Below are 57,671 nucleotides of genomic sequence, written 5' to 3' on the forward strand. Positions count from 1 at the left end.
CTGGTCGGTCTGCATCACCTGGCGTGCCTGGGCCTTGTCTTCGAGGAATTCGAGGATCGAGGTCGGCACGCGGAACAACCTGATTGTAGTGGATCGAGAAACCGTGGGAGAAGGCCAGGGTAGCGCCTTTCTTGATGTTCGGCTCGATTTCGTTCTTGTACAGAGCACCCTGGAACTCGTCCGGGGTCAGGATCATGACCAGGTCAGCCGCAGCGACAGCGGTAGCAACGTCGGCAACTTTCAGGCCGTGGGCTTCAGCCTTGGCAACGGTAGCCGAACCTTTACGCAGACCGACGGTAACGTCTACACCGGAGTCTTTCAGGTTGCACGCCTGAGCGTGGCCCTGGGAGCCGTAACCGATGATGGCGACTTTCTTGCCCTGGATGATGGAAAGGTCGCAGTCTTTATCGTAGAAAACTTTCATGAAAATACCCCTGGTTATATCTCGGCCCCTGCGGAGCCATCGCTAATTTTTGAATTTAGATGCTGAGCACTTTGTCGCCACGGGCAATGCCGGTAACGCCGCTGCGCACGGTTTCGAGAATCGATGCAGTGCCGATTGCCTGGATGAAGCTGTCCAGTTTGTCGCTGGTACCGCTCAGTTGTACGGTGTACACGCTGGCGGTCACGTCGACGATCTGGCCACGGAAGATATCCGTGGTGCGCTTGATCTCGGCGCGCTGGGCACCGGTGGCCTTGACCTTGACCAGCATCAGTTCACGCTCGATGTGAGCGCTTTCCGACAGGTCGACAAGCTTGACCACTTCGACCAGCTTGTTCAGGTTCTTGGTGATCTGTTCGATCACTTCGTCATGGCCAACGGTGGTCAGCGTCAGACGCGACAGGGTCGGGTCTTCGGTCGGCGCCACGGTCAGGCTTTCAATGTTGTAGTTGCGCTGGGAGAACAGGCCGACCACGCGGGACAGAGCACCTGGTTCGTTTTCCAGCAGCAGGGAAATGATGTGCCGCATATCAGGTACGCTCCGTCTTGCTCAGCCACATGTCACGCATCGAGCCATCCTTGATCTGCATCGGATAGACGTGCTCACTGCGGTCAACCGCGATGTCGATGAACACCAGGCGGTCCTTCATCGCAAACGCTTCTTCCAGCTTCGGCTTGAGGTCCTTCAGGCTGGTGATGCGGATACCCACATGACCATAGGCCTCGGCCAGCTTGATGAAGTCAGGCAGCGATTCGACGTACGAATGCGAGTGACGACCGTTGTAGGCCATGTCCTGCCACTGGCGGACCATGCCCAACACACCGTTGTTCAGGTTGACGATCTTCACCGGCAGGCCGTACTGCATGCAGGTGGACAGCTCCTGGATGTTCATCTGGATGCTGCCTTCGCCGGTCACGCAGGCTACGTCCTGGTCCGGGAAGTTGAGCTTGACGCCCATCGCCGCCGGGAAGCCGAAGCCCATGGTGCCCAGGCCACCGGAGTTGATCCAGCGGTTCGGCTTGTTGAAGCGGTAGTACTGCGCCGCGAACATCTGGTGCTGGCCCACGTCGGAGGTGACGAAGGCGTCGCCATTGGTCACTTCGCACAGGGTCTCGATGACTTTCTGCGGCTTGATGACGTTGCCGTCGCCCTTGTCGTAAGGGAACAACTCGCCATTGCCACGCCATTCGTTGATCTGCTTCCACCAGGCATCCAGCGCAACCTTGTCAGGTTGCTCGCCGATTTCCTTGAGGATGCCGAGCATTTCGTTGAGCACGCTGTCGACCGGGCCTACGATCGGCACGTCAGCCTTGATCATCTTGGAAATCGACGCCGGGTCGATGTCGACATGAATGATCTTGGCGTTCGGGCAGAACTTGGCCGGGCCATTGACCACGCGGTCATCGAAACGCGCACCAACGGCGAAGATCACGTCGGCATTGTGCATGGCCATGTTGGCGGTATAGCTGCCGTGCATGCCGAGCATGCCGAGGAACTGCGGGTCGGTCCCCGGGAAGCCGCCCAGACCCATCAGGGTGTTGGTGACTGGCAGGTTCAGCGACTTGGCAATTTCGGTCAGGGGTTCGGAGCCACCGCCGAGGATCACGCCACCACCGGCGTAGACGATCGGGCGCTTGGCTGCCAGCAGCATCTCGGCAGCTTTGCGGATCTGGCCGGAGTGGCCGCGGACCGCCGGGCTGTAGGAGCGCAGCTTGACCTTTTTCGGGTAGACGTATTCGAACTTCTCAGCCGGGTTGGTCATGTCTTTTGGAATGTCGACCACGACTGGACCTGGGCGACCGGATTGCGCCAGGTAGAACGCTTTTTTCAGAACTTCCGGGATCTCTGTCGGGTTCTTGATCATGAAGCTGTGCTTCACGATCGGCCGCGAGATACCGATCATGTCGGTTTCCTGGAAGGCATCGGTACCCACCATGGTGCTAGGCACCTGGCCGGACAGGATGACCATCGGAATCGAATCCATGTAGGCGGTGGCAATGCCGGTAATGGCATTGGTCGCGCCCGGGCCGGAGGTCACCAGCACCACACCGGCCTTGCCGGTGGCGCGGGCGTAGCCGTCCGCCATATGGGTTGCCGCCTGCTCGTGACGTACCAGGATGTGTTCCACTTCCGGTTCTTTGAACAGGGCGTCGTAAACATGCAGGAGAGCACCACCAGGGTACCCGTAGATGTGCTTAACGCCTTCGTCACGCAAGAAGCGGACGACCATCTCAGCGCCAGATAAAAGCTCCACGTTGTTCACCTCTAAAACGCCAGAATACCGTCCCTAGTGGACGGGTCTTAATAGGTTTACTGCCAAGCAGAGCATGAGCGAAAACGTCAGCACTGACTGAGCAAGTATTGGGAGCGCCCCAGAGTGTTGCGGGGTTTTCCCACCCAGCGCGAGGTAACGCGTTGCGGGGTGTAACAGGTCGGTGCGGGTGTGCACCTCATGATCTGCTTAGCGGGTCTGCTTCTGGCAGTCCCTCTACAGCGGAAGTTGGATTCTTGTGATTCGGCGGCCACAAGTCAAGAAAAATTATTGCCAATATTTCCCCAAGATGAATTCCTGCCACCACTAAAAATCGCTTCAGCAGCAGAAACAATAAGATTTCCATAAAAAAGGGCCACAATCTGCGGCCCTTGAAGGAAAAACTGAAGAAATCAGGCGGAAGGAGCGATCAATTGGTCAAAAGCTGCCAACAGGCGGCGCAGCTCGCGACTTTGCTCCGGCCGGTCGGTAAACACGGTTTCGGCCATGACCAGGATGCTGGAGGCATTGGGCAACGGATGGCCCAGCTCGATGATGATCTTCATGCGTGGCAGGAAGATCCATTGCAGCCACTGCTCGAAACTGAGGCTATCGACCGCGAACGGCACTGTGCTGGCCAGTGCTTCGTCGCTGGGTGGCTCGTCATCCCACCAGCCTTGCACCTGCAGCTCACGTTCGATCAGCAGCAGGTGGTCGGCGATATCCAGAATGCGTTGTTCGATCATCACGAATTGACCCGTGCCTTTTGCCGGGCAAGGGCTGCGCCTGCGCTGTCACCCTGCTTTTCTCGGGCCTGGGCAATGGTATTCCACAGCTCGGCCTGCAGGCTCGGGCGGCCATTGGCGTAAGTCAGGGCACGACGCGCCAGCTGCTCGGCCTGCGCCGGGTCACCTTGCGACAGGCGTACCTGGGCCAGGCGATACAGCACTTGCGGCTCGCGCGGGGCAATGCGCTGGGCACGCTCCAGGCTCGAAGCGGCGCCATTGAAGTCACCACTGCCCTGCTGGGTCTGCGCGGTGGTCAAAAGTGCCAGCACCGGCCCGTCCAGTTGCTCGTCGGCCGACAGGCCACCGGCGGCGCTGCGCGGAATACCGGTCGGCGCGCTGGTGCTTTGCGGCGCACTGTTCATCGACGCGATGTCGAACGGTTCGTCGGCGATCGGGTTGGGGTTTGTAGTCATCGGCGCCGAAGTTACCGGGCCGGTGGTAATTGGCCCTGGCGTAATTGGCGACGTACTGATGGGGGCTGCACCATTGGCCGCCGGGAACGTCTGGATGCCTGATGCCCCAGCGCCCTGCGGAATCATCACGGTGACGCCGGAGTCTTCTGGCAAGGACTGCGCCTGGGCAGTCCCGTTGTTCATGCCTGCGACCGGGGCACGTGTTTGCACACGCTCGCTGTTGGAAACACGGGTGCTCGAATCGACCACCGGAATATTGCCACGCGGAACGCTGGAGCACCCCTGGAGCACAGCCAACGCCGTCACGGCAGGAAACAGCCACTTGTTCACGTCACACCTCATCAATGCAGCCTGTGCTTAATTCATCCAGCCCTTGACCCAGTCCATGACCGATTCAGCTGGATCCTGCTCGCCGCCACAGGTTGCGCCGGCGGGCGGTTCACTGCCGCGAATATACGGCATCTGCACCGCTCCCGGACAGCTGCCATCAGACCCATGGCCAGTGTAGGGGTCGATCCAGGCCTGGACTACGTTGTCAGGTTGCGGCATGTCCAGCGGCAGCGGATCGGCCTTCTTCATGAAGCTGGTCCACACCTGCAAGGCCCCGGTGGCACCGGTAAATGGCGTTTTGCCGTTATCGTCACGGCCCATCCACACCACGGCCAGCAGGTCCTGGCTGAAGCCGGAGAACCAGCTGTCGCGCGAGTCGTTACTGGTACCGGTCTTGCCGGCCAGGGTCAGCGAGCGCGGCAGGGTGTTGTACACCGAGCGCCCGGTACCTTCACGCATTACCCGTTGCATGGCGTTCTGCACCAGGTAGATGGCGCCCGGGTCGAAGGTTTGCTGGATCTGGAACGGGTAGCGCTTGAGCGGCTCGCCCTCGGCGGTGAGCACGCTGCGAATACCGCGCATCGGCGTGTTGAAACCGCCATTGGCGATGGTCTGGTACATGGTAGCGACCTGCATCGGCGACATGCCACCGGCACCCAGCAACATGGCCGGGAAGGCTGGCCAGTCGACATTGACCCCCAGTCGACCAATGGTCTTGATCACATTGGGCACACCCACTTCCAGGCCGAGCTTGGCGGTCGACAAGTTGTACGAGTTGGCCAGGCCCTGGTACAGGTAGATGGTGCCATGGGGGCGACGGTCGTAGTTTTGCGGGCGCCAGACCTGGCCGTCGGCCCCTTTGACCGAGAACGGCTCGTCCTGCACCCAGCTGGTCAGGGTGTACTTGCTCGGCTGTTCCAGCGCCGTCAGGTACACCGAAGGCTTGACCAGCGAGCCAATCGGCCGCACAGCGTCGATGGCCCGGTTGAAGCCGGCAAAACCTGCCTGGCGGCTGCCGATAAGCGCCTGCACTTCACCGGTTTCCGGGTTGGTCACGACCATTGCCGACTCCACCTCGTCAGCGCCCTTGCGCCCGGCCAGGCGCTTGAAGGTCTCGCTCATCGAGGTTTCGGCCTTCATCTGCAGGATCGGGTCGAAGCTGGTGAAGATGCGCAGCCCTTCTTCGGTCAAGTCCTCGTCGCGGTAGTCCTGGCGCAGCTGACGCTTGACCAGGTCGAGGAACGCCGGGAACGAGCTGTCGGCCAGGCTGCCACGCTTGGTGACGCCCAGCGGCATCTTCTTCGCTGCATCAACTTCTGCCTGGCTGGCCACACCCTGCTCGGCCACCAGGTCGAGTACCAGGTTGCGACGCGCCAGGGCGCGATCAGGGTAACGCCGCGGGTTGTAGTAGGACGGCCCCTTGACCATGCCCACCAGCAAGGCGATCTGGTGCAGTTTCAGCTCGGACAGCGGCTGGCTGAAGAAGAACTGGCTAGCCAGGCCAAAGCCATGTACGGCACGCTGGCCATCCTGGCCTACGAACACCTCATTGAGGTAGGCCTCAAGGATTTCACGCTTGTCGTAGTGCAACTCGAGCAGCATGGCCATCATCGCCTCGGTCAGCTTGCGGCTGAGGCTGCGTTCGCTACTGAGGTAGAAGTTCTTCACCAACTGCTGGGTCAGGGTACTGCCGCCCTGGCGCATCGAACCGGAAGAAGTGTTGACCCACATTGCCCGGGCGATGGACTTGGGCGACACACCATGGTGGCTGTAGAAATCGCGGTCTTCAGTCGCCACCAGGGTTTCGAGCAGGTACTTGGGCACCTGGTCGATCTTGATCAGGATGCGGTCTTCGAGGTTTTTCGGGTAGATACCGCCGATCATCAGCGGCTCCAGGCGCACCACGTCGAGTGCCTTGCCGTTGGCGCCGGCAAGGCCCGCCACGTAATCACCCGAGAAACGCACGCGCACGAATTGCGCCGGCTCCATGCCCTCATAGAACTGGAAACCACGGGTGTTCAGGTCGACGGTATTGCCGTTGACTGCCGCCGCACCCGGCCCGTTGGCCGCGCTTTCACGCCGGTAACCGAGCGCATCGAGTTCGGTGAGGAAGTCGTTCTTGCTCAGTTTCTGGCCGGTGAACAGCTCCAGCGGACGGGCATACACCTTGGCAGGGATGGTCCAGCGCTTGCCGGAGAACTTCTCCTGGACAACGGCATCGAGGTAAACCGCGAAGCCGGCAACGATCACCAGGCCTACCAGGCTGAGCTTCAAAGCCCAGCCCAGCCAGGCGCGGGAGCGGCCGGTCGGGCGTTTCTGAGGGGTACGGGGATTTCGGGTTCGGGTCATGGCGGCGGATTATACGCACTTTATAAAGGCTGGGCAGACGGCCCGGCGGTAGGCAGGGACGGCACCATTGACCATAATGGCGCACTCGAATTCCCTGCCCCGGATGGATTTCCCGTGAGCCAAGCCCTTATCACTGCGTTGCAGAACCCAGCCCTCTACCCTCACCCCGTGGATGGGTTCCAGCTCATCGAGACGCATATCTCCTGGGTACTGCTCACCGGCGAGTACGCCTACAAGATCAAGAAACCGATGAACTTCGGCTTCCTCGACTTCACCAGCCTGGACCAGCGCCAGCATTTCTGTAACGAAGAGTTGCGCCTGAACCAGCGCATGACCGATGACCTGTACCTTGAAGTACTACCGGTTACCGGTAGCATCGATGCGCCGCAGATCGGTGGCGAAGGCGAGGCTATCGAATACGCGCTGAAAATGCGCCAGTTCCCTCAGGGGCAGATGCTCAGCACCCTGCAGGCCAACGGCGAACTGAATGCCGCGCACATCGACCAGATGGCCCGGCAAATCGCCGAGTTCCACCTGCAGACCCCCAAGGTACCTGCCGAGCAGCCCTACGGTTCGCCTGAAAGCGTCATGGCCCCGGTCGAGCAGAACTTCGAGCAGATCCGCCCGTTCCTCAGCGACAAGGCTGACCTGCAGCAACTGGACAACCTGCAGGCCTGGGCACGGAGCAGTTTCGAGCGGCTGCAAGGCCTGTTCGCCTCGCGCAAGGCCAATGGCTTCACCCGCGAGTGCCATGGCGACATCCATCTGGGCAACGCCACCCTGATCAATGGCCAGGTGGTGATCTTCGACTGCATCGAGTTCAACGAACCGTTCCGCAAGACCGATGTCTGGGCCGACACCGGCTTCCTCGCCATGGACCTGGAAGATCGCGGCCTCAAGTGCCTGGCACGGCGCTTCATCAGCCAGTACCTGGAGCTGACCGGCGATTACGAAGGCCTGGAAGTGCTCAACTTCTACAAGGCCTATCGCGCCCTGGTACGCGCCAAGGTTGCGCTGTTCAGCATGCCGGCCAACGCCGATGGCGTTCAACGGGCCACCACCCTGCGCACCTACCGCAACTACGCCAACCTGGCAGAAAGCTACAGCGCCATTCCTTCGCGCCTGCTGGCCATCACCCATGGCGTCTCGGCTGTGGGCAAGAGCCATGTAGCGATGCGCCTGGTGGAGGCCCTGGGCGCCATTCGCGTGCGCTCCGATGTCGAGCGCAAGCGCCTGTTCGGCGAACAGCCGCAGGCTGAAGCCGGCCAGCTGAGCAGCGGTATCTACGACCAGAACGCCAATGCAGCGACCTACCAGCGCCTGCACGAAGTGGCAGCTACGGTGCTGCGTGCCGGCTTCCCGGTGGTGCTTGATGCCACCTACCTGAAGCGTGAGCAGCGCCAGGCTGCGGCAGATGTTGCCAGCCAGACAGGGGTGCCGTTCCTGATCCTTGACTGCCATGCACCGGATGCGGTGATTGCAAGCTGGCTGGAACAGCGCCAGGCAGAGAACAGCGACCCGTCGGATGCCACACTGGAAGTGGTCAAGGCCCAGCAGGCCAGCCGTGAGCCGCTGGATGCGCAGGAGCGGGTGCAAAGCACCCAGGTCGATACCCAGACCGCCGGCAGCATGGACCAGGTGATCGAGCAGATTCGCCAGCGCTTGCCTGGGCTGTAAGCTCGCAGTGTGCCTGTGCCGGCCCTGTCGCCGGCACAGGCTACTGACTAAAGGCAGCTCATCGCCCCGATGGCAAAAGGCCGCGCATTTCCCAACCCCCGCTACACTCTTCTCTGACCTGCTCGCGATTTATCCCCCAGACCCGTTCAGCCATCGCAAGGAGGCTAGATGAACGATGAATTGCAGCACCTGAAGAACCTTGGCAAGACCTCTGCGCAGTGGCTGCATGCTGCCGGCATCCACAGTGCATCGGATCTGCGTCGCCTGGGTGCGGTGGGTGCATACCAGGCCGTGAAGACTCGAGGGTTCCGCGCATCCAAGGTGCTGTTGTATGCCATTGAAGGCGCCCTGCTGGACATGCACTGGAACGATTTGCCGCTCGAACGCAAAGAAGCGCTCAACCAACAACTGGACGCGAAAAGCCCTGCGCAAAAAAATCCAAAATAATCGTGGAAAAGGGATTGACGGCTAAATGAGAATTGTTATGATTATCACAACTAGTCGCGAGACTGGTTGGATAAACTAAGAGCCCCTGGTTCGGACTCTCAGATTATCTCCTCATCAGGCTAATCACGGTTATTGACCCGGCATTTTGCCGGGTCTTTTTTTGCCTGTAGGTTTTGTGCCGCCTTGCCCGGCCATGCCAGCGCTCACGTTACTGACGAAACTGCGCGCAATAATCCTGCTCCGGCATCGCCGCCGTGTACCACACGTAATCAGCCTCGCCTGGTTCAACCTGTTCGCCCACCTCGGCAAGCAGCAGCACCTTGCTCTCCCCCGATGCGCCCAGGTCAGCCAGATGCAACGGCACGCCCAGGTCCTTGCGCGCGTGATAAGCCCCAGCAAACAGTAACGCCGGCTGCGGTGCTGCCAGCAAGCGCTCGGCCATGCGCCGGTCGCGCTGTTGCTGCACGGCCAGCATCGCCGGCAACTGGCTTTCAGGCAGCATCCCGCAATGCCCGGCGCGCACCTGCTCCAGCAAGGCAGCCTTTACCGCCGGTGCATTGGACTTGTCGCCCTTTAACGAAGCTGGCTGCCGATAGGCCTGGCGCATTTCGCCAGGCGACAGGTTGGCCGCCAGCAGGGGCACTCGCTGCTGCAAGGCTTCACGCACGATCGGCCCGTACAGCTGCCAATCCCAACCCTCCTGCCAGGCCAGCGCCTTGGGCAAGTCTGCCGGCACGGGCCGCCCCTCAACCTTGTCGACCAGCGGTTGCTGCTCGGGCTGGAGCATTTCCAGCAAGAGGCTGCCTTGCGCACGCTGCCCCTGCAAAGCGCGCAGCAGCCACAGTTGCAGCGCATGATGGTCCGGGTTGTCGTGCTTTTCGCCCACCAGTACCCGGGGCGCGCCTGCCAGGCGCTGCACGAGTTGTTCAGGGCTGATCACCTGCCCGCTGGCTAAGTCGATAACGTGCCCCAACTCGGCATGCGTGCGCCCCTCACTGCTCTGCCAGGGGGGCAACGGCGGCAGGCTGGCCTGGCAGCCACCCAGCGCCAGCAGCAGGCAAAGCGAGAAACCGAAAAGCAGCGGATGACGCATTGGCAGTACCTCCATGTCATTCACACATTTGCCTGGCCTGCACCGATCCCCCAGGTTCAAAGTGAACCCGAAGCCAGTGCAGTACCTGTGGGAGCGGGCGTGCCCGCGAAGCAGGCAACGCGGTGGATGGCACCGGCTTTGCCGGTGTTCGCGGGCAAGTCGGATCGCCGCACCGCCGCTCCCACAGGGATTCGCGCCAGCTTTTAGAAATTGAGCAAGACAGTTGCTCCCACAAGCACCACGCAATATGCATCTCAGCGGGCGATGATCAGCGGATGCCCACGCTCCGGGTGCGCCTGCACCAGCACATCGATCCCGTATACCGCCTTCAACGCCGCCGGTGTCAGCACCGCCTCGGGCGAGGCAAACGCATGGCAGCGGCCCTGCTCCAGCAAAAGGATTCGATCACAGTAGCGCGCTGCCAGATTCAGGTCATGCAGAATCACCAGCACTGCGGCGCCACGGTCAGCGAAGCGGCGCACCGATTCCAGGGTAGTGTGCTGGTGCAGTGGGTCGAGCATCGAGGTCGGCTCGTCGAGCAGCAGCGTACAACCCTCCTCGCCAGGCCATAGCTGCGCCAGCACGCGGGCCAGGTGCACCCGCTGTCGCTCACCACCGGACAACGCCAGGTAACTGCGCTCCACCAGGTGCCAGGCATCCGCCGCCTGCAACGCTGCTTCGACAATTTCCGCATCGCGCCGCTGCCCGGTGCCATGGGGCATGCGGCCCATGCTCACCACTTCCTCGACCCGGAACGAGAAACCCAGGCTGGACACCTGTGGCAGTACCGCCAGGCGCTTGGCCCGCTCCTGTCCAGGCCAATCGGTCAAGGGCCGCCCTTGTAGCGTCACCCGCCCACGGTCGGGCGCCAGTTCGCCACACAACACACTCAGCAGGCTGCTCTTGCCGGCACCATTGGGGCCCAGCACACCCACCACCTGCCCAGGGTTCAGCTGCAAGTGAATGTCGTGCAGCACCTCATTGCTTCCCCGCCGCAGGTGCAGGCCTTCCACTTGCAACATCAGCTGCGCCCTCGTATCAGCAGGAACAGAAAGAACGGCGCACCGATAAAGGCCGTGACAATACCAATCGGCAACTCGGCAGGCGCCAGCAGCAGCCGCGCCGCCAGGTCGGCGAACAGCATCAGCACGCCCCCCGCCAGTAGCGATGCGGGTAGCACCACACGATGATCAGGCCCGGCCAGCAAGCGCACCAGGTGCGGCACCACCAGGCCGATAAAACCGATCAGCCCCGCAGCAGCCACTGCCGCCCCCACGCCCAGTGCCGTGCAAAACACCAGTTCGCGCTTGAGCCGCTCCACATCAACCCCGAGGTGACGCGCCTCCGACTCACCCAGCAACAAGGCATTCAGCGCCTTGGCCCGGCGCGGCAGCCACACCGCCACGCCTGTCGCCACCAACAGCAAAGGCCATAGCCGCTCATAGCTGGCGCCATTCAGGCTGCCAAGGTTCCAGAAGGTCAGGGTGCGCAGGGTGGCATCGTCGGCGAGGTAAGAGAACAGCCCCACGGCCGCACCACCCAGCGCGGTCATGGCCACGCCTGCCAACAGCATCGTCGCCACATTGGTCTGCCCATCGCGCCGCCCCAGGCGGTAGACCAGCGCAGTTACCCCAAGCCCCCCGGCAAAAGCGCAAAACGACAGCAGGTAGGGCGCAAAAGCATCCGGCATGCCGCCAAACCAGGCTCCACCGACAATGGCAACCGCTGCACCCACAGCTGCCCCGGCGGCAACCCCCACCAGCCCTGGGTCGGCCAGCGGGTTGCGAAACAGCCCCTGCATGGCCACCCCGGACAGCGCCAGCACCGCGCCCACTGCCAGCCCCAGCAGGGTACGCGGCAGGCGAATCTGGCCAAGGATCATCTCGGCCTGCTGCAGGCCGTCAGCCGCAATCGGCAGCCCCAGCAGGCGCAGGCCGGCACGCAGGGTATCGAACAGCGGCAGGCTGACCGGCCCCAGCGCCAACGACAACCACACCGCCAACAGGCACAACAGGCTCAGGCAAATGAACAACGTACGTGGCTGGACCCGCTGCTTCATTGCGCGAAGCTGGCCTTGGCTGCCGGGTAGAAGCTGGCTGCCAGCGATGCCAATGTCACCGGCAGGCGTGGCCCAAGCCCGCCGACCAACAGCGTCGGGTCAAGCGATACCAGGCGTTTCTCGCGCACGGCGCGCGACGCCGCCAGTGCGGGGTTTTCTTTCAGCAGCGCCTGCAAGGCCTGCTCATCGGCCAGCGCCCGGTCAGAAAACACGATCACATCCGGGTCCAGCGCCGCCAAGGCTTCATTGGAGAAGTTCTTGTAGCCCTGATGCTCTGCCAGGTTGTGCCCACCTGCCTGTCCCAACAGCCAGTCACCTGCCGTGCCCTGGCCAGCGATCAGCGGCTTGGCCCCGGCATGCCCAACCAGCAGTAGCACCCCAGGTGCCTTTTGCCCGGCCTGAGCCTGCTTGACCTTGGCCTGCAACGCCTCGATTTGCTGGTGGTAACCCGCCGCCAACGCCGAAGCTTGCTGCTCTGCGCCAAGCAACTGCCCCAGCTGCTTGAGGTTTTCATCCACCGCCGCCAGCTCGGCCTTGCTGGAGAACAACTCGACCCGCACACCCGCCTTGCGAATTTGCGCCAGCACCGGCGGCGGGCCCATCTCCTCGGTTCCCACCAGTACATCCGGGCGCAGGCTGAGGATGCCTTCAGCCGACAACTGCCGCTGGTATCCCACACTAGGCAGTGATTTCAACGATGCCGGGTGCTGGCTGGTGGTATCCACGCCAACCAGCCGTGCTTCACCGCCCAGGGCGGTTATCCACTCACTCAATGCGCCGCCGGCGCTGACCCAGCGTTGCGGCAGCTCGGCCGCCAGGGCCTGGGTAGAGAGCACAAGGCTTGCGCACAGGGCGAGCAAGGCGACAGGACGGCGCATCATCGGGTTCCTTCTGAAGGCGGACCGCGCGCCTTGTGGCGGGCGGCAGAACTGCGCACCATAGGTAGCCGGGCGCAGCGAATGCGGGCAATTTGATAATTATTCGCATTGACGCGTCAAGCCACTATCTGTTTCATGAGTCGTTCTTGCCATGCACTTCCTTTGTACCTCCCACGGCCTGGCCGAAGGCCAAAGCCGCGCCTTCAGCGTAGACGGCGTCGAACTGTTCGGCGTGCGCCGCCAAGGCCAGGTGTTCCTCTACCGCAACCATTGCCCACACCGCGGCATCGCGCTGAACTGGGCGCAAGATGCGTTTCTCGATGACAGCGCCAGCCTCATCCATTGCGCCCACCATGGCGCGCTGTTCCTGATTGAGAATGGCGAGTGCGTGTCGGGGCCCTGCGAGGGTGAACAACTGCAAGCCCTGGGCTGTCACGAAGACAGCCAAGGCATCTGGCTCACGGCGTGAGCAACACTGGCAGGCGGCGATCAATCACGATGCCTTGTGCATCCAGGCGGGCGCCGTATGCCAGCACCTCCACCCCATCCGCCACCGCAGCACGCAGGGCTTGGGCGTAGCCCGCGTCGATTTCCTCGGCCGGGCGCACGGCGTCGACACCGGTCAGGTTCACACAATACAGCTGCACCGCCCGTATGCCCTGCCGGGCCAGTTTGGCCAGCTCGCGCAGGTGCTTCGCCCCGCGTTGGGTCACTGCATCGGGAAAAGCCGCGACCGGGCTGTCGGGGTAGCCCAGGGTCACGCTTTTGACCTCGACATAGGCCGGCACCCCGTCAAACTCCAGGCGAAAGTCGATCCGGCTGCCTTCCTCGCCGTAGGCCACTTCACGCTTGAGCACAGTGAAACCGGCCAGTTCGGCAATGGCACCTGCCCGCAGCGCCTCTTCAACCAACGCATTGGCCCGCCCGGTATTCACACAGGCCAGCCTACCCTGCGGGGTTTCACTGATCTCCCAGGTACCTGGCAGCTTGCGCTTGGGATCGTTGGAGCGGCTGAACCACACCTGCCCGCCTTCACGCATGCAGTTGAGCATGGAGCCGGTGTTCGGGCAGTGGATGGTCAACTGTTCGCCACTGGGCAGTTCGATATCCGCCAGAAACCGTTTGTAGCGGCGCAGCAGGCGCGCCTGTTCGAGTGGGGGATAGAATTGCATCAGCCTTGCCAGCTCCGCAGGCCACGGGCAATTCGCTGTACCGCTTCCTCCAGGCGCGGCAGGCTCTGGGTGTAGGCAAAGCGCACATGGTGCCCGGCCAGGTGACGGCCAAAGTCCAGCCCCGGCGTAAAGGCCAGGTGCTCGGTTTCCAGGAAGTGTCGGCAGAAGGCGAACGCGTCACCGCCAAAGGCGCTGATATCGGCATACAGGTAGAACGCCCCTTGCGGCTCCACGGCAATGCGGAAGCCCAAGTCACGCAGGGCGGGCAACAGGTAGTCGCGGCGACGGGCAAACTCGGCGCGGCGCTCTTCGAAAATGGCCAGGGTTTCGGGTTGGAAGCACGCCAGCGCAGCATGCTGGGCCATGCTGGGCGCGCTGATGTACAGGTTTTGCGCCAGCTTTTCCAGGTCAGCCACTGCGCCAGGGGGTGCCACCAACCACCCGAGGCGCCAACCGGTCATGCCGAAATACTTGGAAAAACTATTCAGCACGAAGGCTGAGTCGTCGACTTCCAGCACGCTTGGCGCGTCCATGCCATACGTGAGGCCATGGTAGATCTCATCCACCACCAGGTGACCGTGTCGCTCATGGGTAGCGTTGGCAAGGCTGGCCAACTCATCTCGCCCCAGAACCGTACCGGTCGGGTTGGCCGGCGATGCGACCAAGGCGCCGACGGTGTCCTTGTCCCAGTAACGTTCAACCAGATCGGCGGTCAGCTGATAGTTCACGTCCGGCCCCACCGGCACCAGCTGAGCCCCGCCCTCGACCAGGCGCAGGAAGTGCCGGTTGCACGGGTAGCCCGGGTCGGCCAGCAGCCAGTGCTTGCCCGGGTCAACCAGCAGGCTGCTGGCCAGCAGCAGCGCGCCGGAGCCACCCGGGGTAATGAGAATGCGCTCCGGGTCGATACTCAGGCCATAGCGCTGACCGTAAAAGCCGGCAATGGCTTCGCGCAGGGCTGGCAGGCCACGTGCCGCGGTGTAACGGGTGTGACCAGCGGCCAGTGCGGCCTGGCCGGCCGCAACGATGGGCGCCGCCGTGGTGAAGTCCGGCTCACCGATTTCGAGGTGAATCACGTCGTGCCCGGCCGCCTGCAGCTCGTTGGCCCGGGCCAGCAGTGCCATGACGTGGAAGGGTTCGATGGCGCGGCTGCGCGCACTGTAGGGGTGGGCCATGACCTTCTCTCAATTGGGTCTAAACTGGAGATTCTACCTCTGCACGCCACCGAACGTGCGGCTCAGGCCGCTGTCAATTGCCAGTAACAGGCGGGGTAGCGCACCCCCGATCTATCTGGTAAGTTCGGCGGCTCGCAGTCGCAGGGCCGGCGGGTGCCGGAGATGGAGCAGCCTGCGCATTGGATCAGATGAGTGAGAGGCGGTCTATTCATGTCCACCGTAGAAAAGCAAAAAGCCCAGACCATGTACGGTGTCGAGCCCTACGTAGAAACCAAAGGTGAAGAGTACATGGGCGAGCCCATGAAAAAGCACTTCACCAAGCTTCTCGGCGCCTGGAAGCAAGAGCTGATGACCAGTGTGGACCGCACTGTGGACCACATGAAGGACGAAGCAGCCAACTTCCCCGACCCGGCCGACCGCGCCAGCCAGGAAGAAGAGTTCGCCCTTGAGCTGCGCAACCGCGACCGTGAGCGCAAGCTGATCAAGAAAATCGACAAGACCCTCGACAAGATCAAGGCCGACGAATACGGCTGGTGTGAGTCGTGCGGTATCGAAATCGGCCTGCGCCGCCTGGAAGCCCGTCCAACTGCGGACCTGTGCTTCGACTGCAAGGAAATTGCCGAGAAAAAGGAAAAAACGGTCGGCAAAGGCTGATCTTTCTTCCACCTGAACGGGGCGCTTTGTGCGCCCCGTTTCATTTATATGCCTAGCCTGACCATGACCGACTCCAGATACATCGGGCGTTTCGCCCCCACCCCCAGCGGCTTCCTGCACTTTGGCTCGCTGGTCGCCGCCCTGGCCTCCTGGCTTGATGCACGCGCTGTCGATGGCCGCTGGCTGCTGCGCATGGAAGACACCGACCCACCCAGGGAAATGCCCGGTGCCCGCGATGCGATCCTGCAGACCCTGGAGCGGTACGGGCTGGAGTGGGATGGCGAAGTCGTGTTCCAGAGCCAGCGGCACGACGCCTACGCTGCAGTAGTCGACCGTTTGTTCAATATGGGCCTGGCCTATGCCTGTACTTGCTCGCGCAAGCAGCTGGAAGGTTACAACGGCATCTACCCAGGCCTGTGCCGCAACGCGGGGCATGCCCGTGAAGGTGCGGCGATCCGCCTGCGCGTGCCAGAGCTGATCTACCGCTTTACCGACCGGGTGCAGGGTGATTACCAGCAACATCTGGGCCGCGAGGTGGGCGACTTCGTCATCCAGCGCCGCGATGGGCTGTATGCCTACCAGCTGGCGGTGGTGCTGGACGATGCCTGGCAAGGTGTTACCGACATCGTGCGCGGTGCCGACCTGCTCGACAACACCCCGCGCCAGCTGTACCTGCAAGAGCTGCTCGGCTTCTCGCAACCACGTTACCTGCATATACCGCTGATCGTGCAACCGGATGGGCACAAGCTGGGCAAGTCGTACCGCTCACCGCCATTGCAGGCAGAGCATGCCACGCCGCTGTTGCTGCGGGCCTTGCGGGCGCTGGGGCAGGAGGCTGACCCGGAGTTGCTGCTGGCAACACCGGCTGAAGTGTTGGCGGTAGCCCGCAAGCAGTGGCGGCCCGAGGCGATTGCGCAGCGGACCACGGTGCCAGAGGCTGATTTGCGCTAAGGCCCTGATCTGTCTGGCAAACGCGGTCCCTGTAGGAGCGGCCTTGTGTCGCGATGGGCTGCAAAGCAGCCCCGGCAATGTGTGCAGCGAAGCGGAAAGCCTGGGGCCGCTGCGCGCCCCATCGCGACACAAGGCCGCTCCTACAGGGATCGTGCAAGCTGAAAACCAAACGCCCAACCGAAAAATCAAAAGCCCAACAAATTCAAACCCTTGGCGAACACTGTGGATTCCCGCTAGCATCCCCCCCGCCATTTGCGCCAATAATAAGTCCAAGCCCGCAGCGCCCAACCATCGAGGCCAGCATGTACATCTATCGTTTGGTCCTGCTTCTGGTCGTGGGGATCTACTTGTTCTCCCCGGCCATCATGGACTGGTGGATCGAACCGACCGGAGCCTGGTACCGCCCCTACCTGCTCTGGCTGATCCTGATCGTCGTCACCTTTATCCTGCAGAGCCAACGAGATGCCGATGAGCTTTAGCCTGACCCAGATGATCCTGATCAGCGCCGGGTACCTCATGGTGCTGTTCGGCGTGGCCTGGATCAGCGAGCGGGGGTTGATCCCGCGTTCGATCATTCGCCACCCGCTCACCTACACCCTGTCGCTGGGCGTGTACGCCAGTGCCTGGGCCTTCTATGGTTCGGTGGGCCTGGCCTACCAGTACGGCTACGGCTTCCTTGCCTGTTACCTGGGGGTGTCCGGCGCATTCCTGCTGGCGCCGGTGCTGCTTTACCCGATCCTCAAGATCACTCGCACCTACCAGCTGTCATCGCTGGCCGACCTGCTGGCATTCCGTTTCCGCAGCACCTGGGCCGGCGCATTGACCACCATCATCATGCTGATCGGCGTGCTGCCTTTGCTGGCCCTGCAGATCCAGGCTGTCGCCGACTCGATCAGCATCCTCACTGGCGAGCCGGTCAAGGCCCGGGTGGCCTTCGCCTTCTGTACGCTGATCATCCTGTTCACCATCTTCTTCGGCTCGCGGCACATCGCCACGCGGGAGAAGCATGAAGGGCTGGTGTTCGCCATTGCCTTCGAGTCGGTGATCAAGCTGCTGGCGCTCGGCGGCATCGGCCTCTACGCCTTGTATGGCGTGTTCGGCGGCCCGCACGGGCTGGAAGTATGGCTGCTGCAGAACCAGACGGCCCTCGCGGCCTTGCACACCCCGCTGCAGGAGGGCCCATGGCGCACCCTGCTGCTGGTGTTCTTCGCATCGGCCATCGTCATGCCGCACATGTACCACATGGCCTTCACCGAAAACCTCAACCCGCGCTCACTGGTCAGCGCCAGCTGGGGCCTGCCGCTGTTCCTGCTGCTGATGAGCCTGGCCGTGCCGCTGGTGCTGTGGGCCGGCCTGCGCCTGGGCGCCAGCACCAACCCCGAGTACTTCACCCTGGGCCTGGGGATTGCCGCCAACAACGAGGCACTGGCACTGCTGGCCTACGTCGGCGGCCTGTCGGCCGCAAGCGGCCTGATCATCGTCACCACCCTGGCACTCTCGGGCATGGCCCTCAACCACCTGGTGCTACCGCTGTACCAGCCCCCGGCAGAGGGCAACATCTACCGCTGGCTGAAGTGGACCCGCCGTGCGCTGATCGTCGCCATCATTACCGCCGGTTTCATGTTCTACCTGACCCAGAACAACCACCAGAGCCTGGCCAACCTGGGCATCGTCGCCTTCGTCGCCACCCTGCAGTTCCTGCCCGGCGTGCTGTCGGTGCTGTACTGGCCCACCGCCAATCGCCGCGGCTTCATCGCCGGGCTGCTGGCCGGCACCCTGGTGTGGATGGTGACCATGCTGCTGCCGCTGCTGGGCAACCTGCAGGGTTTCTACATCCCGCTGCTGGACATGATCTATGTGCTGGACGACACCAGCTGGCACATGGCGGCCATTGCTTCGTTGGCGGCCAACGTGCTGCTGTTTACCCTGATCTCGCTGTTCACCAACGCCAGCAACGAAGAAGTCAGCGCAGCCGAGGCCTGTGCGGTGGATAACGTTCGCCGCCCGCAGCGCCGCGAGCTGCACGCCGCCTCGCCGCAGGAGTTTGCTACCCAGCTGGCCAAACCGCTGGGCGCCAAGGCCGCACAAAAGGAGGTGGAGCAGGCCCTGCGTGACCTGTACCTGCCGTTTGACGAGCGCCGCCCCTACGCCCTGCGCCGCCTGCGTGACCGCATCGAGGCCAACCTGTCGGGCCTGATGGGGCCGAGCGTGGCCCAGGACATGGTCGAGACCTTCCTGCCGTACAAGTCCGGTAACGAAAACTACGTGACCGAAGACATCCACTTCATCGAAAGCCGCCTGGAAGACTACCACTCGCGCCTGACCGGCCTGGCGGCCGAGCTCGATGCCCTGCGCCGCTACCACCGCCAGACCCTGCAAGAACTGCCCATGGGCGTGTGCTCACTGGCCAAGGATCAGGAAATCCTGATGTGGAACAAGGCCATGGAAGAGCTGACCGGCATCGCCGCCAAGCACGTGGTCGGCTCGCGCCTGGTTACCATCGGCGAGCCCTGGCGCGGCTTGCTGCAAGGCTTCATCAACGTGCCAGACGAGCACCTGCACAAGCAACGCCTGGCGCTGGACGGCCAACCGCGCTGGCTGAACCTGCACAAGGCAGCCATCGACGAGCCGCTGGCACCCGGTAACAGCGGCTTGGTACTGCTGGTGGAAGACCTCACCGAAACCCAGGCCCTGGAAGACAAGCTGGTGCATTCCGAACGCCTGGCCAGCATCGGCCGCCTGGCCGCCGGCGTGGCCCACGAAATCGGCAACCCGATCACCGGTATCGCCTGCCTGGCACAAAACCTGCGCGAGGAACGTGAAGGCGATGGCGAGATCATCGAGCTGTCCAGCCAGATCCTCGAACAGACCAAACGCGTGTCGCGCATCGTGCAGTCGCTGATGAGCTTCGCCCATGCCGGCGGCAGCCACCAGAACAGCGAGGAGCCGGTGTGCCTGGCCGAAGTGGCGCAGGACGCCATCGGTCTGCTGGCGTTGAACCGGCGCAATTTCGAAGTACAGTTCTTCAACCTCTGCGACCCGGACCACTGGGCCGAAGGGGATCCGCAACGCCTGGCCCAGGTGCTGATCAACCTGCTCTCCAACGCCCGTGATGCCTCGCCAGCCGGCAGCGCCGTGCGTGTGCGCAGCGAAGTGAGCGAGCACACCGTCGACCTTATCGTCGAGGACGAGGGCAGCGGGATACCGAAGAACATCATGGACCGCCTGTTCGAACCCTTCTTCACCACCAAGGACCCGGGCGAGGGAACCGGACTGGGGCTCGCTCTGGTCTATTCCATCGTGGAAGAGCATTATGGGCAAATCACCATCGACAGCCCGGCCGATATCGAACGGCAACGTGGCACCCGGATCCGCGTGACCCTGCCCCGGCATGTCGTAGCGACGTCCCCTGAAATTCGAGACCGTCGAGAGAATTGAATCAATGCCGCACATTCTGATCGTCGAAGACGAAACCATCATCCGCTCGGCCCTGCGCCGTCTGCTTGAGCGGAACCAGTACCAGGTCAGCGAAGCCGGCTCGGTGCAGGAAGCACAGGAACGCTTCAGCATTGCCACCTTCGACCTTATCGTCAGCGACCTGCGCCTGCCAGGCGCACCCGGCACCGAGCTGATCAAGCTCGGCCAGGGTACCCCGGTGCTGATAATGACCAGTTACGCCAGCCTGCGCTCGGCGGTGGACTCGATGAAAATGGGCGCGGTGGACTACATCGCCAAGCCCTTCGACCACGACGAGATGCTGCAGGCCGTGGCGCGTATCCTGCGCGACCGGCAGAACGCTCCCGCCGCCGCACCGGCTGCCGAGCCACGTGCCAGCAATGGCAAGGCGGCCCCTGCCGACAAAGGCAGCGCAGCAGCCGCCAATGGCGAAATCGGCATCATCGGCTCGTGCCCGCCGATGCAGGACATGTACAGCAAAATCCGCAAGGTCGCGCCCACGGACTCCAACGTGCTGATCCAGGGTGAGTCGGGCACCGGTAAAGAGCTGGTAGCCCGTGCCCTGCACAACCTGTCGCGCCGGGCCAAGGCACCGATGATCTCGGTGAACTGCGCAGCCATCCCCGAGACACTGATCGAGTCCGAATTGTTCGGTCACGAGAAAGGCGCTTTCACCGGGGCCAGCGCCGGGCGTGCGGGCCTGGTAGAAGCTGCCGACGGCGGCACACTGTTCCTCGACGAAATTGGCGAACTGCCACTGGAAGCGCAGGCTCGCCTGCTGCGCGTGCTGCAGGAAGGCGAGATTCGCCGGGTGGGCTCGGTGCAGTCGCAAAAGGTCGATGTGCGCCTGATCGCAGCAACCCACCGCGACCTGAAGAACCTGGCCAAGGCCGGCCAGTTCCGTGAAGACCTTTACTATCGCCTGCACGTCATCGCCCTGAAACTGCCCGCCCTGCGCGAGCGCGGCAGCGACGTCAACGAAATCGCCAGTGCCTTCCTCGCCCGCCAGAGCGCGCGCATCGGCCGCGACGACCTGCACTTCTCGGCTGAAGCCGAGCAGGCAATCCGTCACTACAGCTGGCCAGGTAACGTGCGTGAGCTGGAAAACGCTGTGGAGCGTGCGGTAATCCTCAGCGAGAGCGCAGAAATTTCTGCCGACCTGCTGGGCATCGACATCGAGCTGGGCGACCTGGAAGAGGACGAAATCCTCAACAATGCCCTGGTGGCAGCCAGTGCTGCCAATGCCAGCCACGAACCGACCGAGGACCTGTCGCTGGAGGACTACTTCCAGCACTTCGTGCTTGAACACCAGGACCACATGACCGAGACCGAACTGGCCCGCAAGCTCGGCGTCAGCCGCAAGTGCCTGTGGGAACGCCGCCAGCGCCTGGGCATCCCGCGGCGCAAGAGCAACGTTACCAGCGATAACTGATACGCCCGGGCGGGAGGTTCCTCCTGCCCCTTCTCTATTAGCCGTTCTGGCCTCTTCGCGGGCACGCCCGCTCCCACAGCAATTGCGAAAGCCTTGAAGGCAGTGAAATGCCTGTGGGAGCGGGCGCGCCCGCGAAGAGGCCGGCAAGGCCACCGCCCACACCCCAGGTAACACATCAGTTCCCGCAAAAATCTGTTACCCAACCTCTGGGCCGTAACAGTTCCCGAGGCGTACGGTAACGAAATTTCGACATTTTCGACCCTCGGCAAATCGCCAGAAGGCCGCAAACCCTTGAATTTACTGGGTTTGCAAAAGTTGGCACGGCACCTGCTATATGCTTAGTACAAAAACAATAACAAGCACTGCAACTCAGAATAAGAACAAGACGAAACGGCTCACGCACAATAAAAACAAGACGGCGGAGGCGCAGCTAACTGATTCTTTTGGAGAGGATGCGTGTTTGGGGCTTGCCCCACGACCAGGCAGAGAACAACAAAAACTGCACTAAAAAGCAGCGCCTGAACTGGTTGGATCATCTGATCAACGTGACATCAGCGGCCAAAGCAATCCGTTTGCTCTTAACCCCTGGATTGGGGGTCGTCCACAAGCTTCGAGATTTGTGGGCAGGGCACTCAACAAAAACAAAAAGCCCGGCAAAATAACAATAAGAGCACGCAACGACTTCTTGGGGAGCTTAGGCTCCCCTTGTCGTTTCTACCCTTCTGGCAGGCATCCTGCTACCCGCCTACACCATTCCTTGAGTAAATGCTAGAATCCCCGCCCATCATGCGGCCATTCTCCTATTCTTGGCCGAACATTCCTTCAAACAGTGCATCCCATGCTGAAGAAGCTGTTCCAGTCGTTCCGCCCGCCCGTACCGGGCCAGCACCATAGGCGCACCACGCCCGAGGTGATAAACAAGAGCCAGCACTCGCTGCAGCGCCACCAGTTCAGCCGCCATGCGGTAAACATCGTGGAGCGCCTGCAGAGCGCCGGCTACCAGGCTTACCTGGTCGGTGGCTGTGTCCGCGACCTGATGCTGGGCATCACGCCGAAAGATTTCGACGTCGCCACCAGCGCCACCCCCGAACAGGTCCGTGCCGAATTCCGCAACGCGCGCATCATTGGTCGCCGCTTCAAGCTGGTCCACGTGCATTTCGGCCGTGAGATCATCGAAGTCGCTACCTTCCGCGCGCCCCATTCCGAAGACGATCAGGGTGATACCCACCGTTCGTCGCACAATGCCAGTGGCCGCATCCTGCGGGACAACGTATACGGCACCCTGGAAGAAGACGCGCAACGCCGCGACTTCACCATCAATGCCCTGTACTACGACCCGGTCAGCGAGCGCATTCTCGATTACGCCAATGGCGTGCACGATGTGCGCAACCGCCTGCTGCGGTTGATCGGCGACCCGACCCACCGCTACCAGGAAGACCCGGTGCGCATGCTGCGTGCGGTGCGTTTTGCCGCCAAGCTCGACTTCGGCATCGAGAAGCACACGGTCCAGCCGATTCGCGAACTGGCCCCGCTGCTACGCGAGATTCCGCCTGCACGCCTGTTCGAGGAAAGCCTCAAGCTGTTCCTCTCTGGCCAAGGCGCCATCGCCTTCGAAATGCTGGTCGACCTGCAGCTGTTCGAGCCGTTGTTCCCGGCCAGCGCACACGCCCTGGACGAGCGCCCGACCTACACCCACACGCTGATCAGCCAGGCACTTAACAACACCGACCTGCGCGTGAAGCAGGGCAAACCGGTAACCCCGGCGTTCCTGTTCGCCGCACTGTTGTGGCCCGCCCTGCCATCGCGCGTGCTGCACCTGCAAAACCAGGGTGTACCGCCGATCCCGGCCATGAACGGTGCCGCTCACGACCTGATCGCCGAGCAATGTGCGCGCATTGCCATCCCCAAGCGCTTCACCCTGCCGATCCGCGAGATCTGGGACATGCAGGAGCGCCTGCCACGGCGCAGTGGCAAGCGCGCCGACCTGCTCCTGGACAACCCCCGCTTCCGCGCCGGTTACGACTTCCTGCTGCTGCGTGAAAGCGCCGGGGAAGAAACCGACGACCTCGGCCAGTGGTGGACTGACTACCAGGATGCCAACGACAGCGAACGCCGCGAGATGATTCGCGAGCTGGGCAGCCGTGATGAAGGCACCGGTGCCGGCCCGCGCAAACGCAAGCGCAGCGGTAGCAAACGCAAGCGCAGCGGCGACGAGGCGTTCGAGTGAAGACGCGCGCCTACGTCGGCCTGGGCAGCAACCTGGATGCACCTGCCGAGCAGCTGCGCAGTGCCTTGCAGGCGCTTGACCAGGTTGAAGGGACGCGCCTGGTGGCAGCCTCGGCCCTGTACACCAGCGACTCGCTGCTACCCGGCCAACCGCGCTACACCAACGCTGTTGCCGCCCTGGACACCGCACTGCCGCCACTGGCCCTGCTTGATGCGCTGCAGGCCATCGAGAACGGCCAGGGCCGCGTGCGCAAGGAGCGCTGGGGCCCGCGCACACTGGACCTGGACATCCTGCTGTTCGGCGACCACGTACTCGACGAGCCACGCCTGAAAGTGCCGCATTACCACATGCATGCCCGGCCCTTCGTGCTGTACCCGCTGGCCGAACTGGTACCGGACGATTTCCGCCTGGCCGATGGCCGCGCCCTGGCGCAGTTGCTCGACGACTGTCCATTCGTCGGCCTGGAACGCCTGTAAACCGGGCGTTTCAGCCCTGCACCCCGCCACGGTAACGCCAGTAACACCCTGATCGTAACAATGCGGTAACAGGGTGATTGACTTCCCCCACCTCGCTCACGACTATAGGCGTCCCGTGCGGCACCAAAGTGCCGCATACCCGTATTTAGGCCCGGACGGACCTGTGCCCGAACATCACGCGCGATGATGTGCCGCTCCGGAAGATGACTACACGCGTTGAATGCAGTCGTTTTTTACAGCGCCTGAACGAGGATTTTCCTACATGCCTGAAGTAACCCTTACCACCCTCAATGGCCTCAAGGCCAAGGGTGAAAAAATCACCATGCTGACCTGCTACGACGCGACCTTCGCCAAGGCCGCCAGCCAGGCCGGCGTCGAAGTGTTGCTGGTGGGCGACTCGCTGGGAATGGTCCTACAGGGCCACGACAGCACCTTGCCAGTCACCACGGCAGATATGGCCTACCACACCGCCAGCGTCAAACGCGGCAACGACGGCGCACTGATTCTTGCCGACCTGCCGTTCATGGCGCACGCCACCCCGGAGCAAGCCTTCGCCAACAGCGCCACGCTGATGCAGGCCGGCGCCCACATGGTCAAGATCGAAGGCGCTGCCTGGCTGGGCGAAACCATCCGCCTGCTGGCCGAGCGCGGCGTGCCGGTGTGCGCGCACATGGGCCTGACCCCGCAGACCGTCAACGTGCTGGGTGGCTACAAGGTACAAGGCCGCCAAGAGGCGCAGGCCCGGCAGATGCGCGCCGACGCCATCGCCCTTGAGCAGGCCGGTGCGGCCATGCTGCTGCTTGAATGCGTGCCCAGTGAACTGGCGGCGGAAATCACCAATGCCGTAGGCATCCCGGTGATCGGCATTGGTGCCGGTAGCGCCACCGATGGCCAGGTACTGGTACTGCACGACATGCTTGGCCTGTCGCTGAGCGGCCGGGTTCCCAAGTTCGTGAAGAACTTCATGGAAGGCCAGCCAGACATCCAGGGCGCCCTCGTCGCTTACGTCGAGGCCGTCAAGCAAGTCAGCTTCCCAGGCAGCGAACACGGGTTCAGTGCATGAATACAGTCAAGACCGTCCGCGAACTGCGCGCCGCCGTTGCACGTGCCCGCGGTGAAGGCAAGCGTATCGGCTTCGTCCCGACCATGGGCAACCTGCACAGCGGGCATGCGGCCCTGGTGATCAAGGCTGCGCAGCGCGCCGACTTCGTGGTTGCCAGTATCTTCGTCAACCCGCTGCAGTTCGGCGCCAACGAAGACCTCGACAAGTACCCTCGCACGCTGGCCGCCGACCAGGAGCGCCTGCTGCAAGCTGGCTGCAATCTGCTGTTCGCGCCCACCGTTGAAGAGATGTACCCCGATGGCATGAGCGTGCAAACCCGCGTCAGTGTGCCCCACCTCTCCGAAGGCCTGTGCGGCGCCAGCCGACCCGGGCATTTCGAAGGCGTGGCCACCGTGGTCAGCAAGCTGTTCAACATGGTCCAGCCCGACCTTGCCGTGTTCGGCGAAAAAGACTTCCAGCAGTTGGCAGTGATCCGCGCCATGGTGCGCGACTTGAACATGCCGGTTCAGATCATCGGCGAGCCCACCGTACGTGCCGAAGATGGCCTGGCGCTGTCATCGCGTAACGGCTACCTCACGCCCGAGCAGCGTGCGGCTGCGCCAGCGCTGTATCGCGTCTTGCAGCAGATTGCCGCGGGTATTGGCCGGGGCCAGCGGGACTTTGCCGCGCTGGTTGCCGAGGGGCAGGCGCAACTGGCTGCTGCGGGTTTCCGGCCGGATTACCTGGAGGTGCGTCATGCCGTGAGCCTGCGCCCGGCAGTGATCGATGATCGCGATCTTGTGGTGATTGCGGCGGCTTACATGGGTAACACTCGGTTGATCGACAACCTTTACCTGCATGTGGAAGACAAGACCGCATAAAGGCCTGGGGCTGCCTTGCAGCCCATCGCGACACAAGGCCGCTCCCACACCATCTGTGGGAGCGGCCTTGTGCCGCGAATGGGGCGCAAAGCGCCCCCAAAATCACCCTGCCATACCCATTCCCAGCGCGTGGCCTTTGCCTATAATGATGCCAGCCTGAACCCGGCAACGACTGCCGTGTCCAAGGCCTCACCACGCACCAAGGGAACCCCGCGCAATGGCGTATTACCGTACACCCCACGATGTGACGGCCCTGCCCGCCTGGCAGGCGCTTCAGCAACACCGCGACGCCATGCAGAGCTTCAGCATGCGCGAAGCCTTTGCCGCCGATGCCAAGCGCTTCGACCAGTTCTCCCTTAGCGCTTGCGGTCTGTTCCTCGACTACTCGAAAAACCTGATCACCGAACAAAGCCGCGACCTGCTGGTGAACCTGGCCAACGAAGTGGGCCTGCAGGACGCCATCAAGTCGATGTTCAGCGGCGAAATCATCAACGCCTCCGAAGGCCGCCCGGTACTGCACACCGCCCTGCGCCGGCCCGTGGGCGACAAGCTCAGCGTCAACGGCGTGAACGTCATGCCGGAAGTGCACAAGGTGCTCAACCAGATCACCGAACTGGTCGGGCGCATCCACGATGGCCTGTGGCGCGGCTACAGCGAAAAACCGATCACCGACGTGGTCAACATCGGTATCGGCGGCTCGTTCCTCGGCCCCGAGCTGGTGTCCGAAGCACTGCTGCCCTACGCCCAGCGCGGCGTACGCTGCCACTACCTGGCGAACATCGACGGCAGCGAATTCCATGAGCTGTCGGCCAACCTGCGCGCCGAAACCACCCTGTTCATCGTCTCGTCGAAGTCGTTCAACACCCTCGAGACCCTGAAAAACGCCATGGCCGCACGTACCTGGTACCTGGCCCAGGGCGGTTCGGAAGCCGAGCTGTACCGCCACTTCATCGCCGTTTCCAGCAACAAGGCCGCCGCCGTGGCCTTCGGTATCCGCGAAGAGAACATCTTCCCGATGTGGGACTGGGTGGGTGGGCGTTATTCGCTGTGGTCGGCCATCGGGCTGCCGATTGCCCTGGCCATCGGCACGGCCAACTTCAAGGAACTGCTGTCGGGTGCCTACACCATGGACCAGCACTTCCAGACCGCGCCGTTCGACAAGAACATGCCCGTGCTGCTGGCCCTGCTGGGCGTGTGGTACGGCAACTTCTGGGGCGCGAACAGCCACGCGATCCTGCCGTACGACCACTACCTGCGCAACATCACCAAACACCTGCAGCAGCTGGACATGGAGTCCAACGGCAAGAGCGTACTGCAGGACGGCACCCCGGTGAAAACCGATACCGGCCCGGTGATCTGGGGCGGCGTGGGCTGTAACGGCCAGCACGCCTACCACCAGTTGCTGCACCAAGGCACCCAGCTGATTCCCGCCGACTTCATCGTACCGGTGGTGAGCTTCAACCCGGTGGCCGACCATCACCAGTGGCTGTACGCCAACTGCCTGTCGCAGAGCCAGGCGCTGATGCTCGGCAAGACCCGCGAAGAAGCCGAAGCCGAGCTGCGCGGCAAAGGCCTGAATGAAGCGGACATCGAAAAGCTGGCGCCGCACAAGGTGATCCCGGGCAATCGCCCGAGCAATACCCTGGTGGTCGAGCGCATCAGCCCGCGCCGCCTGGGTGCGCTGGTGGCGATGTACGAGCACAAGGTGTTTGTGCAAAGCGTGATCTGGGGTATCAACGCCTTCGACCAGTGGGGCGTGGAGCTGGGCAAGGAGCTGGGCAAAGGTGTTTACCAGCGCCTGGTCGGCAGCCTGGAAGACAGCGCCGAAGACGGCTCCACCCAAGGCCTGATCAACTACTTCCGCGGCCGTCACCGCGGGTGATCTGATACCTTCGCTGGCCTCTTCGCGGGCTTGCCCGCTCCCACAGGTACCGCACAATCTTCAAGATTTGTGCGGTACCTGTGGGAGCGGGCAAGCCCGCGAAGAGGCCGGCACAGGTTGAACACCCCTCCCAGCTACACTGTCCTATCGAATAGCCGTTGCAGTCCCTCGCCCCTCACAAGAGCAGGACCACCCGCCATGTTCGATATCAAGCAGTATCCCCAGGCCCTGGCCGTCAGCCAGTCCGCCGAACTCACCCCCGACGAATACCGCCGCCTGTACCGCCAGTCGGTCGATGACCCGGACACCTTCTGGGCCGAACAGGCCAAGGGCCTGGACTGGATAAAGCCGTGGTCGAGCGTGCAGCAATGCGACCTGAAAACCGGCAAGGCCCGCTGGTTCGATGGCGCCGAGCTCAACGTCAGCTACAACTGCATCGACCGCCACCTGGCCAAGCGTGGCGAGCAGACCGCCTTGCTGTGGGAGGGCGACGACCCAAAAGACTCGAAACCCATCACCTACCGTGAACTCCACCGCCAGGTCTGCCGCCTGGCCAATGCCCTTAAAGCGCGTGGAGTGAAGAAAGGTGACCGGGTATGCATCTACATGCCGATGATCCCCGAAGCCGCCTTCGCCATGCTTGCCTGCACCCGCATCGGCGCCATTCATTCAGTGGTGTTCGGTGGTTTCTCCCCCGATGCGCTGCGTGACCGTATTCTCGATGCCGACTGCCGCACCGTGATCACCGCCGATGAAGGCGTGCGTGGCGGCAAGCGCATCCCGCTGAAACAGAACGTCGACAAGGCCCTGGCCAGCTGCCCTGCAGTCAGCAGCGTATTCGTGGTACGCCGCACCGGTGGCGATGTCAGCTGGGTCGAAGGCCGCGACCTCTGGTACCACGAGGCAACGGAAAAGGCCGGCGAGGCCTGCGCCCCCGAGCCGATGGCAGCCGAAGACCCGCTGTTCATCCTCTACACCTCTGGTAGCACAGGAAAGCCCAAAGGCGTGCTGCATACCACCGCCGGCTACCTGCTACAGGCGACGATGACCTTCAAGGTGGTGTTCGACTACCGCGATGGTGAGGTGTTCTGGTGCACCGCCGACGTCGGCTGGGTTACCGGCCACAGCTACATCGTCTACGGCCCGCTGGCCAATGGCGCAATCTCGCTGATGTTCGAAGGCGTACCCAACTACCCCGACACCTCGCGCTTCTGGCAAGTGGTGGACAAGCACCAGGTAAACATTTTCTACACCGCCCCAACCGCCCTGCGCGCGCTGATGCGCGAAGGTTCCGGGCCGCTGCAGGGCACTTCGCGCAAAAGCCTGCGCCTGCTCGGCAGCGTCGGCGAGCCCATCAACCCCGAAGCCTGGGAATGGTATTTCGAGAAAGTCGGGCAAAAACGTTGCCCCATTGTCGATACCTGGTGGCAGACCGAAACCGGCGGCATCATGCTCACCCCGCTTCCCGGCTCGCTCTCGTTCAAGCCCGGCTGCGCCACCCAGCCCATGTTTGGTGTGCAACCAGTACTGCTGGATGAAAAGGGCAACCTGATCGAAGGCCCCGGCGCCGGCCTGCTGGTCATCAAGGCCAGCTGGCCCGGGCAGATCCGCAGCGTCTACGGCGACCACCAGCGTATGGTCGATACCTACTTCAAACCCATGCCCGGCTATTACTTCACCGGCGACGGCGCCCGCCGCGATGCCGAGGGCGACTACTGGATCACCGGGCGCATCGACGATGTGATCAACGTGTCGGGCCACCGCATCGGCACCGCAGAAGTGGAAAGCGCACTGGTGCTGCATGACAGCGTTGCCGAAGCGGCGGTAGTCGGTTACCCCCACGACCTCAAGGGCCAGGGCGTGTACGCATTCGTCACGCCCATGAATGGCGTAGCGCCAGACGACGCGCTCAAGGCCGAGTTACTGGCCTTGGTCAGCAAGGAAATCGGCAGCTTTGCCAAGCCAGAACTGATCCAGTGGGCCCCAGCATTGCCCAAGACCCGCTCAGGCAAGATCATGCGGCGTATACTGCGCAAAATCGCCTGCAACGAACTGGACAACCTGGGCGATACCTCGACCCTGGCCGACCCCGGCGTGGTACAGGGCCTGATCGACAAACGTCTCAACCAGTAACCGGCGGCCACTGTCCATGGCCGTCCTGAACCACAGGTCGCCATGGAAGCCCTTCGTCGCCGCATCGAAACCCAGGTCATGAGCCTTACAGGGCTGGCCCTCGGCCAGCTCGATCTGGAAAACCCCAAAGGCGACCCTGGCCTGTTCGGCCCGCACAGCATCAGTTGGCGGGTGCATGGCGACTTCCCGAGCATGCTGGTCGGCGGCATCAGCGCCCTGTTGCTGCAGCTGCTGCACCCGCTTGCCCTGGCGGGGGTGTGGGACCACTCCAATTTCCGTGAAGACCTGCTAGGCCGCCTGCGCCGCACCAGCCAGTTCATCTCCGGCACCACGTTCGGCTCGACGCGCGATGCCGAGTGGTTGATCGACAAGGTGCGCACCATCCACCTGCAGGTCACCGGCACCGCACCGGATGGCCGCCCTTATGCTGCCAGCGACCCGGACCTGTTGACCTGGGTCCATGTAGCGGAGGTCAGCAGCTTTCTCGCCGCCCACCTGCGTTACCGCAACCCGTACCTGGCACGCGCCGAGCAGGACGCCTATTACGCTGAAATCGCCCTGATCGCCGAGCGCCTTGGCGCCCGTAACGTGCCGCGCTCGTGCCAGCAGGTCGAGGATTACCTGCTGCGCATGTGCCCCCAGCTTCACTGTGACAGCCGCAGCCACGAAGTGGTCAGGATCCTGCTCGACGCCCCGGCCCCCAGCCGCCTGGCACAGCCGGTAGGCAAGCTGATGCTGCATGCCGGTATCGACCTGCTACCGGACTGGGCCCAGGCCATGCTCGGCCTGCAGCACGGGCCCTTGCAGCGACGCATCATCCGCCTGGGCCTGCAGCGCACCGCGCCGGTATTGCGCTGGGCAATGCGCGACGGCTCGGCGCACCGGGCCAAACGGCGCATGGGCATTGAATGATGCTCAAATGGTCGCCTCAGCGGAACTGATTTAACGTGCCATACTCCAAGCACTCCTGCTTAGACAGACGATGCGACACATGTACAAAGGATTGACTCGCGCCGCTGGCGCAATCGTGGCCCTGGTAGCCCTCTATAGCCTGCTCGGCTTCCTTATTCTTCCCGGTGTGGCACTGCGCATCGCCAACCAGCAGTTGGCCCAGTATGCGACCGTGCCAGCCCACCTCGAACGGATCGAACTCAACCCTTTCAGCCTTGAGCTGACGCTCTGGGGCCTGCAGATCGGCGACCCGGGCAAGGAACAGGTCGGTTTCGAGCGCCTGTACGCCAACCTCTCGCTCGACAGCCTGTGGACCAAAGCCCTGCACCTGGAGGCGGTAGAGCTCGACAAACCGCGCAACGAAGTGCTGTTCGCCAAGGACGGTACACTCAACCTGACCGGCCTGTTCAAGCTGCCCGCCAGTGAGGCCAAGGCCGACCAGCCGCCCAGCGACCCGTTCCCACTGCGTATCGGCAGTATCAAGCTCACCGACGGCTACCTGCACTTCCAGGACGCGCGCCCAAGCGAGCCGATCGAGTTCCTCTACGACAACATGAACCTGGAGCTGAAAAACCTCAGCACCTTACCCGACGACAGCGCCGACATGACCCTGGTGGCCAACGGCCCCAATGGCGGGCGCATCGACTGGAACGGCACCCTCAGCCTGTCACCGATTGCCTCCGAAGGCACGCTGAAGGTCACCGAGGGGAAAATGAAACTGTTCTGGCCCTACGTGCGCGATGCCGTGCCGCTGGTGCTGGAAGACGGCGTATTCAGCCTCGATACCCATTACAAGCTCAACCTCGCCAAACAGACCGAGTTGCTGCTGGACAACGCTTCGGTGCGTATCGCCCCGTTTGCCATCAAGGCACCGGATGGCCGCCCACTCGCGCGCCTGGCCAGCCTGGAGGTGAGCGAAACCTCCGTGGACCTGGTCAAGCAACTGGTCACCGTCGGCAAGATCCGCAGCGAAAAACTCGAGACTTGGGCCGCGCTGGAAAAGGACGGCCAGCTCGACTGGCAGAAACTGTTCGCCAGCCAACCCGCCAAGGCCACGCCGAAAGAAAAAGCCGAACCGGCTGCCGCCGAACCCACGCCTGAGCAGCAAGCCGCCAAAGAACCGAGCAAGCCCTGGCAAGTGCTGCTCAAGGACGTGCAACTGCGCAACTACCTGGTGCACCTGGCGGACCGTAGCCAGAAAGAACCGGTAGCCCTGGACATCGGCCCGCTCAACGCTGACTTGCAAGGTTTCGACAGCCTCAACCAGTCGCCCTTCACGCTCAAGCTCGATACCGGTGTGGGCAAGCAAGGCAAGCTGCAGGCGGCCGGCCAGGTCAACCTGGCACCGATCTGGGCCAAGCTGGATGTGAGCACCCGGGACATCGACTTGCGGGTAGCCCAGGCCTACATCAGCCCGTTCATTCTGCTGGAACTGCGCAGTGGCATGCTCTCCAGCGACCTTAAGGTCGACCTGAAGAACACTGCACCGCTGGCCTTCAACATCACCGGCAAAGCCCAGCTCAACCAGCTGCACACCCTCGACACCATCAAGAGCCGCGACTTCGTCAAATGGCAGCAGGTGAACGTCGACGGGTTGTCCTATGTGCACGGCGATACGCTGTCGATCGACAAGGTCACCCTGCTGCAACCGTATGCGCGCTTCATCATCAACGAAGACCGCACCACCAACATCAACGACCTGTTGATCCCGCAACCGGCCAGCGCACCCGCGAAAACCCAAGCCAGGCCAGCCACGGCTGGCAGCGACAAGCCGCTGGGTATCCACATCGGCCAGATCGACATCAACGACGGCTCGGCCAACTTCGCCGACCTGTCCCTTACCCCCAACTTCGCCACGGCCATCCAGCAGCTCAATGGCCAGATCGGCACCATCGACAACCGCAAGCCGGCGCCGGCGAAGGTGGACGTCAAGGGCAAGGTCGACCGCTACGCACCGGTCACCATCAAAGGCGCACTCAACCCGTTCAACCCGCTGGCCAGCCTGGATATCGCCACCAGCTTCAAGCGCGTCGAACTGACCACCCTCACGCCCTACTCCGGCAAGTTTGCGGGCTTCCGCATTCGCAAGGGCCGGCTCAACCTCGACTTGCACTACCTGATCACCAACGGCCAGCTCAAGGCCGAGAACAAGGTCGTGGTGGAGCAGCTGCAACTGGGTGAGAAAGTCGACAGCCCGGATGCGGTCGACTTGCCGATCCGTCTGGCGGTGGCATTGCTGAAAGACACCGAGGGCAAGATCTCGATCGAGCTGCCGGTGACGGGCGACCTCAACAACCCACAGTTCAGCGTGATGCCGATCGTCTGGCAGACCCTGCGCAACCTGGTGCTGCGCGCTGCGCAAGCCCCGTTCAAGTTCATTGGCGGGCTGATTAGTGGCGGTGGCTCGGAAGACCTGGGCAACGTAGCCTTCGCACCCGGCTCCAGCGAGCTCAGCGGTGACGCCCAGTCGTCGCTGGACAAGCTGGCCTCAGCACTGAAAGAACGCCCGGAACTGCGCCTGGAAATCGAAGGCACCAGCGCCCAGGCCAGTGACGGCCCATTGATTGCCCAGCAGCGCCTTGAGCGTGAATACCAGGCCACCTGGTACAAGATCCTGCAGCGCCGCGGTGACAAGGTGCCGGCCAATGCCTCGATGCTGGTGGTGGACGATAGCGACAAGCCAGCGATGCTCGAAGGTATCTACCGCACACGCCTGAAACAGCAGCCACCCGCCGAATGGGAGCAACTGGGGCGTGACGAGCGTACTGCCAAGCTGCGCGAGGCAGTGATCAAGTCGTGGGCCGAGAGTACCGCCTTGCTGCGTACGCTGGGTCAGGAGCGAGCCAGCAGCATCAAGGATTACCTGGTCGACAAGGGCAAGCTGGAAGATGACCGGGTGTATTTCATCGATACCAGCCTGGGGCAGCCTGAGAGCGATGGCCGGGTGGTTACACCGATGCATCTGGATGCTGAGTAATCTCTGATAGCAGGGCCGGCCTCTTCGCGGGCACGCCCGCTCCCACAGGGATAGCGCGCTGCTTGAGGCCTGCGCAGTTTCTGTGGGAGCGGGCATGCCCGCGAAGAGGCCGGTACAGGCTTACACCAACCGCTGCCCAGACACCGCCGGGTGATACAGGGGCTGCACCTTGTTCCCCGCCGGGTCCAGCAGGTGGAAGCTGCGCGCCCCGTCACCATGGTTGAATGGCCGGTCCAGCAGCGTCACGCCATGGGCCTTGAAGTATTGATACCAGGCCTCCAGCTCTTCCACGCTGTCCACGATGAACCCGTAATGATCCAAGGTCTGCAAACCGTTGGCAGCCCCCGCCCCGCGCCCCAGCGACAGGTTGTCATTACCACAGGTCAGGTACACCAGGTCTTCATTGGCGCGGTTCAGTACTTCCATGCCCAGCACATCGACGTAGAAGCGCTCGCACTCCTCAAGGTTAGGTACCAGCAAGGCAATATGGCGCAGGCCATTCAGGCGGCCAGGGCGGGCAGGCAATTCAGACATTGGCTAGGCTCCATTTTTGTATACAATTCACTATTGAATTTAAAACAAAAGGAGCGCTTTGTGTATAGCCTGTTCATCAAGACCCGCGTGAAACCCGGATGTGCCGATGCTTTCCTTAGCGCGATCAAAGTCAATGCCGCTGCTTCGGTGGCGAGCGAGCCGGGTTGCCTGGTGTTCGATGTGTCGCAGGACAGGGTCGATCCGGAGGTGATCTACCTGTATGAGATCTACCGCGATGATGCGGCGTATGAGGCGCATACCCAGACCGCGCATTTTCGCGACAGCCGCCCGCTGGTTGAGCCACTGATCATGGAGCAGGAATGCTTCGAGAGTGATTTGGTGGCGCGTAACCCTGTTTACTAAGTGAAAGGGGCCGCAAAGCGGCCCCTTTCAGCATTTGGTGGCCAAGTCCGTTTGGCCGACGGGACATCCCTTATTCGGACTTCAGGCCATCAGCCGAAACGGCCTGTACGCCTTTGATCTTCTTGGCGATGGCAACAGCCATCTCTTTTTGTGCATCGGTCACTGCAACATCGGACGACAGCGACACAACGCCCTTGTTGGTTTCAACCTTGATATCGCTGCCAGGTACACCTTTCTCGGTCATCAGGTCAGCCTTTACCTTGGTGGTGATCCAGGTATCGGAGGTTGCTTCCTTGGCTTTGGTCACCTCACCGGCCGCCAGCGTCATGGGGGCCTGGGTGGACTGTTGGGCAAATGCCGCGTTAGCCATGGTCAGGGTCAGAGCGGTAGCAGTAGCGGCAGCAATGGCGAACTTCTTCATGTGGGTCACTCCTGTTTTTCGAAAGGTCTGCGCCGTATGTCCTGGCGGCAGGTATGAAGGTAGTTGCATGTGCTGTGCCAGCTTTGTCGCTTCGATTAAATCCTTATAAATCAGTTACTTGGCATAGTGCCGGCATTTCATGGGTCGTGCATTTTGCAACCTGCACGGTAAACCTGCATGCAAGATGCAAGTCCGCAAAAGGTTCCCGCCGCCCATGAAAAAAGGGCCCCGAGAGGCCCTTTTTCTGTTGCGGTGCAATCGCTTACACGCCCGAGGCCTTGGCCGCGGCAACGTCCTTGATCGACAGCTTGATACGGCCGCGGTTGTCCACGTCCAGTACCAGTACTTCAACTTCCTGGCCTTCTTTCAGGATGTCGGTGACTTTCTCGACGCGAGCATCGCTCAGCATGGAGATGTGCACCAGGCCATCCTTGCCAGGCAGGATGTTGACGAAGGCGCCGAAGTCAACGATGCGCTCAACCTTGCCGACGTAGATCTTGCCGATCTCGGCCTCGGCAGTGATGCCCAGGATGCGCTGCTTGGCAGCATCTGCCGCTTCCTTGGTTTCGCCGAAGATCTTGATCGAGCCGTCGTCTTCGATATCGATCGAAGCTTTGGTCTCTTCACAGATGGCGCGAATGGTGGCGCCGCCTTTACCGATGACGTCACGGATCTTGTCGGTGTCGATCTTCATCGCGATCATGGTTGGGGCGTTAGCCGACAGCTCGGTACGCGACTGACCAATGATCTGGTTCATCTGGCCGAGGATGTTCAGGCGCGCTTCCAGGGCTTGGCCCAGGGCGATTTCCATGATCTCTTCGGTGATGCCGTTGATCTTGATGTCCATCTGCAGCGCAGTGACGCCTTTGGCGGTACCGGCTACCTTGAAGTCCATGTCGCCCAGGTGGTCTTCATCACCCAGGATGTCGGTCAGAACGGCGAATTTCTCGCCTTCCTTGACCAGGCCCATGGCGATACCGGCAACCGGCGCCTTCATTGGCACACCGGCGTCCATCAGGGCCAGGGAAGCACCGCAGACCGAAGCCATGGAGCTGGAACCGTTGGATTCGGTGATTTCCGAAACCACGCGGATGGTGTACGGGAACACGTCAGCAGCAGGCAGCATGGCCTGGACCGAACGACGGGCCAGACGACCGTGGCCGATTTCGCGACGGCCAGCACCGCCCATGCGACCACACTCACCTACCGAGAACGGTGGGAAGTTGTAGTGCAGCATGAAGGGGTCTTTCTTCTCGCCTTCGAGGGTATCCAGCAGCTGTGCGTCACGGGCAGTACCCAGGGTCGCAACGACCAGTGCCTGGGTTTCGCCACGGGTGAACAGTGCCGAACCGTGGGTCTTCGGCAGAACACCCACTTCGATGTTCAGCGGACGAACAGTCTTGGTGTCGCGGCCGTCGATACGTGGCTTGCCGTTGACGATGTTTTCGCGAACGGTGCGGTATTCGATTTCGCCGAAGATTTCTTTCACTTCGGAAGCCGATGGCTGGCCTTCTTCACCGGAGAACTTGGCGATCGCCTGATCGCGCAGCTCGCCCAGGCGCGCATAGCGGTCGGCCTTGACGGTGATGGTGTAGCCCTGCGAAACGCCTTCGCCGAATTCGGCGCGGATGGCGTTGAACAGTTCAGTGTTGGCAACAGCTGGTTTCCAGTCCCAGGTTGGCTTGCCAGCTTCAGCAGCCAGCTCTTTGACAGCCTGGATAACAGCCTGGAATTCGTCATGGGCGAACAGCACGGCGCCCAGCATCTGGTCTTCGGTCAGCTCTTGGGCTTCCGATTCAACCATCAGCACAGCGTCCGAGGTACCGGCAACGACCATGTCCAGGCTCGAAGCGGCCAGTTGCTCGTAAGTCGGGTTCAGCAGGTAGCCGGTGCTTTCGTGGAAGGCAACGCGCGCGGCGCCGATCGGGCCTTCGAACGGAATACCGGAAATAGCCAGGGCAGCCGAGGTACCGATCATCGCTGCGATGTCCGGGTCGGTCTTCTTGCTGGTGGAAACCACGGTGCAGACGACCTGCACTTCGTTCATGAAGCCTTCCGGGAACAGCGGACGGATCGGACGGTCGATCAGACGCGAAGTCAGGGTTTCTTTCTCGGAAGGACGGCCTTCACGCTTGAAGAAACCACCAGGGATCTTACCGGCAGCGTAGGTCTTTTCCTGATAATGAACAGAAAGAGGGAAGAAGCCTTTGCTTGGGTCTGCATGCTTGGCGCCGACCACGGTCACCAGCACGGTGACATCGTTATCGACGGTAACCAGCACTGCGCCGGTTGCCTGACGGGCAATACGGCCCGTTTCGAGAGTAACGGTCGATTGACCGAACTGGAAAGTCTTGATTACCGGGTTCACGGTTTCCTACCTTTTTCAGTGGCTCTTGGGGGAACTGGTTTCTTGCGAATTCTTGGGCAGAACGGGGAATCGGCCCCATTGACCGTCCAGATACAACACGAGGCTGGGAGCCTGGCTGAAGAGCGGAAAACCGCTCGACTTCACCAGGCTGCCAACCTCGGAGATACGCATGACGTGCCCATAGACAACGCTGCCAGGCAGCGCTGCCAATGCATGAGACACGCCATGCACACCACTGACCAGGCCGCTATTAGCGACGCAGGCCCAGGCGACCGATCAGGGCGCTGTAACGAGTGGTGTCTTTGCCCTTCAGGTAGTCCAGCAGCTTACGACGCTGGTTAACCATACGGATCAGGCCACGACGCGAGTGGTGGTCTTTACCGTTGGCCTTGAAGTGGCCTTGCAGCTTGTTGATGTTCGCGGTCAGCAGAGCAACCTGAACTTCCGGGCTACCAGTGTCGCCAGCGGCTTGCTGGAAGTCGGTAACGATTTGAGCTTTTTCTTCAACGCTGAGGGCCATTTGGCTTCTCCTGATAACGGATCCCGCGAGCGGGGTCCAATAGGCCAGGGACAAATCCCTGTATTAATAAAAAAGGTGTGACCGTGCCTACTGACAGCCACCCTTGTTCCCGTAGGGCTCGGCCAAAGCCTCACCCTGCGGTTTCGGTCATTCCGACCGAATCAGCCGACGTGGCGCAATGCGCCCGTCTTCGCTCACTTCACCGATACCGATGAAGCGCGCATTGTGATCCTGCACCCGGACCATGCCAAATTGTGGCGCGTCCGGCGCACGTACCGCCTGCCCATGCAGCCAGTAGAACGCACTGTGTTCGGACAGGCTGACCATGGGCCAGTCCTGCAAACCGCTGTCCGATGGCATCAGGAAGCGATCAAGCGCTTCATTGCCACCTTCGGCGTGAGCTTGCTCGAGTTCCTCGAGGGTAACCGTCTGTGCCAGCGCGAAGGGCCCGGCCTGGGTCCTGCGCAGTTCGGCGACATAGGCGCCGCAACCAAGGGCCTCGCCGATATCCTCCACCAGGGTGCGGATATAGGTGCCTTTGCTGCATCCTACGCTCAGCCGTGCACGCGTGCCTTCACACTCGAGCAACTCCAAGCGGTTAATAGTAACAGAACGCGCCTCGCGCTCCACTACCTCTCCTGCACGCGCCAGTTTGTAAAGCGGCTGGCCGTCACGCTTGAGCGCCGAGTACATCGGCGGTATCTGGCTGATCGGGCCACGAAAACGTGGCAGCAGCGCTTCGATGTCGGCGCGACCAACGGTCACATCGCGGGTCTGCAGCACTTCACCTTCGGCATCGCCGGTGTTGGTAGTCTGCCCCATCTGCATGACGGTTTCGTAGCCCTTGTCGGAATCGAGCAGGTACTGCGAAAACTTGGTCGCTTCGCCGAAGCACAATGGCAGCACGCCGGTTGCCAACGGGTCGAGGCTGCCGGTGTGGCCGGCCTTTTCAGCGTTGAGCAACCAGCGCACCTTTTGCAGGGCGGCGTTGGAGGTAAAGCCCAGCGGCTTGTCGAGCAGGATGATGCCGCTGACGTTGCGGCGGATACGTTTGACCTGGGCCACCGATTACTCCTCGGCGTCCGTCTTGTCGGCATCCTTGTGCAGGCGGTCTTCGGCCACTGCACGCTCGATCAGCGCCGACAGGTGCACACCGCGGCTGACGCTTTCATCGAAGTGGAAGTGCAGCTGCGGCACGCTACGTAGTTGCATCGAGCGGCCCAGGTGCAAACGCAGGAAGCTGGCAGCGCTGTTCAGCGCCTTGAGCGACTGCTGCACGGCATCCGGGGTTTCTTCGCCCATGACGGTGATGAACACCTTGGCGTGGCCCAGGTCGCGGCTGACGTCCACGGCAGTGATAGTCACCAGGCCAACACGTGGGTCCTTGACTTCGCGACGAATCAGCTCGGCCAGCTCGCGCTGCATCTGATCGCCAATACGTTGGGTACGGCTATATTCTTTGGCCATTCTTGCTACCTGTAACTTAAAGCGGCAAACGCCCGGTCAGACCAATGCCTGACCGGGCGCTACCTGAAGAGGTGCTGAAAACCGCCGCGTAGAGCAGCGGTTTGCAGCCAGCTCACCCTTAAAGGGTACGAGCAACCTGGACTTTCTCGAAGACTTCGATCTTGTCGCCGACCTTGACGTCGTTGTAGCTCTTGACGCCAATACCGCACTCCATGCCGTTACGCACTTCGGAGGCGTCGTCCTTGAAGCGACGCAGCGATTCCAACTCGCCTTCGAAGATAACCACGTCTTCGCGCAGTACGCGGATCGGGCGGTTACGGTACACGGTACCTTCGATGACCATACAGCCAGCGATGGCGCCGAACTTCGGCGAACGGAACACGTCACGCACTTCGGCGACACCCAGGATGTTCTCGCGAACATCGCTGCCGAGCATGCCGGTCAGGGCCTTCTTGACGTCTTCGATGATGTCGTAGATCACGTTGTAGTAACGCATATCCAGACCTTCCTGCTCGACGATCTTGCGCGCGCCGGCATCGGCACGCACGTTGAAGCCGAACAGTACTGCATTCGAAGCCAGCGCCAGGTTGGCGTCGCTTTCGGTGATACCACCAACGCCGCCACCAATCACGCGCACCTGAACTTCGTCGTTGCCCAGGCCGCCGAGCGAGCCCTGCAGCGCTTCCAGGGAACCACGCACGTCGGTCTTGAGGACGATGTTGAGGGTCTTCTTCTCTTCCTGACCCATGGTCTCGAAGATGTTTTCCAGCTTGCCGGCGTGAGCACGGGCCAGCTTGACCTCGCGGTACTTGCCTTGACGGAACAGGGCAACTTCGCGGGCCTTCTTCTCGTCGGCAACCACGGACAGCTCGTCACCGGCTTCCGGGGTACCGTCCAGGCCGAGGATTTCGACCGGGATCGACGGGCCGGCTTCCTTCACAGGCTTGCCGTTCTCGTCGAGCATGGCACGCACGCGGCCATAGTTGGAACCGCACAGAACCATGTCGCCCTGACGCAGGGTACCGTCCTGAACCAGGATGGTCGCCACTGGGCCACGGCCCTTGTCCAGGCGCGATTCGACAACCACACCACGACCTGGAGCGGTCGGGGTTGCAGTCAGTTCGAGGATCTCGGCCTGCAGCAGGACGGCTTCGAGCAGTTCGTCGACGCCGGTACCCATCTTGGCCGATACCTTGACGAACGGCGTGTCACCACCCCAATCCTCGGAGGTAACGCCCTCGACGGCCAACTCGTTACGGATGCGATCAAGGTCGGCACCCGGCTTGTCGATCTTGTTGACTGCAACCACCAGCGGAACGCCAGCTGCCTTGGCATGCTGAACGGCTTCGCGGGTTTGCGGCATTACGCCGTCGTCCGCTGCCACCACCAGGATGACGATGTCGGTCGCCTTGGCACCACGTGCACGCATCTGAGTGAACGCAGCGTGGCCCGGGGTATCGAGGAAGGTGACCATACCGCGGTCGGTTTCCACGTGGTAAGCACCGATGTGCTGGGTGATACCACCGGCTTCGCCAGCGGCAACCTTGGCACGACGGATGTAGTCGAGCAGCGAGGTCTTGCCATGGTCAACGTGACCCATGACGGTAACGACCGGCGCACGCGACTCGGTCTGACCTTCGAACTTCAGCGATTCGGCCAGGGAGTCTTCCAGTGCGGTATCGCTGACCAGGGTGACCTTGTGGCCCAGCTCTTCTGCGATCAGCTGAGCGGTTTCCTGGTCGAGTACCTGGTTGATGGTAACCGGGGTGCCCATCTTGAACATGAACTTGACCACTTCAGCGCCCTTGACGGACATCTGGTTGGCAAGTTCCGAGACCGTGATGGTCTCGCCGATGGTCACGTCACGGATGACGGGGCCGGTCGGGTTCTGGAAGCCGTGCTGATTGCGCTTCTTCAGCTTGCTCTTGCCACCACGGCCACGACGAGCGCCATCGCTCTCTTCGTCGGTGGTGCGTGGAGCGGCACGTGGAGTCGGCGCCTTTTCCTTCTCCTTGACCTTGACCTTGATCGACACACGAGGAGCCTCGCCACGACGACGGTCGTCATCGCGGGTGCGGCTTTCGTTGCGACGGGTCTCGTCCTTCTTACGCTCGGCAGCACGGGCTGCGGCGTCTTCGGACGCAGGGGCGTCGGCGACTACCGGGGCTGGAGCAGCGGCGGGTGCCGGCTCTGGCTTGGCTGCAGGCGCCGGGGCGGCTGCAGGCGCTTCGGCGGCCTGACGGCGAGCCTGCTCTTCGTTGCGCTGGCGAACTTCGGCGTCAACCTTGTCGCGAGCAGCGTTTTCAGCCGCGCGGCGCTCGTCCTGTTCACGCTTCTGCTCAGCCTGGATCTCTTCCGGGCTGCGCTGCACGAATACTTTCTTCTTGCGTACTTCTACGCTGATGCTTTTGCTACCGGCGACACGAAGGGTGCTGGTGGTTTTGCGCTGCAAGGTAATCTTGCGCGGCTCTTCCGCCTTGCTCTTGTGGCTGCTTTTCAAATGAGTCAGCAGGGTCTGCTTCTCATTGTCGGTCACTACCTGACCGGCGTCGGTGTGCGGCAGACCTGCCTCACGCATCTGCTGCAGCAGGCGCTCTACCGGTGCCTCGACCTCTTGGGCCAGTTCTTTCACCGTGACTTGCGTCATGCACTTCTCTCCTCAGGCCGCGCCTAATTACTCGAACCAGTGGGCTCGGGCGGCCATGATCAACTTGCCGGCACGCTCTTCGTCGATGCCGTCGATGTCGAGCAGATCGTCGATCGACTGCTCGGCCAGGTCTTCGCGGTTAACCACGCCGCGCACCGCCAGTTCAGCCGCCAGGTCCTTGTCCATGCCCTCAAGGGAGAGCAGGTCTTCGGCCGGGTGGGCGTCTGCCAGTTTTTCTTCGGTAGCGATGGCCTTGGTCAACAAACGGTCCTTGGCTCGAGCGCGGAGCTCATTGACGATATCTTCGTCAAAGCCATCGATGTTGAGCATTTCTTCCAACGGTACGTAGGCAATTTCTTCAAGGCTGGTGAAGCCTTCGTCGACCAGCACTTGGGCCAGTTCTTCGTCGACTTCCAGTTCTTCGATGAAATTGCGCAGGATGTCACCGGTTTCGGCCTGTTGCTTGGCCTGGATGTCCTTCTCGGTCATCACGTTCAGGGTCCAGCCAGTCAGCTGACTGGCCAGGCGAACGTTCTGACCGCCACGGCCAATGGCCTGGGCCAGGTTGTCCTCGGCGACGGCGATGTCCATGGCATGGGCATCTTCATCAACGATGATCGCCGCGACTTCAGCCGGCGACATGGCGTTGATAACGAACTGCGCCGGGTTATCGTCCCACAGGACGATATCCACACGCTCACCACCCAGCTCCCCGGATACGGCCTGGACGCGCGAACCACGCATGCCGATACAGGCGCCTTGCGGGTCGATACGCTTGTCCTTGGAGCGGACGGCGATCTTGGCTCGCGAACCCGGATCACGGGAAGCAGCCATGACTTCGATCAGGCCCTCGGCAATTTCCGGCACTTCAATGCGGAAAAGCTCGATCAGCATCTGCGGCGCGGTGCGCGACAGGATCAGCTGTGGGCCACGGTTTTCAGTGCGAATTTCCTTGAGCAGCGCACGCAGGCGCACGCCGACACGGAAGGTTTCACGCGGAATGATGTCTTCGCGAGCCAGCAGGGCCTCGGCGTTGTTGCCCAGGTCAACGATGACGTTGTCGCGGGTAACTTTTTTAACAGTACCGGAAATGATCTCGCCAACACGCTCGCGGTAGGCATCGACCACCTGGGCACGCTCGGCCTCACGGACCTTCTGCACGATGACCTGCTTGGCGGTCTGGGCGGCGATACGACCGAACTCGATGGACTCGATCTTCTCTTCGATCACGTCACCAACCTTGGCTTCAGGGTGGGTGTCCTTGATCTTGTCCAGCCAGGTCTCGATTGCCGGATCATCAAGATCGGCTTCGTCGACCACGGTCCAGCGACGGAATGTCTCGTAGCTACCGGTGTGGCGGTTGATTTCCACACGCAGATCGACTTCGTCTTCAAAACGTTTTTTGGTCGCAGTGGCCAGGGCCACTTCCAGCGCTTCGAAAATGACGCCGGGCGGTACACCTTTTTCGTTGGATACCGATTCAACAACCAGCAGTACTTCTTTGCTCATCGTACGCCTCGCCTTGCGCAAGCCATTGGGCCCGGATAGTCCGCCGGGCCCGGCACGTCTCAGTCAAAACTGGGAATAATATTGGCCTTGTCGATCGAGTCGATCGGCAGAAGGAATTCCTGGTTGTCCACCTGGACCACCACGTCCTGCTCCTCCACACCGCGGAGAAGGCCCTGGAAGTTACGACGACCCTCGAAGGGTGAGCGCAGCTTGATCTTCACTTGTTCGCCGGCATGCGAGGCAAACTGTTCCAGAGTGAACAGTGGGCGATCCATGCCTGGAGAAGACACCTCGAGGGTGTACTCACTGCTGATTGGATCTTCCACATCGAGAATGGCGCTGGCCTGACGGCTGACCGCTTCGCAGTCGTCCACCAGAATGCCGCCTTCCTTGTCGATGTAGATGCGCAGTACCGAATGCTTACCCTGGGAAACGAACTCGATCCCCCAGCACTGATAGCCCAGACCCTCGACAACCGGGGCCAACAAGGCCTGCAACTGTTCTAGCTTGCTCGACACCTGAACCCCCTCGTGCATGCTGTGCAAATAAAAAATGGGCGAAGCGCCCATCCCTGAAAGCGCCGTTGGACAACGACGCCGAATACTGTTCGGTTAGCAAAAAGCCCCTGAAAAGGGGCTCCGCTGAAGCTGGTTGCGGGGGCTGGATTTGAACCAACGACCTTCGGGTTATGAGCCCGACGAGCTACCAAGCTGCTCCACCCCGCGACAAAGCTGGGGCGAAAGTATAAGACCGAACCCTATCGAGGGTCAAATCCGAACCTTCACCTGCAAGAAAGCCCGCTAAAGCGGGCTCTCATGCTTCAATTGGTACCGAGAAGGGGACTCGAACCCCTACACCCTATGGGCACAACCACCTCAAGGTTGCGTGTCTACCAATTCCACCACCTCGGCAATACTACTACTTGAAACCCGTTACTTCTGCTCTTCTGCCGGAGGAGGTACATCACCAGTGTTAGTGGTGGTTTCACTCTTCTGCTGCTGGAGCACCGGTACATCATCATTAACTGCCGGTTTCTGCGGCTCTTTCACTTCTAGCACCGCTGGATCTGGAAGACCTGCTTGGCTAAGCTGATGAGCTTGTTGCTTCGCGAAGTATCCTAACCCAAGTGCTGTCAAAAAGAAAGTGGCAGCGAGTATAGCAGTTAATTTACTTAGGAACGTTGCAGAACCCTGGCTCCCGAACACGGTGTTTGAGGCACCCGCGCCGAAAGATGCACCTGCTTCCGCACCCTTACCCTGTTGCAACAGAACCAGCACTACAAGCGACAGCGCTGCCAACAGATGAAAAACAACGATGACTGTTTCCAGCATTTGTTCAGTTTCCTGCGGCGCGACAAATTGCACCGAATTCGTCTGCGTTCAGGGAAGCCCCACCAATGAGACCCCCATCGATATCCGGCATGCCGAACAGTTCGGCCGCATTGGCCGCCTTCACGCTGCCGCCGTAGAGCAACTGCACCTTCGCAGCCACTTCAGCATCTTCTGCCGCCAGCTGGCTGCGGATGGCGGCGTGCACATCCTGGGCCTGCTGTGGCGTGGCCGTAAGGCCGGTGCCAATGGCCCATACAGGCTCATAGGCAATTACTGCATTGGCAAAAGCCTTAACACCGAATGCCTCGATGATACTGCTTAGTTGACGCCCGACAACTTCGAGCGTTTTGCCAGCCTCGCGCTCTTCAAGGGTTTCCCCGATACAAAGCACTGGCTTCAAACCTTTGGCCTGGGCGGCTGCAAATTTGCGATTGAGCACTTCGTCGGTTTCACCAATGATCTGGCGACGTTCCGAATGACCAACCAACACCAACTTGCAACCTGCTTCGACCAGCTGCTCCGGGGCAACTTCCCCGGTCAACGCACCCTGTTCGGGTTGTACAGCAGAATTCTGTGCGCCAACAGTAATTTCTTTACCTGCCAAGCCATCAATCACTTGATTGATGAACAGGGCCGGTGGAAATACCGCGACTTCCACTCCGCTCGGCAAGGCGAGATTGCTCAAGCCTTCGGTCAGCTCAGCGACGCTAGCGCGGGTACCGTGCATCTTCCAGTTACCAGCTACCATAGGGCGACGCATGCTTTACCTCGTCGGTCAAAGTGGGCGCAGATCTTACCCAACCAGATCTGCGCTGGCAAGCGCCTTCAGACACAAACTTCGCTGACCAGTTTGGCCAATGCTTCAGCATGGGCACGCACCTGGCTTTCGTCCTCGCCTTCGACCATCACCCGCACTAGCGGCTCGGTACCCGACTTGCGCAGCAGCACACGCCCGCGACCGGCCAAAGCCTCGGTCACACGGGCACTGGCCTCCTTGACTGCGGGGTGTTCCAGCGGATCGACCTTGCTGGCACCGAAGCGCACGTTGATCAGCACCTGCGGGCACTTGCGCAAGGCCTGACGCGCCTGCGCCAGGGTCTCACCACGGCGCTTGAGCGCCATCAACACCTGCAGCGCGGCAATGATCGCATCACCGGTGGTGGTGTGGTTGCAGCACACGACATGGCCGGAGTTTTCACCACCGATCAGCCACTCACGCTCCAGCAGCTCGGCCATGACATAACGGTCGCCAACCTTGGCGCGCACGAACGGTATATCCAGATCCTTCAGTGCCAGCTCCAGGCCCAGGTTGCTCATCAGCGTACCCACTACCCCGCCCTGCAGCTTGCCGCGGTCGTGCAGGTCCCGGGCAATGATGAACAGCAGCTCGTCACCGTCGACAATGGCGCCAGTGTGGTCGACCATCAACACGCGATCGCCGTCACCGTCGAAGGCAATACCAAGGTCGGCATGACCGACCAGTACGGCAGCCTGCAGCGATTCGATGTGGGTAGAGCCACAACCTTCGTTGATGTTCAGGCCGTCCGGCTGTGCATGCAGCACGGTCACGTCGGCGCCCAGCTCGCGGAACACGCTCGGCGCAACCTTGTACGTGGCACCGTGGGCGCAGTCGACCACCAGCTTCAGGCCTTCAAAGCCAGTACCGGTGGGCACACTGCTCTTGCAGAATTCGATATAGCGGCCGGCAGCATCGTTGATGCGCGAAACCTTGCCGAGCTTGCCCGAGTCGACAACGGTCATCGGCTGGTCAAGCAGCTCTTCGATCATCAGCTCGACTTCGTCCGGCAGCTTGGTGCCCTGGCCCGAGAAAAACTTGATGCCGTTGTCTTCGTGCGGGTTGTGCGAGGCACTGATGACAATGCCAGCCTGGGCATGGAAAGTCCGAGTCAGGTAGGCGATAGCCGGCGTAGGCATCGGCCCCAGCAGCATCACGTCGGCACCCGCTGCAGCCAGGCCGGCTTCAAGTGCGGACTCGAACATGTAGCCGGAAATACGCGTGTCCTTGCCCACCAGCACACGGCAATGACCTTGCTTGCGGAAAGCCATGCCGGCCGCCCAACCCAGCTTCAGCATGAAGTCAGGCGTGATCGGGAATTCGCCGACGCGGCCACGAATGCCGTCGGTACCAAAGTATTTTCTGCTCATAGGGACTCCAATGTTCTTATTCGGCGTTTTGCACCGCAGCAATCATGCGCACAACATCGACAGTTTCGGCCACGTCATGGACACGAAGTATGCTCGCCCCCTTGGTCATGGCCAACGCCGCCAGCGCAAGGCTGCCGTACAAGCGCTCGCCGACCGGACGTTCCAGCGTCAGGCCGATCATGCTCTTTCGTGAAACACCCACCAGCAGTGGGCGCCCAAGGCGATAGAGCGCTTCCATGTGCTTGAACAGGCTCAGGTTGTGCGCCAGTGTCTTGGCAAAACCAAAGCCCGGGTCAAGGATGATTCTGTTTGCGTCGATGCCCGCAGCCGCACAGGCGGCCATCCGCTGCTCAAGATAACGCGTAACGTCAGCGGTCACATCATCGTAATGCGGGTCGTCCTGCATGTTGCCCGGCTCGCCACGCATGTGCATGAGGCACACAGGCAGGCCGGTATCCGCTGCAGCATCCAGGGCGCCATCGCGTTCCAATGCCCGCACGTCATTGATGAGTCCGGCACCAAGACGGGCCGATTCACGGATGACGGCAGGCGTGGAGGTATCGACCGAGATGACCACATCGAGGCGGCTGTTAATGGCCTCGACCATGGGCGCGACACGCTCAAGCTCCTCGGTTACCGATACCGCCCGCGCACCAGGGCGCGTGGACTCACCACCGATGTCGATCAACGTGGCGCCGGCGGCAACCATCGCTTCGGCATGGCGCAAGGCCTCGTCGCGCTGGCTGAAACGCCCGCCATCGGAGAAGGAATCAGGGGTGATATTGAGAATACCCATGACATGGGTACGCGACAAATCAAGAACCCGGTTGCCGCAAGGCAACCGGGTCGGGTACTGCACTGAGCTCATAGATGCCCTTAGTGTTGAGCTGCTGGGCCGCCGATTGGCGATTCCGGACGATCATTCTGGGCCGCAGGCGTACCCGAATCCTTATCATCGTCCCAGTCACGCGGCTCGCGTGGCGTACGGCCAGCCATGATGTCATCGATCTGATCGGCATCAATGGTCTCATACTTCATCAGTGCTTCGGTCATTGCCTCAAGCTTGTCGCGATTATCGATCAGCAGCTGTTTGGCAGTGGCGTAGCACTGGTCGATGATGCTGCGTACTTCGGAGTCGATCAGTTTGGCAGTCTCGCCGGAAACACTAGCGTGCTGGCTGCCGGCACTACGACCGAGGAACACCTCACCCTCTTCTTCTGCGTACATCAGCGGGCCGAGCTTCTCGGACAGACCCCATTTGGTAACCATGTTACGAGCGATCTGGCTGGCACGCATGATGTCGTTGGACGCGCCGGTAGTGACACCATCGAAGCCCAGGGTCATCTCTTCGGCGATACGGCCACCGTACAGCGAGCAGATCTGGCTGATCAGCGCACGCTTGGACAGGCTGTAGCGGTCTTCTTCCGGCAGGAACATGGTCACGCCCAGGGCACGACCGCGCGGAATGATCGAAACCTTGTAGACCGGGTCGTGCTCAGGCACCAGGCGACCAACGATGGCGTGGCCAGCTTCATGGTAGGCAGTGTTGCGCTTTTCCTTCTCGGACATGACCATGGTCTTGCGCTCGGCGCCCATCATGATCTTGTCCTTGGCCAGTTCGAACTCTTTCATTTCGACCAGGCGCTTGTTGGAGCGTGCTGCAAACAGCGAAGCCTCGTTGACCAGGTTGGCCAGGTCGGCACCGGAGAAGCCCGGGGTACCACGGGCAATCACTGCCGGGTTGACGTTTTCGCCGACCGGCACCTTGCGCATGTGTACCTTGAGGATCTGCTCACGACCACGGATGTCCGGCAGGCCGACCACCACCTGGCGGTCGAAACGACCAGGGCGCAGCAACGCCGGGTCCAGCACGTCCGGGCGGTTGGTGGCGGCGATGACGATGATGCCATCGTTCATCTCGAAGCCGTCCATCTCTACCAGCAACTGGTTGAGGGTTTGCTCGCGCTCGTCGTGACCGCCGCCCATGCCAGCGCCACGGTGGCGACCCACGGCGTCGATCTCGTCAATGAAGATGATGCACGGGGCGTGCTTCTTGGCCTGCTCGAACATGTCGCGCACACGGCTGGCACCGACACCGACGAACATTTCCACGAAGTCCGAACCGGAAATGGTGAAGAACGGTACTTTCGCTTCGCCCGCAATGGCCTTGGCCAGCAGGGTTTTACCGGTACCGGGCGGGCCAACCATCAGCACGCCGCGCGGGATGCGGCCACCCAGGCGCTGGAACTTGCCCGGGTCACGCAGGAACTCGACCAGCTCGCCCACTTCTTCCTTGGCTTCGTCGCAACCTGCAACGTCGGCCAGTGTGGTCTTGACCTGGTCTTCGGACAGCAGGCGCGCCTTGCTCTTGCCGAAACTCATCGGCCCGCCCTTGCCCCCCGCACCGCCTTGCATCTGGCGCATGAAGAACATGAACACGGCAATGATCACCAGGATCGGGAAGCTGGCTACCAGCAGCTGCGTCCAGATGCTCTGCTGCTCAGGCTGCTTGCCTTCTACAACGACGTGGTTGTCGACCAGGTCACCGATCAGGCCATTGTCGGTAATGGCCGGGCGCACGGTCTTGAAGTTGTCGCCATCGGCGCGCTTGCCGGTAATGATGTAGCCGTCGACGGTCACACGCTCGACCTTGCCATCCTTGACCTGCTGGATGAAGTCGGAGTAGTTGAGGGTCTGCGGCTCGTTAGGGCTGGAGAAGTTGTTCATCACTGTCACCAGGACAGCTGCGATGATCAACCACAGGATCAGATTCTTTGCCATGTCGTTCAATTCGCTACCCTCTGAGGCCGGCGCACGACGCAGCCGTGCCTCGCATGATATTCATCGCCCTAACTTACTACATTACCCACGCAGCCGCAGGCACCGTCTGTAACCCTTTGTGAAAGCTAGACTACACGAAGTTCGGACAATCCTTACGCAGTGGCCGATTGGAATTAACTATCGGCCACCCCGCTTCACGCCTTTCATGCCCCTTTGAAACCCCTGCCCAGCAGGTACTGCTCACGGGAACGGTCCCGCGACGACGATGGCTTGCGCATCTGCACCTTGTCGAACTTGCTGCGCACGTCCTTCAGGTACACGTCAAAACCTTCGCCCTGGAAAATCTTGATCAGGAAGTCGCCGCCGGGCTTGAGCACGCGGGTCGCCAGATCGAGGGCCAGTTCGCAGAGGAACATGGCACGCGGTATGTCCACCGCGGGCGTACCACTCATATTGGGGGCCATGTCGGAAATCACAAGGTCTACGTGCGAATCACCGACCGCTTCGAGAATGCGCTGTAGCACTTCGTCATGGGTGAAATCGCCCTGAATGAAGGTCACATCGGCGATCGAGTCCATTTCCAGGATATCGGAAGCGATCAGCCTGCCTTGGCCACCAATCAGACGACTGGTCACCTGCGACCAGCCACCCGGGGCCGCGCCAAGGTCGATTACACTCATGCCGGGGCGGATCAGGCGGTCCTTCTCCTGGATCTCCAGCAGCTTGTAGCTCGCACGCGAACGGTAGCCATCCTTTTGCGCCTGCTTCACAAAAGGATCGTTAAAATGCTCTCGCAGCCAGTTTGCGCTGCTTTTGGAACGTTGTACCACGGGGCACCTCGATGATATGCGTCGTGATTGACTGGGCGGAGCCGGTGGCCCTCGGGTAAAATGCCAGTCAATTTTACAGAATCAGACGGAAAGGGTCAGATTATGCCGCTCAATAACGAGCAGAAGAAGCAATACAAGTCCATTGGTCATGACCTGAAGCCGGTCCTGATCGTTGCTGGCAACGGTTTGAATGAAGGCGTCATCGCCGAACTGGAACGTGCGCTGGTCGACCATGAACTGATCAAGGTCGAAATTCGCTCGGAAGACCGCGAAGAACGCGCCGAAACCATTGCCGAGCTGTGCAAGGCCGGCCGTGCCGAGCTGGTGCAGACCATCGGCAAGAAAGCCCTGATCTACCGCAAGAACCCACAGCCGAACAAGCAGCTGTCCAACATCCACCGCTACAAGTAACGGTGGCTCCGGTCAGTGGCGCGGCGTACGCGCCCTGACCGGCACCGGCTGGGCCACCAGCACGATGCCGGAAAAGCCCAGCACCAGGAAGCAGAACATCTGCCAGCGCTCACCCACGGAAATACCGTAGCGCAAGGTGTAATACCCCACGCAGGCACCGAAGCCGAGCAACAGCATCTGCCCACGAAACTGCCGCCACCAGGCCGCCAGGCCGTCCACCCTTGCCAGCACTGCCAGCTGGGTCAACAAACCAAGCAATGCCACGCCGATCAACCAGCGGTCGATCTGCCCGGCGATATCCTGCACCAGTAGCGGCGCCAGGCCACTGACCTTGAGCGCGGGCACCAGCCCTACGTGAAACACCCAAAGGCCTCCGACCCAGAAAACCTGGGCCAGTTGCCAGAGGATCCCCTCGAGGGACGGCGCCCGCAGGCGCCGGTCAGATGTGCTTGACTTCGACAATCTCGTACTCGACCGTGCCACTAGGCGTCTTGACGACGACAATATCACCTTCTTCCTTGCCGATGATGGCACGGGCAATCGGCGCACCGGCCGAGAGCTTGCCCTTCTTGATGTCGGCTTCGTCCTCGCCAACGATCTGGTAGGTCACCTGGTCACCGGTTTCGGTGTTTTCCAGGTCTACAGTGGTACCGAAGATGACCTTGCCGGTGTGGGCAATAGTGGTCACATCGATCACCACCGAGTTCTGCAGGCGGCCTTCGATATCGCGGATACGCGCCTCGACCATGCCCTGCTCCTCGCGGGCGGCATGGTATTCGGCGTTTTCCTTGAGGTCACCCAGTTCGCGCGCTTCGCCGATTGCCTGGCTCAGGCGCGGGCGCTCGGTCTTGCTCAGGAACAGGTGCTCCTCTTCCAGGGCGCGAGCGCCCTGGACGGTCATCGGGTACTTGGTAATGCTCATGCTTTCAGTCCTGCATGCAGATCTTGCAAGCGGCGAACGGTCTTTTCCGGACCAAACTTCAGCGCTTCGCAGATGGCTTCACCGGCCGCAATGGTGGTGGTGCAGTAAATCTTGTGCTGCAGCGCATTGCGACGAATCGAGTAGGAATCGGCGATCGACTGGCGACCTTCGGTGGTGTTGATGATCAGCGACACTTCGTCGTTCTTGATCATGTCGACCACGTGCGGGCGGCCTTCGGTCACTTTGTTCACACGGCGCACTTTCAGGCCAGCCGCTTCGATAACCTTGGCGGTGCCAGCAGTTGCAACCACTTCGAAGCCCAGGGCGATCAGGTCGCGGGCAACGCCAGCCACTTGTGGCTTGTCGTCGTCACGCACGCTGATGAACGCGGTACCTCCGGTCGGCAGCACTTCGCTGGCACCCATCTGGGCTTTGGCGAACGCTTCACCGAAGGTGTCACCGACACCCATGACTTCACCGGTCGATTTCATCTCAGGGCCGAGGATCGGGTCAACCCCTGGGAACTTGGCGAACGGGAAGACAGCTTCCTTGACGCTGTAGAAGTTCGGGATGATTTCCTGGGTGAAGCCCAGCTCTTTCAGGGTTTTGCCAGCCATTACGCGGGCGGCGATCATGGCCAGGGAAGTGCCGATGCACTTGGAAACGAATGGCACGGTACGCGAGGCGCGCGGGTTGACCTCGATCACGTAGATCTTGTCGCCCTGCAGGGCCAGCTGCACGTTCATCAGGCCGACAACGCCCAGCTCCAGGGCCATTTTCTTGACCTGTACGCGGACTTCGTCCTGCACTTCCTTGCTCAGCGAGTAAGGTGGCAGCGAGCAAGCAGAGTCACCGGAGTGAACGCCGGCCTGCTCGATGTGCTGCATGATCGCGCCGATCACCACGTCGGTGCCATCGCACACCGCATCCACGTCCATCTCGATGGCGCAGTTGAGGAAGTGGTCGAGCAGTACCGGGCTGTCGTTGGAAACCTGAACGGCTTCACGCAGGTAGCGCTTGAGTTCGTCCAGCTCGTAGACGATTTCCATGGCACGGCCACCCAGCACGTAGGACGGGCGCACCACCAGCGGGTAACCGATAGCGCCAGCAGCCTTGATGGCTTCGTCTTCGCTGCGAACAGTGGCGTTTGGCGGCTGCAGCAGGCTCAGGCGCTGTACCATCTGCTGGAAGCGCTCACGGTCTTCGGCGCGGTCAATGGCGTCCGGGCTGGTACCGATGATCGGTACGCCGGCTTCTTCCAGGGCACGGGCCAGTTTCAGCGGGGTCTGGCCGCCGTAATGGACGATTACGCCTTTCGGCTTCTCGACGCGGCACACTTCCAGCACGTCTTCCAGGGTCAGCGGCTCGAAGTACAGGCGGTCGGAGGTGTCGTAGTCGGTGGAGACGGTTTCCGGGTTGCAGTTGACCATGATGGTCTCGTAACCGTCTTCACGCAGTGCCAGTGCGGCGTGTACGCAGCAGTAGTCGAACTCGATACCTTGGCCGATACGGTTCGGGCCACCACCCAGGATCATGATCTTGTCGCGGGTGGACGGGTTGGCCTCGCACTCTTCCTCGTAGGTGGAGTACAGGTAGGCAGTATCGGTGGCGAACTCGGCAGCGCAGGTGTCGACGCGCTTGTACACCGGGAACACTTCCAGCTTGTGGCGGTGGCGACGCAGGTTCTTGTCGGTGATACCCAGCAGCACAGCCAGGCGCTGGTCAGAGAAGCCCTTGCGCTTGAGGCGCAGCATGTAGTCCTTGTCGATCGCCGACAGGGCCAGGGTCTTGACCTTCTCTTCTTCCTTGATCAGGTCTTCCATCTGCACCAGGAACCACATGTCGATGCCGGTCAGATTGAAGATTTCTTCGCAGGTCATGCCCGAACGCATGGCGTCGGCGACGTACCAGATACGCTCGGCACCTGGCACGGTCAGTTCGCGCTTGAGGATGCTGGCAGCTTCAGCGCTGGCCAGGTCGACTTTCGGGTCGAGGCCGCAGGCACCTACTTCCAGGCCGCGCAGGGCTTTCTGCAGGGACTCCTGGAAGGTACGGCCGATGGCCATGACTTCACCCACGGATTTCATCTGGGTGGTCAGGCGGGCGTCGGCTTTCGGGAATTTCTCGAAGGCAAAACGCGGCAGCTTGGTGACGACGTAGTCGATCGACGGCTCGAAGGACGCCGGGGTGCGGCCGCCGGTGATGTCGTTCTGCAGTTCGTCGAGGGTGTAGCCGATGGCCAGCTTGGCGGCGATCTTGGCGATCGGGAAGCCGGTGGCCTTGGAGGCCAGTGCCGACGAACGCGAAACACGCGGGTTCATCTCGATCACAACCATGCGACCGGTGTTCGGGCAGATACCGAACTGCACGTTGGAACCGCCGGTCTCGACACCGATTTCACGCAGCACCGCCAGCGAGGCGTTGCGCATGATCTGGTATTCCTTGTCGGTCAGGGTCTGTGCCGGGGCAACGGTGATCGAGTCACCGGTGTGCACACCCATCGGGTCGAAGTTTTCGATCGAGCAGACGATGATGCAGTTGTCCTTTTTGTCGCGGACCACTTCCATCTCGTACTCTTTCCAGCCGATCAGCGATTCGTCGATCAGCAGTTCCTTGGTCGGCGACAGGTCCAGACCACGGGTGCAGATTTCTTCGAACTCTTCACGGTTGTAGGCGATACCACCGCCAGTGCCGCCCATGGTGAACGACGGGCGGATGATGCATGGGAAGCCGAGCTTCTCGAGGACCGCATTGGCCTCTTCCATGCTGTGGGCGATACCGGAGCGCGGGCACTCCAGGCCGATATCCTTCATGGCCTTGTCGAAGCGCGAACGGTCTTCAGCCTTGTCGATGGTGTCGGCGTTGGCACCGATCATCTCTACGCCGAACTTTTCCAGAACGCCATGGCGCTCCAGGTCCAGGGCGCAGTTCAGGGCAGTCTGGCCACCCATGGTCGGCAGGACGGCGTCCGGGCGCTCTTTCTCGATGATCTTGGCCACCGACTGCCACTTGATCGGCTCGATGTAGGTGGCGTCGGCCATGGCCGGGTCGGTCATGATGGTGGCTGGGTTGGAGTTCACCAGGATGACGCGGAAACCTTCCTCGCGCAGGGCTTTGCAAGCCTGGGCGCCGGAGTAGTCGAATTCGCAGGCCTGGCCGATCACGATCGGGCCAGCGCCGAGAATCAGGATGCTTTTGATGTCTGTACGTTTTGGCATGGTTGTCACTCAAATCCGGGGTCAGTCGGCAAGCCGCTTTGAACAATCTGGGTCAGGCGCTGCCGGGCGCGGCGCAAGCCGGCCCGGGGCCTTGAAGCAGGATGCTCAGCGGCGCTTGGCCATGGCATCGGTGAAACGATCGAACAGTGGCGCGACGTCGGTCGGGCCTGGGCTCGCTTCAGGGTGGCCCTGGAAGCTGAACGCGCTCTTGTCGGTGCGCTCGATACCTTGCAGGGTGCCGTCGAACAGCGACTTGTGAATGGCGCGGACGTTGCCCGGCAGGGTGGCCTCGTCAACGGCAAAGCCGTGGTTCTGGCTGGTGATCATGACCACGCCAGTGTCCAGGTCCTGCACCGGGTGGTTGGCACCGTGGTGGCCGTGGCCCATTTTCACGGTCTTGGCGCCGGACGCCAGGGCCAGCAGTTGGTGGCCGAGGCAGATGCCGAATACCGGAATCTCGGTTTCGAGGATTTCCTTGATCGCCTGGATGGCGTAGTCGCACGGCTCAGGGTCACCAGGGCCGTTGGACAGGAACACGCCGTCCGGGTTGAGTGCCAGCACTTCGCTGGCCGGGGTCTGGGCAGGCACCACGGTCACGCGGCAGCCACGGGCTACCAGCATGCGCAGGATGTTCAGCTTGACGCCGTAGTCGAAGGCAACCACGTGGTACGGCAGGTCGGCAGCTTCGATGGTCGGGTGGCTGTCGGTTTTCAGCTCCCACACGCTGGAGCGCCATTCGTAGCGTTCCGTGGTGGAAACGACCTTGGCCAGGTCCATGCCCTTCAGGCCCGGGAAAGCGCGGGCAGCGGCGATGGCGGCTTCTTCGCTGATGTTGTCACCAGCAAGGATGCAACCGTTCTGAGCGCCCTTTTCACGCAGGATACGGGTCAGGCGACGGGTGTCGATGCCAGCGATGGCAACGACGTTGTTGGCCTTGAGGTACTCAGGCAGCGACTGGGTGTTACGCCAGTTGCTGGCCAGCAGCGGCAGGTCACGGATGACCAGGCCAGCGGACCAGACGCGGTTCGACTCGGCATCTTCCGGGGTAGTACCGGTGTTGCCGATGTGCGGGTAGGTCAGGGTAACGATTTGCTGCGCGTAGGAAGGGTCTGTAAGGATTTCCTGGTAGCCGGTCATAGCGGTGTTGAATACCACCTCACCAACGGTCTGACCGTCGGCACCAATGGCTTCACCGCGAAAAATACTGCCGTCGGCAAGGGCGAGTATGGCTGGCTTTGTCAAGAAGACCTCCCGTAAATCAAGCATGAAAGGGCGATCGCAGGTTGCAAAAAAGCGGAGTGACGTATGGACACGTCACCCCGCTTTCATGTGCTGAATTCAATTCGCTGCGCGCTTTTAGTGGACACACTAAAGCTGTAGCTTACAGAAAAGTGCGTTTTGGGTCTACCGCATATGTGTCTCTAAAACACATGAATGCGACAGACTGACATTTGTGCTGGCTTCTTCGCGGGCTTGCCCGCGAAGAAGCCAACACCGCTCCCACGGCTTAGTGCAGTTCGAGCACATCCTGCATGTCATACAGCCCAGGCTCACGCCCATCCAGCCACAGCGCCGCACGCACGGCACCCTTGGCAAAGGTCATGCGGCTCGAGGCCTTGTGGGTAATTTCCAGGCGCTCGCCTTCTGCTGCGAACAGAACCGTGTGATCACCCACCACATCGCCGGCGCGCACGGTGGCGAAGCCGATGGTCTTGCGGTCACGCGCGCCGGTCTGCCCTTCGCGGCCATACACGGCCACTTCCTGCAGGTCCCGGCCCAGCGCATTGGCAACCACTTCACCCATGCGCAACGCAGTACCCGATGGGGCATCGACCTTGTGCCGGTGATGCGCCTCGATGATCTCGATATCGACATCATCGCCCAGCACCCGGGCAGCGAGGTCAAGCAGTTTGAGGCTGAGGTTCACACCCACGCTGAAGTTGGCAGCGAACACAATGGGGATGTCCTTGCCAGCCTCAGCCAGCAGCTGCTTCTCTTCAACCGTAAAACCGGTGGTACCAATGATCATCGCCTTACCGTGCTTGCGGC

The 57,671-nt window shown here is 61.6% G+C and carries 50 protein-coding genes and 2 tRNA genes (1 of these 52 running past the window's edge); 18 read left to right on the forward strand and 34 right to left on the reverse strand.

What is annotated here, in order from left to right:
* The 6 genes from ACQKPZ_RS10870 to mrcB all read right to left on the reverse strand — a co-directional run.
* Positions 1-424 (reverse strand): NAD(P)-dependent oxidoreductase (locus ACQKPZ_RS10870; RefSeq protein ID WP_427537693.1); only part of this gene is annotated, 424 nt, incomplete at its 3' end.
* Between the two features lie 55 nt (positions 425-479).
* Positions 480-971, reverse strand: coding sequence for an acetolactate synthase small subunit (gene ilvN / locus ACQKPZ_RS10875; protein ID WP_003250040.1), 492 nt, complete (start codon positions 969-971; stop codon positions 480-482).
* Between the two features lies 1 nt (position 972).
* Positions 973-2,697, reverse strand: coding sequence for an acetolactate synthase 3 large subunit (locus tag ACQKPZ_RS10880; protein WP_427537696.1), 1,725 nt, complete (start codon positions 2,695-2,697; stop codon positions 973-975).
* 410 nt (positions 2,698-3,107) lie between these two features.
* A complete protein-coding gene (locus tag ACQKPZ_RS10885) occupies positions 3,108-3,440 on the reverse strand; it encodes a YqcC family protein (protein WP_391136936.1) in 333 nt (110 codons plus the stop codon).
* The gene (locus ACQKPZ_RS10890; RefSeq protein ID WP_427537699.1) at positions 3,440-4,237 is read right to left on the reverse strand and encodes a tetratricopeptide repeat protein; all 798 of its coding nucleotides are present in this window, start codon (positions 4,235-4,237) and stop codon (positions 3,440-3,442) included. The genes ACQKPZ_RS10885 and ACQKPZ_RS10890 overlap by 1 nt, the downstream gene beginning before the upstream one ends.
* Before the next feature lie 15 nt (positions 4,238-4,252).
* A complete protein-coding gene (mrcB, locus tag ACQKPZ_RS10895; RefSeq protein ID WP_427537702.1) occupies positions 4,253-6,574 on the reverse strand; it encodes a penicillin-binding protein 1B in 2,322 nt (773 codons plus the stop codon).
* A 114-nt stretch (positions 6,575-6,688) separates the two neighbouring features.
* Between mrcB and ACQKPZ_RS10900 the strand changes: the two genes are divergently transcribed.
* Both ACQKPZ_RS10900 and ACQKPZ_RS10905 read left to right on the forward strand, forming a co-directional pair.
* Positions 6,689-8,251 (forward strand): AAA family ATPase, encoded by a 1,563-nt coding sequence (locus tag ACQKPZ_RS10900; protein ID WP_391136927.1) that lies wholly within the window; start codon positions 6,689-6,691, stop codon positions 8,249-8,251.
* Positions 8,252-8,419: 168 nt separating this feature from the next.
* Entirely contained in the window at positions 8,420-8,698 is a 279-nt protein-coding gene (locus tag ACQKPZ_RS10905) for a TfoX/Sxy family protein (RefSeq protein ID WP_110746216.1), read from the forward strand.
* 208 nt (positions 8,699-8,906) lie between these two features.
* Here ACQKPZ_RS10905 and ACQKPZ_RS10910 read toward each other — a convergent pair whose 3' ends face one another.
* The 4 genes from ACQKPZ_RS10910 to ACQKPZ_RS10925 form a co-directional block, all read right to left on the reverse strand.
* On the reverse strand, positions 8,907-9,791 hold the full coding sequence (locus ACQKPZ_RS10910; protein WP_427537705.1) for a ChaN family lipoprotein: 885 nt from the start codon (positions 9,789-9,791) through the stop codon (positions 8,907-8,909).
* Between the two features lie 254 nt (positions 9,792-10,045).
* Positions 10,046-10,813, reverse strand: a complete 768-nt coding sequence (locus ACQKPZ_RS10915) for a heme ABC transporter ATP-binding protein (RefSeq protein WP_427537708.1) — start codon at positions 10,811-10,813, stop codon at positions 10,046-10,048.
* A complete protein-coding gene (locus ACQKPZ_RS10920; RefSeq protein ID WP_427537906.1) occupies positions 10,813-11,796 on the reverse strand; it encodes a FecCD family ABC transporter permease in 984 nt (327 codons plus the stop codon). Before ACQKPZ_RS10920 ends, ACQKPZ_RS10915 begins: the two co-directional genes overlap by 1 nt.
* 50 nt (positions 11,797-11,846) lie before the next feature.
* A complete protein-coding gene (locus ACQKPZ_RS10925; RefSeq protein WP_403203954.1) occupies positions 11,847-12,731 on the reverse strand; it encodes a heme/hemin ABC transporter substrate-binding protein in 885 nt (294 codons plus the stop codon).
* A gap of 148 nt (positions 12,732-12,879) precedes the next feature.
* Between ACQKPZ_RS10925 and ACQKPZ_RS10930 the strand changes: the two genes are divergently transcribed.
* Complete coding sequence (locus ACQKPZ_RS10930; protein WP_427537711.1) at positions 12,880-13,197, forward strand: Rieske (2Fe-2S) protein; 318 nt, start codon at positions 12,880-12,882, stop codon at positions 13,195-13,197.
* Here ACQKPZ_RS10930 and sfsA read toward each other — a convergent pair.
* Positions 13,187-13,900: a DNA/RNA nuclease SfsA gene (sfsA, locus tag ACQKPZ_RS10935; protein ID WP_427537714.1), complete on the reverse strand. Its 714-nt coding sequence runs from the start codon at positions 13,898-13,900 to the stop codon at positions 13,187-13,189. The genes ACQKPZ_RS10930 and sfsA overlap by 11 nt on opposite strands.
* Positions 13,900-15,072 carry a pyridoxal phosphate-dependent aminotransferase gene (locus tag ACQKPZ_RS10940; protein ID WP_427537717.1) on the reverse strand — a complete coding sequence of 391 codons (1,173 nt, stop codon included), beginning with the start codon at positions 15,070-15,072 and terminating at the stop codon, positions 13,900-13,902. The genes sfsA and ACQKPZ_RS10940 overlap by 1 nt, the downstream gene beginning before the upstream one ends.
* 210 nt (positions 15,073-15,282) lie before the next feature.
* Here ACQKPZ_RS10940 and dksA point away from each other — a divergent pair, with 210 nt between their 5' ends.
* From dksA to ACQKPZ_RS11005, 13 genes are all read left to right on the forward strand, one after another.
* On the forward strand, positions 15,283-15,726 hold the full coding sequence (gene dksA, locus ACQKPZ_RS10945) for an RNA polymerase-binding protein DksA (protein ID WP_012274224.1): 444 nt from the start codon (positions 15,283-15,285) through the stop codon (positions 15,724-15,726).
* A gap of 63 nt (positions 15,727-15,789) precedes the next feature.
* A complete protein-coding gene (gene gluQRS, locus ACQKPZ_RS10950; RefSeq protein WP_427537720.1) occupies positions 15,790-16,677 on the forward strand; it encodes a tRNA glutamyl-Q(34) synthetase GluQRS in 888 nt (295 codons plus the stop codon).
* Between the two features lie 302 nt (positions 16,678-16,979).
* Positions 16,980-17,156, forward strand: a complete 177-nt coding sequence (locus ACQKPZ_RS10955; RefSeq protein ID WP_003250005.1) for a hypothetical protein — start codon at positions 16,980-16,982, stop codon at positions 17,154-17,156.
* Entirely contained in the window at positions 17,140-20,115 is a 2,976-nt protein-coding gene (locus ACQKPZ_RS10960) for a sensor histidine kinase (protein WP_391136900.1), read from the forward strand. The genes ACQKPZ_RS10955 and ACQKPZ_RS10960 overlap by 17 nt, the downstream gene beginning before the upstream one ends.
* Positions 20,116-20,119: 4 nt before the next feature.
* A complete protein-coding gene (locus ACQKPZ_RS10965) occupies positions 20,120-21,565 on the forward strand; it encodes a sigma-54-dependent transcriptional regulator (protein ID WP_391136897.1) in 1,446 nt (481 codons plus the stop codon).
* Positions 21,566-22,403: 838 nt separating this feature from the next.
* On the forward strand, positions 22,404-23,792 hold the full coding sequence (locus tag ACQKPZ_RS10970) for a polynucleotide adenylyltransferase PcnB (RefSeq protein WP_427537723.1): 1,389 nt from the start codon (positions 22,404-22,406) through the stop codon (positions 23,790-23,792).
* Positions 23,789-24,268 (forward strand): 2-amino-4-hydroxy-6-hydroxymethyldihydropteridine diphosphokinase, encoded by a 480-nt coding sequence (gene folK / locus ACQKPZ_RS10975; protein WP_427537725.1) that lies wholly within the window; start codon positions 23,789-23,791, stop codon positions 24,266-24,268. Before ACQKPZ_RS10970 ends, folK begins: the two co-directional genes overlap by 4 nt.
* 262 nt (positions 24,269-24,530) lie before the next feature.
* Positions 24,531-25,331 carry a 3-methyl-2-oxobutanoate hydroxymethyltransferase gene (gene panB, locus ACQKPZ_RS10980; RefSeq protein WP_403203973.1) on the forward strand — a complete coding sequence of 267 codons (801 nt, stop codon included), beginning with the start codon at positions 24,531-24,533 and terminating at the stop codon, positions 25,329-25,331.
* On the forward strand, positions 25,328-26,191 hold the full coding sequence (gene panC / locus ACQKPZ_RS10985) for a pantoate--beta-alanine ligase (RefSeq protein WP_391136885.1): 864 nt from the start codon (positions 25,328-25,330) through the stop codon (positions 26,189-26,191). Before panB ends, panC begins: the two co-directional genes overlap by 4 nt.
* A 217-nt stretch (positions 26,192-26,408) precedes the next feature.
* Complete coding sequence (gene pgi, locus ACQKPZ_RS10990; protein WP_391136882.1) at positions 26,409-28,073, forward strand: glucose-6-phosphate isomerase; 1,665 nt, start codon at positions 26,409-26,411, stop codon at positions 28,071-28,073.
* Positions 28,074-28,271: 198 nt separating this feature from the next.
* The gene (gene acs / locus ACQKPZ_RS10995; RefSeq protein WP_427537728.1) at positions 28,272-30,206 is read left to right on the forward strand and encodes an acetate--CoA ligase; all 1,935 of its coding nucleotides are present in this window, start codon (positions 28,272-28,274) and stop codon (positions 30,204-30,206) included.
* 42 nt (positions 30,207-30,248) lie between these two features.
* A complete protein-coding gene (locus ACQKPZ_RS11000) occupies positions 30,249-31,118 on the forward strand; it encodes an oxygenase MpaB family protein (RefSeq protein WP_427537731.1) in 870 nt (289 codons plus the stop codon).
* A gap of 79 nt (positions 31,119-31,197) precedes the next feature.
* A complete protein-coding gene (locus ACQKPZ_RS11005) occupies positions 31,198-34,134 on the forward strand; it encodes a DUF748 domain-containing protein (RefSeq protein ID WP_427537734.1) in 2,937 nt (978 codons plus the stop codon).
* A 120-nt stretch (positions 34,135-34,254) separates the two neighbouring features.
* Here the strand turns inward: ACQKPZ_RS11005 and ACQKPZ_RS11010 are convergent, their stop codons facing one another.
* The gene (locus tag ACQKPZ_RS11010) at positions 34,255-34,668 is read right to left on the reverse strand and encodes a VOC family protein (RefSeq protein WP_010955354.1); all 414 of its coding nucleotides are present in this window, start codon (positions 34,666-34,668) and stop codon (positions 34,255-34,257) included.
* Positions 34,669-34,728: 60 nt separating this feature from the next.
* Between ACQKPZ_RS11010 and ACQKPZ_RS11015 the strand changes: the two genes are divergently transcribed.
* Entirely contained in the window at positions 34,729-35,031 is a 303-nt protein-coding gene (locus tag ACQKPZ_RS11015) for a putative quinol monooxygenase (RefSeq protein ID WP_427537737.1), read from the forward strand.
* A 70-nt stretch (positions 35,032-35,101) separates the two neighbouring features.
* Here the strand turns inward: ACQKPZ_RS11015 and ACQKPZ_RS11020 are convergent, their stop codons facing one another.
* The 16 genes from ACQKPZ_RS11020 to rlmE form a co-directional block, all read right to left on the reverse strand.
* Complete coding sequence (locus ACQKPZ_RS11020; protein ID WP_012274238.1) at positions 35,102-35,452, reverse strand: BON domain-containing protein; 351 nt, start codon at positions 35,450-35,452, stop codon at positions 35,102-35,104.
* A gap of 262 nt (positions 35,453-35,714) precedes the next feature.
* Complete coding sequence (gene pnp / locus ACQKPZ_RS11025) at positions 35,715-37,820, reverse strand: polyribonucleotide nucleotidyltransferase (RefSeq protein ID WP_391135215.1); 2,106 nt, start codon at positions 37,818-37,820, stop codon at positions 35,715-35,717.
* A 250-nt stretch (positions 37,821-38,070) separates the two neighbouring features.
* Complete coding sequence (rpsO, locus tag ACQKPZ_RS11030) at positions 38,071-38,340, reverse strand: 30S ribosomal protein S15 (RefSeq protein ID WP_012274241.1); 270 nt, start codon at positions 38,338-38,340, stop codon at positions 38,071-38,073.
* 147 nt (positions 38,341-38,487) lie between these two features.
* Positions 38,488-39,405, reverse strand: coding sequence for a tRNA pseudouridine(55) synthase TruB (gene truB, locus ACQKPZ_RS11035; protein WP_391135218.1), 918 nt, complete (start codon positions 39,403-39,405; stop codon positions 38,488-38,490).
* Between the two features lie 3 nt (positions 39,406-39,408).
* Positions 39,409-39,807, reverse strand: coding sequence for a 30S ribosome-binding factor RbfA (gene rbfA, locus ACQKPZ_RS11040; protein ID WP_391135221.1), 399 nt, complete (start codon positions 39,805-39,807; stop codon positions 39,409-39,411).
* A 118-nt stretch (positions 39,808-39,925) separates the two neighbouring features.
* A complete protein-coding gene (infB, locus tag ACQKPZ_RS11045) occupies positions 39,926-42,454 on the reverse strand; it encodes a translation initiation factor IF-2 (protein ID WP_391135224.1) in 2,529 nt (842 codons plus the stop codon).
* A gap of 27 nt (positions 42,455-42,481) precedes the next feature.
* The gene (gene nusA / locus ACQKPZ_RS11050) at positions 42,482-43,963 is read right to left on the reverse strand and encodes a transcription termination factor NusA (RefSeq protein WP_003249963.1); all 1,482 of its coding nucleotides are present in this window, start codon (positions 43,961-43,963) and stop codon (positions 42,482-42,484) included.
* Positions 43,964-44,022: 59 nt separating this feature from the next.
* Positions 44,023-44,481: a ribosome maturation factor RimP gene (rimP, locus tag ACQKPZ_RS11055; protein ID WP_009685348.1), complete on the reverse strand. Its 459-nt coding sequence runs from the start codon at positions 44,479-44,481 to the stop codon at positions 44,023-44,025.
* A 130-nt stretch (positions 44,482-44,611) separates the two neighbouring features.
* Positions 44,612-44,688: transfer RNA gene (locus ACQKPZ_RS11060), tRNA-Met, on the reverse strand.
* Positions 44,689-44,788: 100 nt separating this feature from the next.
* Positions 44,789-44,874, reverse strand: a tRNA-Leu gene (locus tag ACQKPZ_RS11065).
* Positions 44,875-44,895: 21 nt separating this feature from the next.
* The gene (gene secG, locus ACQKPZ_RS11070; protein ID WP_391135231.1) at positions 44,896-45,294 is read right to left on the reverse strand and encodes a preprotein translocase subunit SecG; all 399 of its coding nucleotides are present in this window, start codon (positions 45,292-45,294) and stop codon (positions 44,896-44,898) included.
* 4 nt (positions 45,295-45,298) lie between these two features.
* Positions 45,299-46,054, reverse strand: a complete 756-nt coding sequence (gene tpiA / locus ACQKPZ_RS11075) for a triose-phosphate isomerase (protein ID WP_427537740.1) — start codon at positions 46,052-46,054, stop codon at positions 45,299-45,301.
* A gap of 65 nt (positions 46,055-46,119) precedes the next feature.
* Positions 46,120-47,460: a phosphoglucosamine mutase gene (glmM, locus tag ACQKPZ_RS11080; protein ID WP_391135237.1), complete on the reverse strand. Its 1,341-nt coding sequence runs from the start codon at positions 47,458-47,460 to the stop codon at positions 46,120-46,122.
* Between the two features lie 16 nt (positions 47,461-47,476).
* Positions 47,477-48,328 carry a dihydropteroate synthase gene (gene folP / locus ACQKPZ_RS11085; RefSeq protein ID WP_391135240.1) on the reverse strand — a complete coding sequence of 284 codons (852 nt, stop codon included), beginning with the start codon at positions 48,326-48,328 and terminating at the stop codon, positions 47,477-47,479.
* Positions 48,329-48,336: 8 nt separating this feature from the next.
* Positions 48,337-50,241 (reverse strand): ATP-dependent zinc metalloprotease FtsH, encoded by a 1,905-nt coding sequence (gene ftsH, locus ACQKPZ_RS11090; protein WP_110639662.1) that lies wholly within the window; start codon positions 50,239-50,241, stop codon positions 48,337-48,339.
* A gap of 203 nt (positions 50,242-50,444) precedes the next feature.
* A complete protein-coding gene (rlmE, locus tag ACQKPZ_RS11095) occupies positions 50,445-51,071 on the reverse strand; it encodes a 23S rRNA (uridine(2552)-2'-O)-methyltransferase RlmE (RefSeq protein ID WP_012274251.1) in 627 nt (208 codons plus the stop codon).
* A 102-nt stretch (positions 51,072-51,173) separates the two neighbouring features.
* Here rlmE and yhbY point away from each other — a divergent pair, with 102 nt between their 5' ends.
* Positions 51,174-51,482 carry a ribosome assembly RNA-binding protein YhbY gene (gene yhbY / locus ACQKPZ_RS11100; protein WP_003249945.1) on the forward strand — a complete coding sequence of 103 codons (309 nt, stop codon included), beginning with the start codon at positions 51,174-51,176 and terminating at the stop codon, positions 51,480-51,482.
* Between the two features lie 12 nt (positions 51,483-51,494).
* Here the strand turns inward: yhbY and ACQKPZ_RS11105 are convergent, their stop codons facing one another.
* The 5 genes from ACQKPZ_RS11105 to dapB form a co-directional block, all read right to left on the reverse strand.
* Positions 51,495-51,944 (reverse strand): MFS transporter, encoded by a 450-nt coding sequence (locus ACQKPZ_RS11105; RefSeq protein ID WP_427537743.1) that lies wholly within the window; start codon positions 51,942-51,944, stop codon positions 51,495-51,497.
* A complete protein-coding gene (gene greA / locus ACQKPZ_RS11110) occupies positions 51,922-52,404 on the reverse strand; it encodes a transcription elongation factor GreA (protein ID WP_189654514.1) in 483 nt (160 codons plus the stop codon). The genes ACQKPZ_RS11105 and greA overlap by 23 nt, the downstream gene beginning before the upstream one ends.
* Entirely contained in the window at positions 52,401-55,622 is a 3,222-nt protein-coding gene (gene carB, locus ACQKPZ_RS11115; RefSeq protein ID WP_427537746.1) for a carbamoyl-phosphate synthase large subunit, read from the reverse strand. The genes greA and carB overlap by 4 nt, the downstream gene beginning before the upstream one ends.
* Before the next feature lie 105 nt (positions 55,623-55,727).
* A complete protein-coding gene (carA, locus tag ACQKPZ_RS11120; RefSeq protein WP_391135252.1) occupies positions 55,728-56,864 on the reverse strand; it encodes a glutamine-hydrolyzing carbamoyl-phosphate synthase small subunit in 1,137 nt (378 codons plus the stop codon).
* Positions 56,865-57,129: 265 nt separating this feature from the next.
* A protein-coding gene (dapB, locus tag ACQKPZ_RS11125; protein WP_016712092.1) for a 4-hydroxy-tetrahydrodipicolinate reductase crosses the window boundary here: on the reverse strand, positions 57,130-57,671 show its 3' portion. 262 nt of this gene lie beyond the right edge of the window; 542 of the gene's 804 nt are visible here — the last part of the coding sequence; the start codon falls outside the window, past its right edge — the gene reads right to left on this strand; it ends in the stop codon at positions 57,130-57,132.

Origin of the sequence: Pseudomonas sp. NPDC089547 (assembly GCF_050280665.1) — a bacterium.
Taxonomy (GTDB): Bacteria; Pseudomonadota; Gammaproteobacteria; order Pseudomonadales; family Pseudomonadaceae; genus Aquipseudomonas.

Excerpts from the sequence above, each read along its gene's own strand:
- ilvN (WP_003250040.1), bottom strand. The coding sequence starts at position 971 with ATGCGGCACATCATTTCCCTGCTGCTGGAAAACGAACCAGGTGCTCTG.
- ACQKPZ_RS10885 (WP_391136936.1), bottom strand. The coding sequence starts at position 3,440 with ATGATCGAACAACGCATTCTGGATATCGCCGACCACCTGCTGCTGATC.
- ACQKPZ_RS10890 (WP_427537699.1), bottom strand. The coding sequence starts at position 4,237 with ATGAGGTGTGACGTGAACAAGTGGCTGTTTCCTGCCGTGACGGCGTTG.
- mrcB (WP_427537702.1), bottom strand. The coding sequence starts at position 6,574 with ATGACCCGAACCCGAAATCCCCGTACCCCTCAGAAACGCCCGACCGGC.
- ACQKPZ_RS10905 (WP_110746216.1), top strand. The coding sequence starts at position 8,420 with ATGAACGATGAATTGCAGCACCTGAAGAACCTTGGCAAGACCTCTGCG.
- ACQKPZ_RS10910 (WP_427537705.1), bottom strand. The coding sequence starts at position 9,791 with ATGCGTCATCCGCTGCTTTTCGGTTTCTCGCTTTGCCTGCTGCTGGCG.
- ACQKPZ_RS10915 (WP_427537708.1), bottom strand. The coding sequence starts at position 10,813 with ATGTTGCAAGTGGAAGGCCTGCACCTGCGGCGGGGAAGCAATGAGGTG.
- ACQKPZ_RS10925 (WP_403203954.1), bottom strand. The coding sequence starts at position 12,731 with ATGATGCGCCGTCCTGTCGCCTTGCTCGCCCTGTGCGCAAGCCTTGTG.
- ACQKPZ_RS10930 (WP_427537711.1), top strand. The coding sequence starts at position 12,880 with ATGCACTTCCTTTGTACCTCCCACGGCCTGGCCGAAGGCCAAAGCCGC.
- sfsA (WP_427537714.1), bottom strand. The coding sequence starts at position 13,900 with ATGCAATTCTATCCCCCACTCGAACAGGCGCGCCTGCTGCGCCGCTAC.
- ACQKPZ_RS10940 (WP_427537717.1), bottom strand. The coding sequence starts at position 15,072 with ATGGCCCACCCCTACAGTGCGCGCAGCCGCGCCATCGAACCCTTCCAC.
- dksA (WP_012274224.1), top strand. The coding sequence starts at position 15,283 with ATGTCCACCGTAGAAAAGCAAAAAGCCCAGACCATGTACGGTGTCGAG.
- gluQRS (WP_427537720.1), top strand. The coding sequence starts at position 15,790 with ATGACCGACTCCAGATACATCGGGCGTTTCGCCCCCACCCCCAGCGGC.
- ACQKPZ_RS10955 (WP_003250005.1), top strand. The coding sequence starts at position 16,980 with ATGTACATCTATCGTTTGGTCCTGCTTCTGGTCGTGGGGATCTACTTG.
- ACQKPZ_RS10960 (WP_391136900.1), top strand. The coding sequence starts at position 17,140 with ATGCCGATGAGCTTTAGCCTGACCCAGATGATCCTGATCAGCGCCGGG.
- ACQKPZ_RS10965 (WP_391136897.1), top strand. The coding sequence starts at position 20,120 with ATGCCGCACATTCTGATCGTCGAAGACGAAACCATCATCCGCTCGGCC.
- ACQKPZ_RS10970 (WP_427537723.1), top strand. The coding sequence starts at position 22,404 with ATGCTGAAGAAGCTGTTCCAGTCGTTCCGCCCGCCCGTACCGGGCCAG.
- panB (WP_403203973.1), top strand. The coding sequence starts at position 24,531 with ATGCCTGAAGTAACCCTTACCACCCTCAATGGCCTCAAGGCCAAGGGT.
- panC (WP_391136885.1), top strand. The coding sequence starts at position 25,328 with ATGAATACAGTCAAGACCGTCCGCGAACTGCGCGCCGCCGTTGCACGT.
- pgi (WP_391136882.1), top strand. The coding sequence starts at position 26,409 with ATGGCGTATTACCGTACACCCCACGATGTGACGGCCCTGCCCGCCTGG.
- acs (WP_427537728.1), top strand. The coding sequence starts at position 28,272 with ATGTTCGATATCAAGCAGTATCCCCAGGCCCTGGCCGTCAGCCAGTCC.
- ACQKPZ_RS11000 (WP_427537731.1), top strand. The coding sequence starts at position 30,249 with ATGGAAGCCCTTCGTCGCCGCATCGAAACCCAGGTCATGAGCCTTACA.
- ACQKPZ_RS11005 (WP_427537734.1), top strand. The coding sequence starts at position 31,198 with ATGTACAAAGGATTGACTCGCGCCGCTGGCGCAATCGTGGCCCTGGTA.
- ACQKPZ_RS11010 (WP_010955354.1), bottom strand. The coding sequence starts at position 34,668 with ATGTCTGAATTGCCTGCCCGCCCTGGCCGCCTGAATGGCCTGCGCCAT.
- ACQKPZ_RS11020 (WP_012274238.1), bottom strand. The coding sequence starts at position 35,452 with ATGAAGAAGTTCGCCATTGCTGCCGCTACTGCTACCGCTCTGACCCTG.
- rpsO (WP_012274241.1), bottom strand. The coding sequence starts at position 38,340 with ATGGCCCTCAGCGTTGAAGAAAAAGCTCAAATCGTTACCGACTTCCAG.
- rbfA (WP_391135221.1), bottom strand. The coding sequence starts at position 39,807 with ATGGCCAAAGAATATAGCCGTACCCAACGTATTGGCGATCAGATGCAG.
- infB (WP_391135224.1), bottom strand. The coding sequence starts at position 42,454 with ATGACGCAAGTCACGGTGAAAGAACTGGCCCAAGAGGTCGAGGCACCG.
- nusA (WP_003249963.1), bottom strand. The coding sequence starts at position 43,963 with ATGAGCAAAGAAGTACTGCTGGTTGTTGAATCGGTATCCAACGAAAAA.
- secG (WP_391135231.1), bottom strand. The coding sequence starts at position 45,294 with ATGCTGGAAACAGTCATCGTTGTTTTTCATCTGTTGGCAGCGCTGTCG.
- tpiA (WP_427537740.1), bottom strand. The coding sequence starts at position 46,054 with ATGCGTCGCCCTATGGTAGCTGGTAACTGGAAGATGCACGGTACCCGC.
- glmM (WP_391135237.1), bottom strand. The coding sequence starts at position 47,460 with ATGAGCAGAAAATACTTTGGTACCGACGGCATTCGTGGCCGCGTCGGC.
- folP (WP_391135240.1), bottom strand. The coding sequence starts at position 48,328 with ATGAGCTCAGTGCAGTACCCGACCCGGTTGCCTTGCGGCAACCGGGTT.
- ftsH (WP_110639662.1), bottom strand. The coding sequence starts at position 50,241 with ATGGCAAAGAATCTGATCCTGTGGTTGATCATCGCAGCTGTCCTGGTG.
- yhbY (WP_003249945.1), top strand. The coding sequence starts at position 51,174 with ATGCCGCTCAATAACGAGCAGAAGAAGCAATACAAGTCCATTGGTCAT.
- greA (WP_189654514.1), bottom strand. The coding sequence starts at position 52,404 with ATGAGCATTACCAAGTACCCGATGACCGTCCAGGGCGCTCGCGCCCTG.
- carB (WP_427537746.1), bottom strand. The coding sequence starts at position 55,622 with ATGCCAAAACGTACAGACATCAAAAGCATCCTGATTCTCGGCGCTGGC.